This window comes from Thalassospira sp., assembly GCF_048059015.1.
GTDB lineage: Bacteria > Pseudomonadota > Alphaproteobacteria > Rhodospirillales > Thalassospiraceae > Thalassospira.
Genome location: NZ_JBLLNT010000004.1, coordinates 247,558 through 305,030, shown reverse-complemented (window position 1 = coordinate 305,030; position 57,473 = coordinate 247,558). Strand labels below are relative to the sequence as shown.

Below are 57,473 nucleotides of genomic sequence, written 5' to 3'. Positions count from 1 at the left end.
GAATTTGCTCATAAGTTTGACCTGCCGATCCGTGCGACGACCAAGCCGTCTGATAATTGGGTTAAAGACAACGCACCGGCCGATACGGCGGATCTTGATATCGCAGCCCTTCATGCGCGTTATGTTGAGGCACCGGAAAGCTTTAAGGTCGCGCAGACCGAAGTTGGCGTGACGATCAATTCCGCCAATGATGAAGTGTCGCTTAATGGGCTTTCGACCCCGGATGCCAAGGCCAAGATCATCGACTGGATGGAAGGCAAGGGCATTGGCCGTGGTCGCGTGCAGTATAAGCTGCGTGACTGGCTGTTTTCGCGTCAGCGTTATTGGGGCGAGCCGTTCCCGGTTCTGTTCGATCTGGAAACCGATCAGGTTCACGGCATTGCGCAGGCGGCCTTACCGGTTGTTCTGCCGGAAATGACCGATTTCAAACCGCAATCGAACGAAGACCCGAATTCCGAGCCGGAGCCGCCCCTGGCACGTGCCAAGGAATGGATGGAAGTGACCGGTATTGTCCTTTCAGATGGGTCGGTTCTTCCGGTCGATGCGGCGGTTGGTTCCAAACACGCCCATGACGGTGCGGAATATGAAGTGCGCGCGTTCAAGCGTGATGCCAACTCCATGCCGAACTGGGCGGGGTCTTGCTGGTATTATCTGCGCTATTTCGATGCCCAGAATGGCGAGAAGTTCGCATCTGATGATGCGGCGGCCTATTGGGCGAACAGTGCGGACAAGGATGGCAAGGCACTTCCGGGTGCGGTTGACCTTTATGTCGGTGGTGCGGAGCATGCGGTGCTTCACCTTCTGTATTCGCGTTTCTGGCACAAGGTTCTGTTTGATCTTGGCTATGTCAGCACGCCCGAGCCGTTTCAGAAGCTGTTTAACCAGGGCATGATTACGGCGGATGCCTATACCGATGCGCGCGGCGTTTATGTCGACATCCATGATGTTGAAATGCGCGATGTCGATGGCAAGAAGGTTCCGTTTAACGGAAAAACCGACGAGCAGCTCACGACCGTTCCGGGCAAGATGGGCAAGCGTTATAAGAACGGTATCCCGCCTGAGGAAATCTGCGAGCAATACACCATCGATACGTTCAGAACGTATGAGATGTATATGGGCCCGCTTGATAGCTCCAAACCATGGCAGTCCGATGCGATTGTCGGCATGATGCGGTTCCTGTCCAACGTCTGGAAAGTCACGACCCAGATGGAGCGGACCGAAAGCGTTGATGGCAAGATCGAAACGCTTCTGCACAAGACGATTGCCAAGGTGACCGGTGATATTGCTGATCTTCGCCTCAATACCGCGATTGCAGCATTGATCGAGCTTACCAATGCGCTGACCAAGCAGAATGCGGTTCATGACGATCATGCCAAGGCACTGGCATTGATGGTGGCCCCGTTTGCGCCGCATCTGGGTGAAGAGCTTCTGAGCCGGATGGCAGCCGATGAATTCGGCGCCAAGAAATCGGTGATCAAGTTTGACTGGCCAGTATTTGATGCCGAGAAGGCCCAGGATGACGAATTTGAAGTCCCGGTTCAGGTCAATGGCAAGAAGCGTGGTTCAGTGATGGTGGCAGCGGATGCCGATCAGGCAACGGTCGAAGCACTCGCCAAGGCGGACGAGAACGTTGCGCGTCATCTGGACGGCAAGGAGATCGTCAAGGTGATCTATATTGCCAAACCAACGCCCAAATTGGTCAATATCGTTGTGAAGGGTTAAGGCCCGCAACGATAGTGAATTTACAAACGGGGTATTGCAAAATCGCGATGCCCCGTTTGACTTTGATCTCGATTATTGACGGTTCCCTGCGGGCTGGCTAGAAGTCAGAAAAGCATATCTTTGTAAGGGTTGAGTAATGAGCCACGGGCGCAAGATTTCTGTTATCGGTTTGGGCTATGTTGGATTGCCGGTTGCGGTTGCATTCGGGACTTCCACCGGGCGCACCGTTGCCTTTGACATCAATAAGGCACGCATTGCGCAGCTTAAAGCCGGTCATGATGCGACGGGTGAAGTGGATGATCATGAATTGGCGGCAGCCGACCTTCTGCTGAGCGACGATCCCAAGGACCTGGCCGAGGCCGATTTCCACATCGTTACCGTGCCGACCCCGATTGATAAGTCCAACCGCCCGGATCTTTCGCCGCTGCGGTCTGCCTCGAAAACCGTTGGCGCCATTTTGAAAAAGGGCGACATCGTTGTTTATGAAAGCACGGTCTATCCCGGCGCAACCGAAGAAGAATGCGTTCCGATCCTTGAACAGCTTTCGGGGCTGAAGGCGGGTATTGATTTTACGGTCGGCTATTCGCCAGAACGCATCAACCCGGGTGATCGTGAGCATCGCTTTACGACGATTACCAAGGTTGTGTCCGGTCAGGACCAGGCGACGCTTGATATCGTTGCGGACGTCTATGGCAGCGTTGTCACCGCGGGCATCCACAAGGCGCCGACAATCAAGGCCGCCGAAGCTGCCAAGGTGATTGAAAACACCCAGCGTGATCTCAACATCGCGCTGATGAATGAACTCTCGCTGATCTTTGATCGCGCGGGCATTGATACCCGTGATGTGCTTGAAGCCGCCGGGACCAAGTGGAACTTCCTGAAATTCACACCAGGTCTGGTCGGCGGTCACTGCATTGGTGTTGATCCCTATTACCTGACGCATAAATCCGAAGAACTTGGCTATTACCCGCAGGTGGTTCTGGCCGGTCGTCGGGTGAATGATGGCATGGGTGATGTTGTTGCCAACAAGGTGATCCGCGCGTTGCTCCGCGAAGGTGCAACCAAGAACCCGACCGTGACTGTTCTTGGCCTGACATTTAAGGAAGATGTGCCTGATATCCGCAATACGCGCGTGATCGACATCATCAAATCGCTTGAAGAAGCCGGGATCAATGTCCAGGTCCATGACCTGCATGCGGATGCCGAGGAAGTCGCGCACGAGTTTGACGGTTTGAAGCTTTATTGTGATGAAGACCTGAAACCAGCCGATGCGGTGGTTCTGGCGGTTGGGCACAAGGAATATGTCGCCAAGGGCTGGCAGCTTGTTAGCAGCTTGCTTAAAGACGGCAAGGGATTTGTTGCGGATGTTCGCGCAGTCCTGCCGCGTGATGCGGTGCCGACCGGTATTGATCTCTGGCGTCTCTAAGCGACCACATCTATTCGTCCTGATAAAGATTAAGCTCGCGCTGCAATTTCTTCGTCAAACCCTTGGCTACAATGCGGTGCGAGCTTTTTAAATGATCCTTCAGGTCCGCATCGCTTAGACCCGGCTTGTCATAATGCTGGATCCATTTCATGCCGCGTGACGCCAGATAAGGTGCGGGGCGCAATCCCGGCTGTTCTTTCAGGACTTCATAGCCGATTTCGGACGTCTTGAAGCTGATCCCCAGCGTGTCATCCTTGGTCCAGCCGCCAATTGCAAATACTTTGCCAGCCACCTTCCAGACATCCGCACCACCCCATTGCACCACTTGGCTGGTGTGGGGAAGGGTTCCGCAAAAGGCATTAAATTCATCACGATCCATTGGGGCGGTCTCCTGATTTTATCTGGGTGGTGGGCGCGCGTTTCATGTCGCTGGAAAGTGATTGTGACCTGTTTTGCACATCACTTCCAATGACTTCGCTCATTAAAGATGTGATTTGGACGGTAAACCGATCCTGATTGAAATGCGCTTTACACAACTCATAGGCGGCATTTCGCATGCGTGATGTTTCGTCTGGATACTCGATAGCACGGATGATGGTCTCTGCCAGCGCAGTCGGGTTTTGCGGGGGACACAGGAACCCGGTTTGCCCTTCGCGAACGAACTCGGGCAAGGTAGCGATATCACTGGTGATCACCGGCACGCCAGCTGCCATGGCTTCGAGTACGACAAGCGGCTGTGCTTCGTTGGCATAGTGGCTGGGGAAGACAAACAGATCAGCATTGGAAAACGCATTCGCTTTGCCCTTGCCTTCAACTGATCCGATGTAAATCGCAGTATCCATGATGCCATAGTGCTCCAGCAAATCGCGTAACTGTCGCGCGCTTATGTCGCCTTCCGCACCTGCAATTGTCAGCTCAAAGTTGATGCCGCGTTCGCGAAGGATTTGACAGGCTGCGATCAGTGTTTCGATGCCCTTAGCGCGAAACAGGTTAGAAAGCCATAGGAGTTTGAGCGGCTTAGACGGATGCCAGTCACCTCTCGCCGGATCAGTGATGGCGTTAGGCTCAAGGCAGTTGGATATGATAGTGGCGTGGCAAGCCAGACCAGCAATCTCCGATCTCAAGTTTTCGCCCAACTGGATCACGGATTGGTTGGCGAAGACGGTTTTCTGGAATGCGAGTGCAAGTCTGCTTTGACGCATGGCGGGCAAGCCACGCCCATGCAGATGGAGAACAGCAGGCACTCGGAACATCTTGGCAATCAGAACATAAAGGCAGTCGCGGATATAAGCGCCGCCGGTCGGGGCAAAGCAGATGTAAAGCGCCTTCGCACGGGGCAAAGCACCAACAAGTCTCAGCAATAACCACAATGCGCGCGTTAGCTTGCGAAGCGATGGTCTATCAAGGTCGCTGAGGTCGCGGGTGAAGTTCATCTCAAGGACGAGCACATCAAACTGTCTTGCGAGTGCCTCAATTGCATGCTGGTTCATGCGCGCGGCGCCATGCATTGGTGGCGGCAGTTGAACCATTGCGACGATTTTCGGTTGGCGCTTCATGATGAGCTGCCTCGCACAGTGCCTTCACGGTGTTTTGCGACAACACTTTGCAATGTCTGTTGATAGATGCTGTCTGGAACTTGCGCGAAATGCCGGGTGGCGGGTGTCAGGTTTCGCTCGATTAATGCGGCCTGCAGTCGCCATATTGATGAGCCACAACGAAGGGCTGCACGCAGATAGAATTCCAGATCAATGCAGCAGGCAAGGTCCGTGTCATAGCCGCCTGCACATTCCCAAATTGCACGATGCATTGCCAAAGATGAGTGATGAAGCGGGTTACTGCGCAACAGGCGGCCAGATGCAAAGCGTTGTACTCCGCAAAAACTTGGCATCCAGCGGTCTGACATCGCTCTAGCAAACAGCAGGGCAACTGGGTGTTTGGCGAGGAAAGCGATTTGTTTGTCGAGGCGGTTGGGTAGCGAGAGATCATCAATATCCTGAATGGCGATCAGATCGGTTTCGCTGTTTTCGATCGCAAGATTGAGTGCTGCCCCGCGACCGACTTTGCCCGGATGGAGTAGTTGGATTTGATCGCGCTTTGGCAATTCAGAAGGCAGTGACACAGGCAATGCTGAGCCATCATCAACGATAACAGCCCGATCATCCGTCCCTAATATCGTCTGCAAATTGGCAAAATAGCGATCAAGGAACATCTCGCCGTCGCGTACAGTGGTGATGATGGTTATGGGATCACGCATCGGCATTCTCCCACAATATCTTCAGGGTCGCGTTCACGCTTGCTGGAGCGGTAATTCGGTTGGCCGGGCCTGCCGCACTGAAACTGCCATTGGGCTCAAGCTTTAGCTCCGCATCAGCGCTGAACGTGACGCCAAGATCACTTGCTGAGATCGTGTTTGCCGACGTTTGAACAAGTTTGATGCGCCCATCAATGAGGATGCGGAAGAGATCTGCTTTCTGGTCCTCGGGATGCTTCCAGCGATCCTGAATTGTGATTTCCGATGGATTGCAGGTGATGGTTCGAATGCCGTTGGCACCGCCGAGTTTAAAGTCGATTTGCGCTTGGTTCTGGGAGAGTTTGCGCATTCGGAAGATACGCGAAAACTCGGTATTGCCGATCGCCGGAAGCGGGACCGAAGCTGCGTCATACAGACTTTGATGATCCTGTTCTCCACCTGTCGGAGGCAGCAGGATTTGTGCGCTTTCAGCCTGCCCTGACATCACTACAGGTGCAGGCGAAAAATCGAAGACCTCCCGGCCTCTGCAGGCCATCTGTGTTTGATAAAATGGAGTGGAAACGACAAGAAGCCGTTTGTTGTCACATGCCTGCGGCGTTGCCGGATTATCTCGTTTTGTATCGGGTAGTTCGGCTGTTCTGCACAACCAGTATCCGGCGAATGCGAGATAGTCGTCATGACGGTTGTAGCTATACCAGCCGGGTGTTTCGGGATTTGCAGGGCCGGGTTCATCTGGCAGCGGATTTGGTGCAAGAAGATTGAGGGGCATTTCGCCTGCTTGCAGAAACGCATCTTCAAGCCGAAACAGGATCGCTTCAGCTTGTTGTGTGTAGCCATGTTTTTGGAGCGCGAACAGAGTACATACCACGCCAAAGCTTTGACCTGCGCCGCGGCCAAGGAGATTCGAATAGCCGTGAGTACCGGACAACTCAGCGAGTAATTTGGTCGCCATCTTCCCAAGTCTCCACTGGGATGGGGCATTGCTGTCTGAAAAAAGTGCCGCGCAGAAAGCGTGATACTGCGATGAGAAGCAGTTTGGACGATCCAGGAAAAGAGGGGAGCGCCAGTAACGGGCGCGGATCAGCATATCATGCGCAAAGTTTATGGCGCGTGTACCGGCTGTGCCGCAACGCATCTGCCGATTGATCAGGCCAAGCACCTGCCAATTGGCTACATCCGGTGATTGCTTTGGGGCAGTACACAGGACTTGCCGAAGCTTCTCTTCATTCATGCCCGGTGTGCTGAGCAGGGCGTATTCGATGAATTCGCGGTGATAGCGTTTGCCTTGTGCCTCAGACGTCAGGGCCGTCCACGCACGCCTGATGTTCTTTGCGTATTTCGCAGGATCAATTCTGGTCCAGAGATTAATAGCGAAGGCTTTGGCGTAAAACTCGGGCAGTTTGAAATTGCCATCCGGCGTCTGACGCGCCGCGAGATTATCCGCGATTAGCTGTGCCAATCGTGCGCAGCGTTCCTTGATGCTCTGATCGGTTATCGGAAGTGACATGTCACCTCCATCGACAGCGACTGTCCGCTTTTCAGGATGTTTAATGGAACTGCCTGAATTTCCGGGCAGCTGCGTCCGAGCCGTTCGCGCAAACGCCAAAGAAGTTTTTGAGTTGGCTTGCATTTCCAGAGTAGACGAGCGATTGCATTCGGGGCGGACGCGGTGAAAAGGCGATTTGCCCAGCGCAGCCAGACATGATCAACCGGATCAATTGGCAGCATCCGAGCATGAATGATCCAATGATCATCGCGATCCCGCAGGTAAAGGTAGGGTTCGAAACGGCCTGTACCATCCGGCTTTCTAAGATGGACCGTAACAACGTGGCCGCCCTTGGAGACGAGCTTGGCGTGATCGGTCTTATGCAAGCGGTACTTGTCGCTATTGGTGTGGGGGATGGTCTGATCGGCGATGATACCGTGCTTGATATTGGACTTGTCAAACACCGTGCGGATCACGGCGTCCTGTAACGCGATGTCGTCAAGGGCAGTGAAGGCAGCCTTGATCGTTAGGGTGCTTGCGGAGGTTTGCGCAGTCTTCAGCTCTATCTTCAGTCGGCCACTTGCCAAGTGCCAAACACCGTCCTTGAAAAACGCCTTGCGCGATGTATCCGTCAGCGTGACGAAGGAGTTCCTGTCCGAGCATTCAATACCCCATGCGCCAAAATGGATGTCACCAAAGTGACCATCCATAAGGCGATCATGCGCGATTTTTGCCTTCAGCTCCGTCATGTGCGGATCCGCCGTAGACGGATATGTCGTTGCCAGGCCAAGAGTACGAAAAGGATGGCTGCCAAACGCAGTTGAACGAGAATGATGACCTCTGACGCGTTGCTTGGGTCGGGCAAGACGAACGCGGTGCCGACCATGGCAAGCAAACAGAACCAGCCGAGCCACTTGGCATTGGCGTTTTCCTGCAGGATCAGGATTTGACGCGAGATGATTGCCATCAGGACGGGCCAAAGCGCACCGGTTTGGATCAGTTCGATCAGTTGCGGGTTTGGATCGGCATAGATCAGATGGGCGACGAAGCCCGGGCCCAGCAACAACATGCCAGAAACTGCCGCCATCGGTGCCATGAGCCATATATCGCGAGCGGCGCCAACCACGCGTTTGGCAAACAAGGTCGCGGTGATGGCTGCGATCAGGCCTGCGCAAAACAGAAAGATGCGTTGGGCCAGGAAAACAGTGTCATCGCCTGTGTTCAGCAGCACGAAATCGAGGTTGGGCAGGAAGCCTGCGAGGAGGGTGAAGCCGATCAAGCCCGTATTGGAATGCTGTAGTTCATAGCTTTTGACTGTGACGGGATTATTGGAGCGGTAGGCGAGGAGAGCACCAAGCATCAAGCTTGCGGTAGAGATCGCCGGGGCGATGGCAAACAGCGCGATTGAAGCCTTTGTCAACGTAACCCAAGCAGCGACGATAATGCCTGCCATCTGGCCGCAAACAGCAATGAGGCTAAGCTTTGAGAATTCGGTTCTAGCCGCAATGATCCAATCCGGTGCCAATGCAGCAGCCAAAGGCAACAAAAGTAACGGCCAGTAGAGCCCGATTGGATGATCCCTCATGCTGATCATGGCAACGGTTGCCGCCAAAGCTATGGCCAATCGGATTGCTATTACGACAAGGGCGCTGCGCATTTGATTGGCTTGGGCGAGGCGGATGAGTAACGGGCCCGACCCGGCCTGGGTTGCCGTTACCGCAAGTCCAATGGTTGCGAGAAGCGCAAAATATGTCCCGAGTATCTGATCTGCAAATGCATGGCCGATCAGGATCAGGATGATCATGCCGCCAAACCGGGAGATCAGGTTTGCTGAAACCATCCAGAGCGGATAAAGCGATGGGATGATGGCGTGAAAAACCCTATCCATGACGCGACATCACGATGTCATAGGCCGCATCAACCCGTGCTCCATAACCGGTTCGCAGCTCGTCGCGGATTTGGTCGCGTGCCATCTGGCCAAGGTTGCGCCGCATGGTTGGATTGTTAATCAGGGTCGAGACAGCCGTTGCAAGCGTCACTGGATCGCGCGGTGGGATAAGAAGGCCGCTGATGTGGTTCTTGATCGGGCTTCCTGCGTCAAAGGTTGTGACAATGGCACATCCGGCTGCCATGGCCTCCATCACAGCAAGGCTGCTGCCCTCTGACAGGCTCGGGAATGCAAAGATGTCAGCGCCCAGCATTAGATCAGCAACCTCTTGCGCGGAGCGCGGGCCCAGCCAATTGCAGCCATCCGGCAAGTCCGACAGCAGGTTTTGGGCGCAGGGTTTTGCCGATCCGACAAGTGTGAGCTCAATGCGTTGTTTGAATTGATTGCGAAGGTCCGTCCAAGCACTCAGCAGATGGGCCGTTCCCTTGGCCAGCGACAGATTTCCGACATAAAGCACGCGAATGACGGTATCGGCTCGCTCTGGCCGTCGGCGATCCAGAAGATTCTTGCAACGTGGAGAGGTGAAAGGAACGAGGAGGATTTTGCTTGGGCTGATGCCGCATCGTTGCAGGCCCTCTGCGACTGCATCAGACGGAGCAAAGACGGCATCGGCGAAGTGGGCTTCTGCGGTACGACGTTTGGCGAGATAGTTTGATATCTCGCGGTAGGTTCGGTTGTGGGCAGCGTATTCGGCACCCAACTGCTGTTGGCGGATTTCTGCGAGCTGCCCTGTCACGTCCGATATCGTGATCATTCCGTTGGCCTTGGCGCGACGCATGGCTGGAAGGCTGTAATTGCCCTGACCGTGCAAAATATCTGCCTTGGGCAGGTTACGTGCGGCAAGAAGGGACAGCGGGATATCGGAATAGAGGTTGGGGGCCGGCAGGTTTAGTGTCCGGGCAACCTTTCCCATCAGATCCGGAAACAGATGACGACCGGGAATGTTCATCAGGGAAGGATCGGTTTTGCGTGATGGTGGGCGAATGAGCCCATTACCATCATGTCGCCAGAAGCTATCCCAGTGTACCAATCGATTTTGGGCGGTAAGGTGCGTCGCCAAAATCGATGCCTGATCAACGCGACTGATCATCCAGACTTTTGGGCCAAAACTCAGCTGCTTCGAGACTGGTGTGATCAGCTCCATCGCCGCACCCGTGTTGTTTCGTAGGATGCCTGTTGCAGGGCTTCCCAGAGGGTTCGGGCTTGATGGTTTGCTGTGTTGTTCTTGATGTTGTTGGCTTGGGATTGCTGAGTTCGTTGCCACAAAATTTGGTTTCTCAGTAGCGCTTGAGAAGCGGTAACCCAATCCTCAAAGCTGCTGATATCGATGATTTCGGAGCGGTCCAACACATCTGGCGCACAGCCGACCAGCGGGCTCGCGAGCGCAACTGTGCCACATGCGATGGCTTCGATCACGCCAACGCCATAAGCGTCATTGCGGCTTGGAAACAGGCAGAGTTTACTGTTGGAGAGAAACTCTGGGACTTCGATCGGGGAGAGCTGTGGGTGGAGATCTGCTGCATCGCTGAGCCCGGATGCCGAGAGATCAGATTGAGCCTGTTCGAGATCCGTGCAGCCGATGATGGCGATCCGTTTGATGGTTCCGCGTTTCTTGAGGTCTGCTGCGATCTTGAGGAAAATACCGAGCCCTTTTGCTTTGGTTGTGCGGCCGCACCAAGTCAAATCATAGGCTCGGTCTGCGAAACTCTTCAGAACTCGTGGCGGTGGAAACGAGGTCGGGATCGGAGCTACCGAAATATCGGTCTCGGTGGCGCCGAATTGCTGAAACCATTCTTTCCCGCGCGAACTTGCGGCGACAAATCCATCTGCCTTCGCGATCATTTGATGTCGGATATATTTGCGGACGGTATTGGCATATGTCTGGTCCGAGCCGATCCAGCCATCAAATTGCAGGATGGTGGGAATGTTGCGGATATGTGCGCAGCGGGCCGCTTGCCATTGGGCGATGCCAAATCCGTTCAGGATCAGGGCATCTGGCGTCGCTCGGTGGAGCGCGTTCTTGGTGCCTATCGGGATTGAGAAGGTGCGATTTTCGCCGAGCGGAAGAACCAAGCCATCAAGTGTTTGATGGGTAAAGTCACCCGATGTCTTGGCCCAGTTTCGTTGCGGTTCTGTGCGATTGGTACAAATGACAGTTAGCCTGCCGCCGACCTTGTAAGCCAAGCCATGCAAGGCGTTATAGGCATCAAGCCGGTAGGGTGGCACAAGGTTGGTCAGCACTGTCACCTGCACGGCATCAATCACCTTGGGATGCTGTTGTTGTCGATAACTCAATCATAAGTTACCATCAGCATCAACGACTAAAGCTATACTTGTCCATCGGCATAAGTATCAGCGGACAAACAATAAAATAGTTTGGGTGGGACTGCCGGGCGTTCAGATTGGGGCTGACAGGGGCGGTGAATGCGACAAGGGAAACTGGCAAGTAACGGGCCGTTTTTCGGTCTGAAACTTGATCTCAGACGGCGCGAACAACTATGTGCCGATATCTGTGCACATCTGGCGGAGCCCGATGCGACGGCGGCATCCAATTGTTTCCGACAGCATTCGTTAAGTGCGGTCAAGCTGCCACACGCGCATAGCAATCCAGAACTTTTCAATGCCCTGGCAAAGGGTGAGTGCCTTTCGGCGGATGGTATGGGCATTGTTTGGGCAGCACGGTTTCTGGGCATATCCATTCCGGAACGTGTGACGGGCATTGATCTCATGATCGATTTGCTGACGCGTTTTAGTGCGGATCAAACCCGTGTCTTTCTGCTTGGTGCCAAACCAGATGTTTTGGAGAAGCTGCAAGCAAAGCTGCTGAGGACTTATCCGGGGCTTGTGATTGCGGGCGCGCATCATGGTTATGAACCTGATGATGCCAAGCTTACCGAAATTGTCCGTCAATCACATGCCGATGCCTTGTTTGTCGCCTTGCCATCCCCCCGCAAAGAGTTGTTTGTTGATCGGTTCGCGCCGCAATCAGGGTGCCGGTTCGCCATGGGGGTTGGCGGAGCGTTTGATGTACTGGCAGGCGATATCCAGCGTGCGCCGAAGATTTGGCAACAGGCGGGGCTGGAGTTCCTGTGGCGGATTTGTTGTCAGCCGCGTTACATGTTGCCGCGCTATGCGAGTGGTCTGTTTGCCTTTGCCCAGTTGGTGCTCCCCGAAATTGGTCGGCTTCATTTTGGTCGGATGCGATCGGCTGTGCAGAAGGCCGCGATTGCCGGGGCAGTTGGGCTTGTTCTGATGTTTGGCATTGATGGGCGCGCGGCGAGTTTTACCACACCCGACTTTGATCTCGCTGATCAAGAAGCGGCACTAGAATGGTTGGCAACCAACATTTCTGCGGTTTCAAATCCGCAAGATCTCCGCCAACTGATAAATGCCATCACTGAAAGGATGTGGGCGCAAGGCGTGCTTATCTCTGATCAAAGCATCCGGGAAATGCTTGATCTATTTCAGGCCCTTCTGGCGAAGGCCGGGGCAAACAGCTTTCTGATTGAAACGGTGTTTGGTGGGGTGCTTGCCAATTTAAGTGCAATGCATCCTCTGCCAGAGCAGTTTTCTGCCGTTGTTCTGCGAAATGCTTCTGGGATCGCCAGCCGTTTGGTCGTTGCAAGACATGTCGATCTAATCAGTTTTGCGGGTAGCAGGCCGTTTGTTGGCTCAGCGCCAGAGCGTCAAGCGAATCACTCGGTTCCTCTAAAGGCGACTGAGAGGGAACGGCGCGGGTTTGGTCGGTTCACGCAGCTTGACGAAGGAGTTGTCGGTGGACCGACGATCACATCCCGGACCTACACCGAGTACGAGGATCTGAGCGATGTGCCCGAGCTTGAGGATGCGAGCCCGAGATGATGGAAACGCGCGTGCAAACCGCAAACCGAGCCGCCCAAACGTCTGATCGATTTGATCCGAGCTTGCGCGATCTGGTTTTGATTATGTGGCAGCGTCGTGGTGTCGCGTGCCTTGTGTTTGTCGCCGTGCTGACCGTGATGCTCGGTTTGATTTCAAACTGGAAACAAGATTACCGCGCGGTGGCCGAGATCGGATTGATTGAGGCGGCTCCATTTTCCGAGCGGGCAATGTCGGGCGGTCTGGAAAACCCACGCACCGGGTTCACGGCGCAACAGATCGAAACCGTGATTGCCGAAATCCGTGGGCAGGAGACGCTGGCAACCGCACTTTCAGTTTTGCGCGGTGAAGATGTGACATTGGTGATGGCGCCTCAAAATGGCGGCATTCTTGCGCACATCATGTCCCAAGTCATGAACCCCGCAAACCGCCAGTCTCTGCAATCTGATGAAATGGCGATGCTCAATCGCCTGCGGGGGGCGATTGATGCCGAGCGGATCGGCAATGCGGCAGCGGTTGAATTGGGATTTACCGCCAATGACCCCGTTGTCGCGCACAAGGCATTGGCAGCGATCACGGAAAGCTATGTCTGGCAGCGTGAAGATCGGCAAAAGCAAACCGTTCGAACCGAACTTTCTGAAGCCAGCCGTCAGTTTGAGGAAGCAAAATTCGAACTTGCCAAACTCGAAACCGATTTGGCCCTTTGGCAACAACAAGCAGGTGTGCTTGATGAAGGCGAAGGCAAGCTGATGCTGGGTCGGATTTATGCGCTGGATGAGCAGGCAGAGGCGCTTTCGCAGGAAGTCACCGGGTTTAGGGTGGCGGCCGAGTTGCGATCGAACGCGCATGATCTGGATACGCTTCTGACGATTTCCGATGTCGCGAGCCACCCGGTTATCCGGCAGCTTTCGCTTCAATTTGATCGCAAGAAGCAGGAATTGATCGCCCTTGATCAACGCTATGGCCCCAAGCACCCGATCATGCAGGGCAAGGTTCAGGAGCTTGAAGATACCAGATCAGAATTAAGCTTTGCGGTCGATAACGTGGTTGATCAGCTGGCTTTGGAACTTGCAAGTGCCGAGGAAAAACTCCGTCTGATCACCGGCCAACGCGATCAATGGCAAAGCCGATTGGCGTCGCGAAACGCCCGTTTGCAAGGACAAGTAGCCTTGCTTCGGTCTGTGGCGCTGGCGCGTGATGGCGTGCAGGAACTGGGTCAGCGCGTGCAGTCCTTGCGCCGTGACATGGCAGGTTTTCGCGGTGATGTAGAAATCCTGCGGGCTCCGACCAGGCCAAATATTGCGGAGTTTCCAAACAAGCGCGATCTCGCGATGCTTGCAGTGATGATTGCCCTTTTGGCGGCAATCAGTGCGGTGCTGCTGCGTCATTACTTTGATCAAACCATTCATGATGATTTTGATGCCGAAAGCCGGCTTGGCATCCCGCTTTATGCCCGTATTCCCGATGATCGCGGCGCGGATAAAGTGCTAGATGAGGCGTTTGGTCATCTGGCGGTTTTAATGCGCATTCTCGGGCAAAAATCTGAAGCAGCCGCCCCCAAGAAGGGGCAAGTGATTGCGGTTGGTTCTGCCTCGACCGGGGATGGTAAAACCCATATCGCGCGGGCCCTGGCGGCAAAGCTTTCCGCACTTGGGGCAAACGTCATTCTGCTTGATGCCGACCTGCACGATCCCGCCGGATTTGGCGAGCAGGGGGCGCATGGTGATCTGACCACTCTTTTGGCTGGTGATTGCGCGCTTGATCAGGCGATCTGTGTGGTCGATGGCCAGCATTATCTTGGTGCCCGAATGGCCATGCCGGGGCAGATCTCAACTGGTTTGATTGAAAGCAAGCTTGAAGGGATCGTTGCCGCGCTTCGTACGCGCTTTGATCATATCATCATTGATACGCCGCCGGTTTTGGCCGTTGCCGACGGGGTTTTGGCGGCGCGGTTGGCAGATGTGACCTTGTTTGCTGCGCGCTGTGGTCATAGCAATCGCCGCGATATCACCCATGCGCTTGATCAGTTGCGCACCGCTGGCGTTGTGCCCGATGGCGTGGTGCTCAATAGTGCCCGACCGCGCTTGGCGTATGGGAAGGCAACCAGCACGCAGACTGCGACGGAGCAAGGGCGATGAGGGTGCTTGTTCTGGCAATTGCTGTTGTGGCGCTCGGAACTGGCATCGGGCAACTGGCTTATGAAGGTTCAGCGTTGCGCCATGTGCGTGACGTCGAAAGGGCGATTGCCAACGGGGATGGGTTGCGGGCGGAGCCAAATCGCCAAGAGCTTTCAGACAAACTCAAATCGCATGATCCTGCGCAAATGGCCGAGGTCGTGGATCAGCGCTTGAGCGATACGCCGTTTGATCCGTTTCTGTTATCGGTCAAGGCGCATGCGGCGTTTCTGAGTGGGGCGGATAATTTGCCGATCAGCGCGAAGCTGTTTGATCTGGCACGGGCGATTGCGCCATCGGATCGGCGGGTTGATGCATTGCGAGCGTCCTGGCAGGCGCGGCTTCACGGCATGCCATTATTGCAATCGCAATCGGCAGAATGAGGGCAGGCATTGACATGACCCAGCCGATGAGGGACCCGATCATGGCCATGCTGACTAAGGCCAGCACGAATGCGCGAATGGTTCCGTTTGGGGCACATATGACGGCATTGGTTGCCATTAAGCCAAGGGCAGTCAAAACGGTCAGAGTTGCTGGAATGCCAAACATGATTGCGGCGTCCAGAAGCAGGTTGTGGCTGCTAAACCAATGGGCGTTGGTATTCAGTCCGGCGGTGGCGAAATGACCCATCACGAGCGCCACGCTATCAAAGCCAAAACCGGTTATGGGGCGATCCTGAATTGCCAGGATCGCGGTATGCCAGGCATCATCGCGCTGGATCAAATCAGAGCGCGCCAATTCGATAAATCGCGTGCTCAGTTCGGGGGAGGTAATGTCGATCAAAATGATCAGGGCGAGGATCCCAAAACCGACAAACAGCGCTCGTTTTCCGATCACTTTGAAGGTCGTCTGCGGCGTATTCAGGGTCAGAAATATCAAAGTACCAATCAGGGTAAGGGCCACTGCACTACGCGAGTGGCTTTCAAGCAATGCGACGGCGAAAATGAGCGCCAAGGCCAACAGGCCACCGGATTGATCAAGTCTTCGTCCAATGCCTTGCGCCTTGTTTTGGGCAAAAAGATACAAACCGCCCAAAAGGCCAAAGCCGAGAAAGATGCCAAACGCATTGCGGTTGGCAAAGCTTCCGGTCCAGTCATCAAGGTGAGCCGATTTGCCAAACCAGAACGTTGTTTGCCAATCCATTGTGCTGGCAAGGGCGGCAAGCCCGACCTGAAGTGCGCTGCTGGCGATTACTACCTTGATGGCACCATTCAGCAGTGTTTGGGACCGGCCCTGCGCCAAGAGACTGCTCAACGTGATTGTGGCGATCAACCAGATCAGGTTTGCCGCCAACCCCATCCAGGCATTTGGATACAGGGCAATTTGCGTGGCGTTGAACGGGTAATCCTGCATGGGCCAAATCGGCAGGGATTGCAGAAGGCTCCAGCCCAACATGACCACGGCAACGCCCCAAATCCGGATCAGATAGCGTGGGATGGAAATCTGCTTGCGGGTTATGCAAACAGCAAGAATGCCCAGACCGCTCATGATCGACAGAATGGCGATTGCCCATGGGCGAGCTCCGCCCAAGAGAAGCGGGGCCAGAACGATTTGGGCCATCAGACAAAAATGCGCCAGCCGAAGCATCAAGCGTTGCCAATCTGCTTTGATTACAAGGTCTTCAGCCTAGCTGAGTTTTATGTGCCTGTCCTGGCTCAATCTGTGGGTGTGGTATGAACCAGATGGCAGGTGTTCAACAGCAGTCGACTTCGGGGCGCTCGATAGTGCCGCTGTGGCTTCTGGTGATTGGCAATGCGGTGATGGTGATTTCGCTCTGGCTTTTGTCGGCGGGCGGCATGGTATCGAAGATCGTGCTGTTGGTGTTTTGGGCTTCGATCCTGCTTGGGTTTGGGCGCGGTTTTCGGCTCTCGGCAATGGTTGTCTTAGGCACGTTGGTGCTACTGGCATTCTTGGGGCTGATCGGCATCGGAACGGGCGATGGGTTGGAAAGGCTTCGACTGATTGGCAATGTAATGATGTTACCAGTCGGCATCCTCGTCGGGGCTTTGATCGGGCGAGATGCAGTACGGATCATGGTGCCCGCGTTAGTGTTGTATCTGCTCGCGACCAGTTCGTTCTACCCCACCCATGAAGGGGCGCGGTTGAACCAGCCGTTTCTGTTTTTGGGGCTTTTTGCCTTGGCATCGGTTTTTGAACCGCGTTGGCGCGGGGTGTTGGCGGTGATTTCCGGTGGTGCCGTATTGCTGAGCCAAACGCGGATCGCGGTTCTGGCGATGACCCTTAATCTTCTTGGGCTGTTGCGGTTTTCGCGTGCGATCACATGGATGGTTGGCTTGGCGGTTATTGGCGTTGTCGGATGGTTGGCCGCCGAGAAGCTGCCGCGGCTTCTATTGACCCATGACAGTGGGCGATTGGTCTTCTGGCGCGAATTTGCCGACATCTGGCTGGCGGCCCCGGCCTCACGGCAGTGGCTTGGTTTTGGTGCCGGGTCGGTTGAGGCGATCTTGTCTGGCTACACATCATTCACATCCTTTGGGGCGCTTCATAACGATCATTTCCGGATTTTGTTTGAGACCGGGAGCAGTGGGGCTTTGCTATGGACGGCCGGGTGGAGTGTGATGCTGTGGCACGTGCGTGCGAGCCGTTTGGCGATCTGTATCTTACTTTCGGTCATGGTGACGATGGTGACGGATAATACGCTGAATTATGGTCATTATCTGATCTGTGCCGGGATGGCGGCTGGTGTCGCGATAAGGCAAGGCGGTTACCATGAACCAGCATGATCTGAAGGCTATCCGGGATCGGGTACTGGCGCGCATGGCACGGGATCACTATGCCGGGGCTGATCCGTTTGATGGGCTGGAAAGCCCGTTGTTTCAGGCAAGTGGCTTGGGGCGGTTTCGGTTCGCACGGCTTTGCTGGCTTCAAGCCGTTAAGCGCGGGCCACGTGTTTTGCGATTACTTGCAATGATCCCGCCGTCCGTAAATCCGAAGACGTTGGCGCTTCTGAACGGTGCCGCAGGTGGGGTGAAGTTTCGGGACTTTCGCGACCAGCTTTTAACGCTGCAAAATCCGGTCGGGGGATGGGGATATCCGTTTGAGTGGCAAGCGCGGGCTTTCCACGCCAAGCGGAGGCAGAGCAATGCGATTGTCACGAGCTTTGTGCTTGATGCGCTGATCACCGATGGCCTGGGGCGCGAACATCCTGCCTTGATCCAAGCTGCGGATTTCATTGAAAACCGGCTTTGGCGGGATGGCTATTTTGCCTATTTCGATCATGACAGTGCGGAAATTCATAATGCCAGTTTGTGGGCGGCTTTTGCGCTTAATCGTGTTCGGCCGGGGCATTCGAAATCAGAATTGGCTGTACGTCGGGTGATTGCAGCACAGCGCACGGATGGCAGTTGGGCTTATGGCACGCGTCATCACCACGGTTTTATCGACGGGTTTCACACGGGCTACATTCTTGATCTGTTGGATCGGTTTCGGAATACGGGGATGACGGGTTTGGGGGATGCCATAACCCGCGGCTGGGCATTTTATCGGGCGCAGTGCTTTGATGATCAGGGCATTCCGCGCAGTTTTGCAGGCAAAGGTGGCTATCTTGATGCCCATGCGGTGGCGCAAGCCATGGCGGGCCTTTGCCGGTTTGGTGATGTTGATGGTGCCGTGTATGTCGCGAACTGGGCGTGCAAGAACCTCTTTGATCCGTCGCGTGATGTGTTCTTTGCCGGAACTGGCCGGTTTGGGAAAGACCAGCAAAATTATATGCGCTGGACGCAGGCCTGGATGGTCTGGGGGCTTTCAATCGTGATAGAAAAGATGTCGATGAAACATAGTAACCAAATCACGTTTGATCCCAAATCCCCACTTACCTTTGCCCATCCTGATCCGGATCGGGTGGCAAAGGAGGATGCCCTGCGCGCGTTGGATGAAGATAGCTTTCGGGGGCTTTATGCCGTCACGCGTGCCGCCGCGACACAGGCCAAGGCATCGGGCGAAATGGAAGTGCTGTATGGCCTGACGCGTGGGATGAAAACCCTGCAACGGATGGCTGGGGATCGCGGTATCTTATTGGCAGCCCGGCCGTTGGTCGCACCGCGTTAACGCGGGCAGGGCTTGCCCAAACGCCTGATTTGCGAAATAACCCAAAGCCTGACCTGCAAATCGAAAGACCCCGATGTCAAACATCTTCCCCGCCCTTCCCATTGATGCCGTCTTGCCGGAATTGGTTTCCGCGCTCGAGGCTGGCACCAATGCGGTGCTGCAAGCGCCACCGGGGGCGGGTAAGACGACCAAGGTGCCGTTGGCGTTGCTTGATTGCGCGTGGCGTGGAGATCAGAAGATCATCATGCTTGAGCCCCGCCGATTGGCGGCGCGCGCCAGTGCACGGCGCATGGCGCAGTTGTTGGGCGAGGCGGTTGGCGGGCGTGTCGGTTATCGCGTGCGGTTCGATAACAAGGTTTCCAAGGATACAAAGATCGAGGTCGTGACCGAGGGTATTCTGGTTCGCATGATCCAGGATGACCCGGAGCTGACCGGTATTGCCGCCATCCTGTTTGATGAATTTCATGAACGATCACTTGATGCCGATCTAGGCCTTGCCCTGGCGCTTGAAACCCAAGGGGCGCTGCGTGATGATTTGCGCATTGTTGTCATGTCGGCCACCCTTGATGGTGATCCGATTGCGCGTCTGATGGGCGGTTGCCCGGTGATCACGTCAGAAGGCCGCGCCTATCCGGTTGAAACCAAATACATCCCGCCCAAGCCCGATAAATGGGGCAATGTCCGCATCGATGCGGAAATGACGGCGGCGATCAAAGCAGCCCTTCGGGAAGAAAGCGGATCGATCCTGGCCTTCCTGCCCGGACAAGGCGAAATCACCCGGGTTGAGGCAGCACTTAAAGGTACGGTCGGCGCCGATACCATCATCGCCCCGCTTTATGGCGCGATGGAAAGCAAGGCGCAGGATATCGCGATCCAGCCGACCCCGGCGGGCAAGCGCAAGGTCGTGCTGGCAACCGCGATTGCTGAAACCTCGCTTACCATTGATGGCATCCGGGTGGTGGTTGATAGTGGCCTTCAACGCCTGCCGCGGTTTGATCCGGCATCGGGCATGACGCGGCTTGTTACGGTCAAATCTTCGCAAGCCAGTGCCGAACAACGCCGTGGCCGTGCCGGGCGATTGGAGCCGGGCATTTGTTATCGCCTGTGGCCGGAAAACGAACAGCGCGCCCGTGCGCCCTTTACCGCCCCCGAAATTGCCGAGGCCGATCTGGCCCCGCTAACCTTGGAGCTGGCGCGCTGGGGTGTGACGGACCCCAAAAGCCTGCCGTGGCTTGATGTGCCCGAAACCGCCAAGATTGATCAGGCACGCGATGTCTTGCGCACGCTTGAGGCAATTGATGGCGATAACCGCATTACGCCGATGGGAACGGCGATGGCCGGATTGCCGGTTCATCCGCGCTTGGCGCATATGATGTTGCGTGGCGCGGGGTTGGGATTGGAGCAATCAGCCTGTGCCTTGGCAGCGTTGCTTTCGGACCGCGATTTCTTGCGCGGGCGCGGGGCGGATTTACGCCTGCGCGTCGATGCGATTAAACAGGGTCGTTCACCGAAAATGATAGCTGAGGCGGCCAAACAACTTTCCCGCCACCTGACGCAAGCGTCCAAGCAATCTGGCCTGGCAAAACCAACAGAAGCCCGCGTTGATCGTGCCGATGAAGTGGGTCTTCTGCTGGCCTTTGCGTATCCCGACCGGATTGGCGAGCGGCGTAAAGGGGGCGATGCACGCTATCGCCTGTCGGGCGGGCGCGGGGGCGTTTTGCCCAATGAGGACAGCTTGGCGCGTGAAGCTTATATCGCTGTGGCGGAGCTCGACGGGCAGGCGCGCGAGGCCAAGATTTATCTTGCCGCACCGGTCGCGCGTGCAACCCTTGAAACCCATTTCGCCGATCAGATATCCGAAGGCACGGAGGTCTTTTGGGATAGCCAAAGCGACGCGGTGCAGGCCCGCTGGCAACGCCGGATTGGTGCGCTTGTGCTTGATGAAAAAGCCACGCATGACGAAGCCGATCCCGATGCAATCTCGGCCGCCATGATCGAAGGCATTCGTAAACTTGGCCTGCATTGTTTGGGCTGGGACAAGGCATCAGAGGGGCTTCGCGAACGGCTGGCGTTCTTGCATCGGGTTGAAGGTGATGCTTGGCCTGATATGTCTGATGATGGCTTGGTGGGATCGCTTGAAGACTGGATCGCGCCGTATTTGACCGGAGTCACCAAGCGCGGACAGCTCAAACAAATCAATCTGTCCGAAGCATTACTTGCCGTGATTGACTGGAACCAGCGACAGGAATTGGACCGTCTGGCACCAACCCATTGGCAAGTCCCGACCGGGTCCAATATCCGCATTGATTATAGCGGCGATATTCCGGCCCTTCCGGTGCGTATGCAGGAAATGTTTGGCGCGACTGAAACGCCAAAGGTTGCAAATGGCAAGGTTGCCGTGACGCTTCATTTGCTGTCACCCGCCCAACGCCCCATTCAGGTTACAAGCGATCTTATCGGGTTCTGGAACGGGTCATATGCCCAGGTAAAAGCCGAGATGAAGGGACGCTATCCCAAACATTACTGGCCCGATGATCCGCTTCAGGCGGAACCGACGCGGCGGGTCAAAAGCCGGATGTAGGGCTTAGCCCGGATAGCTGATTTCAAGAACTTCGAGTTCGTCTTCGCCGGACGGTGTTCGTACCGTCACCACATCGCCGACACCTGATTTCATCAACGCGCGGGCAACCGGGGAAATCCAGCTGATTTTGCCATTAAGGCTGTCGGCCTCGTCCTCGCCAACGATGCGGATGGTTTTTTCTTCATCGCGTGCGTTGACATAGGTGACCGTAGCACCAAAAAAGATATGGGCGTGATCAGGCTGTTCGTCCGAACGGACAACGACCGCATCTTCGATCCGCTTGCGCAGATATCGTACGCGACGGTCAATTTCGCGCAGGCGCTTTTTGCCATAGATGTAATCCCCGTTTTCCGAACGGTCGCCATTGCCCGCGGCCCAATGCACCACGGCAACGACTTCGGGCCGTTCCTTTTTCCAAAGGTGGTCGAGTTCGGATCTAAGGGTCTCTAACCCTTCGGGGGTCATGTAAATCGGTCTGTCCATGGCCTGCGTTTTAACCCAACTTGACACTTGCGCAAAGGCCATAAAAAAGCAGCGATCAACCGGTGCTGATCGCTGCTTTTAAGAAGGTGTTTTCGGAAATGCTTAGGCCTTGGCAGCCACGCGCAATTCCCGATCATCAATTGGCATATGTACGACTGCGGCAAAGACACCAAGCGCGACAGACGCCCACCAGACCGCGTCAAAATTGCCGGTCAGGTCATAGACAATGCCGCCCATCCATGCGCCAAAGAACGCGCCGATCTGATGGGACAGCATCACAATGCCAAACAGGGTGGCCATGTAACGCGGGCCGAATACCTGTGCGATCAGGCCACTGGTCAGCGGCACGGTCGACAGCCACAGTGCGCCCATCGATGCCGAAAACAGCAAGATGGTTTCAGACGTTTTGGGCGAGAAGATAAAGATCACGATGACAAGCGCGCGCATGCCGTAAATAAACGACAGGCCATATTTCTTGCGCCATTTGCCACCGGCCCAACCCGCCGTCAGGGTGCCGATAATGTTAAAAGCACCGATCAATGCCAGACCTTCGGCCGCGACCGAACGCGGCAAACCGCAAAGCTCGGTAAAGGTCGGAAGGTGGGTGGCAATCACGGCGATATGGAAGCCACAGACAAAGAAGCCCGCCGTCAAAAGCAGGAAGCCACGATGATTGCGTGCTTCATGGAATGCCGCCATCAGGCTTTGCGGACCAAGATCGGGGCTTGCCGACGGGCTATTGCCTTCTGCCTTGCCGGTCATGGCAAAGGCCGCCGGGATGATCAGCATCGAAATACCCGCCAGGATCACAAGGGCAGCAACATAACCAAGCGAGCTGTTCATTGCCTGGGTAGTCGGGGCCATCACCAACTGGCCAACCGATCCGCCAGCCGATGCCAGACCAAGGGCGAAGCTTCGTTTTTGTGCGCTAAACACACGGCTGATCGCGGCCAGAACAACCGGGAAGCTGGTGGCACCAACGCCGGTCCCGATCAGGAAGCCTGCGGTCAGATGCAATTCGCCCGGTGACTGGGACGTGCCCATCATATAAAGGCCAAGACCATAAAGAACCGCACCGCCAATAAGGGTGCGGGTCGTGCCATAACGATCGGCAAGCGCACCGGCGATCGGGGCGGAAATACCCCACATCAGGTTTTGAATGGCAAAGGCCAGACCAAAGGTGGCCGCAGTCCAGCCGGTGTCATTGAGCATGTCGGGAATGAAAAGGCCAAGCGACTGGCGCACCCCAAGGTTCAGCGACAGGACAAGACAGCCCGAAAGCAGAACCAGCCAAGGGAACCATTTGGTGGCCCGCATAAGGGCCATGCGCCCGGGGCTGTGAAGCGGGCTTTGAGTGGGGCTCATAGATGTTCCTCCGAGAGGGATTGTTTGCGGCCGAGGCCAATTTGGTGGCGATCATGAACGCAGTGGTGGCATGCGTCCAATTCATTCGGATTATGAGGCTGATAACATTTGTGCATGGTCAAGATTTGATGCCGCCCCTGCACGAACGACAATTTCACCAACCTTGTCAATAATGTCGTTGAGATCCGCACTTGATGTCCGGCGGATCAGGGTGATGGCCATGCCCCAATTCATGCCGGGAATGTCAAGAATACGGATGCGGTCATGGGCCGGGCTGTGCATGCAAAACCGTCGGGCCATGATGCCGTATCCGGCCCCGGCGGCGACCATTTCGATCTGCAGTTCAAGGGCGGATACCTCAAGCACGGAATTAAACTCAACCCCGTTTTTGCGTGCCCATGCATTGCCAAGCGCACGGAAGGTGCAACCTTCTGGCATCAGGATCATCGGATATTTGGCAAGTTCGGCGATGCTGGTTGGATGATGGCGGCCGGATTTCGGGCCGATGGCAACGATCTGATCATCAAGCAATGTTTGTGGCTGCAAGCTTGCCGGAAGATCGCGGGTTTGAATGCCGCCAACAATGCCATTCGGGCCATCAAGCGACAGCATGGCATCAATTTCGCCACGTCGGAGAAGCGGCAGGAGTTCAGCTGACCAGCCACTACGGATCGTAAGCGACATATCGGGGAAGGCTTCATGAAGCGCGCGGAGTTCCGATGCGGCCATAAGCGGCGCTGCGCCGTGGCTAAGCCCCAGTCGAAATGGCCCTTCGCGCTTGGTGTTGCCGGTGATCGCATCGCTAAAACCATCAAGGCGGCGCAAAAGATCACGCGCCTCTGTCAGGGCGCGGTGGCCTGCCAATGTCGGTTGCAACGGTTTGGTCGCGCGATCAAACAGGGATGCGCCAATGCGGTCTTCCAGACGCTGAATACGTCGTGTGACAGCGGGTTGCGTCAGGCCAAGTCGATTGGCAGCGCTGTGAAAGGATTGCTCGTCCGCAACGGCAATCAGCGCTTCAAGTTCGCGGCTGTCCATGTGGGTCTTCCCGATCAGAAAAGGATCGGGTCATTTTCCGGCAAATTGCCCTGTCATGCAATAAATCTATCAATGCAAGATCATTGATGCATTTTACGCATGTGCCGGTGTGGGCGTATTGGCCAACTGTTTTTTCATCTTGGCCTTATAGACCGATGCCGCTGCGGTATAGCCACCTTCGCCACCATCAAGGAAATGGAAATGGGCATCATTGGTGATCGACGGCACGATGCAGGTCATGATCGCTGTGCGCTGAAGGTGCGTGCCAAAATGAATGTCGCCGCGATTTTCCGCCGCACGCAGGTAATCATCAATTTCAGCCCCGCGTTGGGCACTGCAATTGATCGTCATCCAAAGGCCATCGCCGAATTTGCGAAAATCGGTGTTATAGCCGGTGTAATCGCGATAGCGCTTTGGATCAAAATCGCCGAGCTTCCAGCCGGTTTTCATCAGGATTAGCGCGATCAAGGAGATGTAAAACGCCTTTAGCCAGGCCTTGATATAGCCGCCTTCCTTATGTTCGGTCGCGCGTGCTTCAAGCTTGAGCCCGGGCGGGGGAAAGGCAAAATCGGGACCTTCAGCCGGCACGGGGCTGCTTTTGCGTGGACCGTCATCAAGGATTTCAAGCAATCCGGCGACAACCGCGTCAAACTTTGCCCGGTCATCATCGGGTTGAACAATGATCGACATGATCTGATCATCGCCATCAGCCTTGATTGGTGACCAGCGGCATGAAAGACCGGTCAAATCCGGTCGGGTTCCGGGGGCAGCAGGTTCAATCACACCAACGCCTTCACGCATCCGATCTTCGGCCCATTTAAGGCCACGGCCATTAAACATGGCGTAAGACACCGGATGGGAGACGGCATAGCGTGCCACGCGCACGGTGCGGCCACTTGCCTGAATATCGGCAATCTTTGTCAACCCGACCCGCAGTTCCAGATCAAGGGTTTCGCGCGCCCACGTCGCGGTCGCAGCCATGGCTTCGCGGACTTCATCGATGTGATCGGGCGGGCAGGCGAAGCTTGCGCCATCTCCGCCAAAGATAAAGGGATAATCGGAATGACCAAGGGCGTTGCTAACCGCGCAAATGACCGATGCGCCAACCATATTGACGTCCTTATATCGACCCGCGGCAACCGCCTTGGTCGAACCAACGATGTCTGACGTACCGACCCACCAATCGTCTGGTAAGGGGTGATAGACATCGCCATCAAGGACCTGTGCGAAATCGTCGAAAACGGGGATATCGAGATACAGATTGGTCACGTCATTTTCGCTTTTTTCTGGCGAGCCGCGTTTGGCTTGGTGGGCATCCCTTGGGCAAAGCCCTTTGGGATCAATAGTGCGGCGGTGGAGCGTCGTCTTCTGGTGATGTACGGAGAAAATCGATCATCCGTTTAATATCATCAGACATTAATTTATTGCGCCGTTCCAGAACATCAATCCGATCCCATTGGGATTTGATCATGTCAGACAGATCGCTCATCACGGTTTCCATGTGGGCGAGCTGAATTTCGAGCTCGGTGATGCGGTTTTCGTTTTCGTCTTGGCTCATGTCTTCTAACTTTTGAACTTAGGGTCCAAACTCATTCAAATGACCGTTCCGGTCTCTCGAATTTGTGCGGATATGAGAAGCAAAATCGCAGGAAGATATGCATCTTTCAAGATTTTGCGACAAAGTAGCCCGTACAAATTCGAGTGATCCGAAGGACAACTGATATGAGAGAAAGCCTCTGCGTCAAATCCCTTGATTGGGGATCACCCCAATATGCGGGCTTTTCCTTGCTTTTTCTCTCATATCAGTTGCCGGATCTATCATTTGAATGAGTTTGGACCCTAGGTAACTTGCAGCACACGTAGCCTTGTGGCACGAGTGGTTGGTCGGACCCTATCATATATCAAAGGCCCATGACCGATTTATCCGTACTTGTTCTGGTGGTGATTATTTTGGGTCTGATTGCGGTTTATGCAATCAGACTAAAGGCCGTGCCAATGCCAACCTTGAGCAAGGCGGCGGCTGAAATCATCGCCTATATACCCGCTGATACCAAGGCCGTCACGGATTTTGGATCGGGCTGGGGCGACCTTGTGATTGCCATTGCGCGTGCACGTCCCGATGTGTCGGTGACCGGGATCGAGCTTTCACCTGTGCCCTATGCGATCAGCCGCATGCGTGCTGTTTTGGCAGCCAAGCCGAACCTGACACTGATCCGGGCGGATTTTCGCAAACTTGATCGTGATCCGGGTGATGTCGTGGTGTGCTTTATCGATCCGCGCGTGATGGGCGATGTTGGTGATGTGCTGTCCCAACGCATGAGGGATGGTGGTGTGGTGATATCACGCGGCTTTGCCATTCCGGGTTGGCAGGCCTTTGGCGAAGTGCCGATGAAAGCGGGGCCGGATCGGCTTTATCTGTATCGGATGGGCAGTCACAAGCCGGGCTAGAATTTTGTTCGGGCGCTAGCCACAGCAGCCATTCTTCCCGTCGATCTGAACCGGCGGGCAGGGGACGGTGCCGTATGAGCAATAAACGCAGCAGTCACCGGGAAGCGGACGCAAAACCGCCCCGCATCCCTTGCAATCATAGAAATACTGACACGCATCTGTTGGCATGGTTTCGGTTTCGACATGCCCGCATTCAGGGCATGTCAGAACCGAGGTAAGCTCAGGCTTTTGGGTGTCAGTCTTCTTCATAAACCTTGATCAGGGCTGAGTGATCGAGATCGCCATCGCCCATGGCAATGACTTCGTCGTAAAGTTCCATGGCAAGGCGTGAGAAGGGTAGTTCAAGGCCCAGTTCCCCTTCGGAGAATTCAAGCGCCTGATAAAGGTCCTTTCGCTGGGTCACGACCTTGCCGCCCGGCTCGAAATTGCGTTCGATCATGCGTTCGCCGTGTTTCTGCAAAATGGCAAAATCTGCAAAGCCACCGGTCAGGGCCGAGCGCAGCTTGGCAAGATCAACACCGGCTTCATCGGCCATGGAAAAGGCTTCGGCAACCGCACCAATCGTGATGCCAACAATCATCTGGTTGGCAGCCTTGGCAATCTGGCCGGAACTGACATCACCGACATGGGTGACACGTGCGCCCAGAACATCAAATACGCGCCGTGCACGTTCGAAATCCTCCTTGTCCGCACCGACCATGATCGAAAGGGTGCCGTTTTCAGCTCCGTGGGTGCCGCCCGAAACCGGTGCATCAATCCAGCTGCCACCGGCTTCCTCGACCGCATCGGCAAAGCGGCGCGTGGCGTCGACCGCGGTGGTGCCCATATCGACAACAATGGTGCCTTCTTCCATGCCATCAATGATGCCGTCTTCGCCCAGAAGGACGTTTTCAAGGGCGACCGTATTGGCAACGCAGATGATGACGATGTCGGCTTCAGCCGCCGCATCAGCCGGGGTGCCGGCCGTTGCAATGCCCAGATCCTCGAATGCGTTTAGCGTTTCGGGATTGCGCGTGTTGACCGTCAGGATCGCGCCCGCCTTTTCAAGGTTCAGCGCCATCGGACGCCCCATCAGTCCAAGTCCGATAAAGGCGATATTTTCCCCGGATAGTGCGGTCATGACAGCAGTCCCTTTTTGGCGATGGTCAACAACAGGTTGATCGAAACATCCATGCGCGCAAGCCCAACTGGCCTGCGGACACGCAATTTGTCGGCTAGGCCATAGCACATTGTGACGGTCAGGGAAGCTGCGATTTCAAAATGATGTCGCGCTTGGCTGGTCACGATGCATATCAGACGGCCATGCCTGATCCGGGAATGCTGAAAAAACGGGTTGGCCTGATTGCGTCTTAAAAATCGCCGGGCCGGACATAACGCGCCGCCATGGCGCGTTCAATCGCAGAGCCGACCAACCGGTCGATATCGAGACGGTGGCGCAGCAATTCAAGAATGCGGAGTTCTTCCTGGCTGATTTCACTGTCAGACAGGACGATTTCACAGGCAAATACATAAGCGGTTTCGCGCAATTTGCGCGGCAGCGCGTCACGGATCATGTCCAGTGCGCGGTCCATGCCATCGTCTTCGCCCAAAAGGCTTGCGCAATCGCGCGCGACACTTGTCACGCCGTCATTGTCGAACCCGGCAAAGATCGGCAAATACCGTACCCGGCGTCCCATTGCGGAAAGCTCGGCGTCGGTAATGTCATTATCCGCGGCCGAAACCATAACCATTGTGTAGATCAAGGCGTCCTGATGCGAAATCACGTTGGTTACTCCTTTCCAGAATGGTTGCCTGAAATGCTGCTGATCCGGACATTTGACGTTTCTGATCATGCAGTGTGACAACCACCGAGTGATGCGATGGTAAGACGATAACCATCGCCGGGCAACAGTTAAGCGATTAAATTTTCGGGATTTTAATGAATACGTAGTGAAATCACGGTCATTGTGTTTGCGCCGGTCGCCCAAGGCGTTAACAGGGGAGTTAACCTTGGGAGTTAACCGCGCTTAAAAATGCGCGTGCGATCAGCAAAAAATATAAAAAGACAGCGTTACAAATGAATAGCCAAAAATAATAGGCTCCATGCTGTCACGGGGAGAAAATTTGCCTTTGCACTGCATGGGGTAACAGCTATGGTCGCGCAGCGATAACGAAAATGACGATCAAAGCGGATATGGGAGACATCAACGCAATCAATTCCGTCAGCACACTGGCGGCGTTGATCAGCCACCTGCGTATGCCCTCAGGAGTTTATGATCCTGTCGGGGGGCGTTTGCTTGTCAATTCTCCATGGAGCCCCTGCTTTGATCCGCCCCTTGATGAAAATCAGTGGCATGACATCGCGGGCCTGGGGTGCCTTGCCCATCTTCTTCCGGAACTGACCGACGACATTCTGAAAACGGGTGGATATCAAAACCGTTCGGCCGAACATCGCGGCAAGATGCTGGTTTTGTTTGGTTGGAGGCTGACACTTGGCGAGGCCGATTATATCCGCATTCTGGTGATGGAAGACGATGTTTCATCTGGCATCGGCAGCCTGATTTCCCCGCAGCCGGTTTTGATATTTGATCGTCAGGGCGCGCTTTGCTGTGCCAACTCGGCCGCCGAACAGGCCGCCCTTGAAGTTGGATTTACAACACCCTTTGATCTTGCCCATCCCGGTGATCAGCGCGCACTAGTCGATCAGGATGGTCCGCAATTTGATGGCGATGGTCCGCGCACGGTCCATTACGGCCAGCGTTTCTTCCAATGGCAATGCATGCCGCTGATGGGCATGGATTATGTGGTTCTGTTCGGACAGGAACGGACCCGCGAGGAAAGCTATAAGCGCGCTCTTGAACATGCGGTGCATGGCATTATCGAGCTTAATGCCGAAGGCACGATCACGCATGTAAACGAAGAAGCCGCCACCCTGTTTAACTATGACAGCGTGCGCGAAGTTATTCAGGCCTATCTGCGCCGCCCCGAAACGTTTTATGCCAATGATGCCGACCGGTTGCAGTTGCGCCGCGATCTGGCATCGGGCAAGGGCGTGCATGCACGTGATATTGAGATGCGCCGTGCAGATGGCAGTCAAATCTGGGTGCGCTTTAACGCGACCGAAATTCGCGGCGAAGGTGGCGGGTTGCTGGGCTATAGCGTGACCATCACAGATATCACCAAAAACCGTCAGGCCGAATATGACCTGCGTCGGCGTCAGGAACGTTATCGCGCGCTGGTGCAGACCGCTGGCAGTGTGATCATGTTCCTTGATTCCGAGGGTCGCATTCTTGAATATAACCGCGAATGCGAATGGACCTTTGGCTATTCCTGGATGGAGGCTGCGGGTCAGAACTTCTTTGATTTCCTTCTGGTCGAAGAAGACCGCGCACGGGTTCGTATGGCTGTGCGCCGCCTGCTTTCCGGTGAAATCATCAAGGATGAGGTTTTCTCGTTCAAGCGTCGCGACGGTGAAGTACGATTGTTGCAGTGGAATGCACGCGCGCACTTTGGCGAAGATGGCGATGTTGCCGGTGTGATTTGCATCGGGCAGGACGTGACCGAAAAGCTTGCGGTCGAGCGGGCGCTTCGCCACGCCGAAGAAAAATTCCGCGGAATTTTCGAAAACTCGGCCGAGGGGCTTTATCAAAGCACCCCGCTGGGTCCGGTATTGTCCGCCAACCCGGCCTTCGTATCCATTCTTGGCTATGATTCCGTTGATGAGCTTCTGGCACAGCGCGACAATCTGCAAAGCCATTACCTTAATCCGGTAAGCCGCCTGCGCCTGACCGGGCGCTTGTTGCGCGATGGCATGATCCAGGGCTTTGAGACCGAACTTCGCCGGGGCGATGGCAAGATCATCTGGGTCGAGGAAAATGCCCGTCTGGTTCGTGATGATCAGGGCCGCCCGACCGTGATCGAGGGATCGATTACCGATATTACCGACCGTAAACGCAGCGAAGCGCGCATTCAGTTCCTTGCCCATCATGACGGGCTGACGGGACTTCCGAACCGCACACTTTTCCAGGAACGACTGGCGCATGCGGTTGAACGCAGCAAACGCGAACGGCGCAATTTCGTGCTGATGATGTTCGATCTTGATAACTTCAAGGACATCAACGACACACTTGGTCATCCTATCGGCGACCTACTCTTACAGGGAGTGGGCGAGCGCATGCGTGTCTGCCTGCGCAACGAGGACGTGGTTGCGCGTCTTGGCGGGGACGAGTTTGCCGTTCTGATCCACGAGCCGGGCTCGATCGAAGAAGTTACCTTTGTCGCCCAGCGTTTGATCGAACGGGTATCCGAACGCTTCATGCTTGATGGCAACGAAGTGCAGGCATCCACATCGGTGGGCATTTGCATGTATCCGCAAGATGGCCGCGATGAAAAAGACCTGCTGCGTAATGCCGACCTGGCGCTGTACTGCTCCAAGGCCGAAGGCCGCAACCGGTATCATTACTTTGAACCGAAATTGCAGGTCGAGGTCCAGGAACGCAAGGCGATGGAACGCGATCTGAGCCATGCGATTGAAAATGACGAGCTGGAGCTTTTCTATCAGCCGATCATTGATATTGGCGGGCATAGTATTGTCGGTATGGAAGCACTTGTCCGCTGGTTCAGCCCATCCCGCGGCCCGGTTAGCCCGGTTGAGTTCATCCCGGTGGCGGAACGTATGGGCATCATTGCCGATATTGGCCGTTGGGTTTTGAACCGCGCCTGCGAACAGACCAAAGCATGGCGCGATGCGGGCTATGGTGAGCTGACCATTTCAGTCAATCTGTCACCGCTTGAACTGGCCCGTCATGAGGACCTGATTGAAAGCGTTGGCGACGTTCTGTCCCGATCCGGCCTTGATCCGCGCCAATTGCAGTTTGAAGTGACCGAAGGTGCTGTTATGGATAACCCGCGCGAAGCGGCCATCACCCTTGGCATCCTTCGAAATCAGGGCATTCGCATTGCGATTGATGATTTCGGCACCGGGTATTCATCGTTGGCGTATCTAAAGCGGTTCCCGGTGGACAAGATCAAGATCGACCGGTCGTTCATCATTGATATCGACAGTTCTGACGGGAATGCAGCCATTGTTCGTGCCGTGGTGTTCCTGGCACGATCGTTTGGCATGGCGGTCAATGTCGAAGGCATTGAAACCGAAACCCAGCTTGAACATATCGCATCCGAAGGCGTTGACGAAGTGCAGGGCTTCTATTTCAGCAAGCCGATTGCCGCGGCCGATATGGAAAACCTGCTTAAGGCCAATAAAATCAGCCCGGCGCAATTCCCGCTCGATCAGGTTTCTTCCAGGCACTAATCACGGCTGTTTTGGTCCGCATTGATGACAAAGAATAAAGGCGCACCGGGTGATCCGATGCGCCTTTGATGTTCTGGGCAAAGACTGTCTCAGGCTGCCGTTTGATGTTGGGGCTCGCCCGCGGCCTTGCAAAGCTTGTCACGGTTGATCTTCATCACCGATGGCATGACAGGATTCTTTGAGAGTGCCCCTTCACGTTTCAGATTGGCGATCATGCGACTGGCCGTTTCGGTCGTGGTCGCGATGATATTGCCAAGCTTTTCACGGTTGGGCAGGGCGACGCTATCCTTGTTTGACGCCCAAAGCAGGAACCGGCAAATGCGGCGCATGGCCGATCCTGTGCCAAAGCTTATCTTAAGCTGCTGACCATCCATGACCTCGCTTGCCAGAAGCGACATGATCGCTGCTTGCGTGCGTGGGTCATTTTGTTGTGCCAGACGCACCCGTTTGATCGGGATGCGTTTGATCACCGATGGGGCAATCGTTTCGATCACAAGGGTCGGATCGGTGACGGCCAGCATCTCAAGCCCGATCAGATCACCGGGACGATAGACGCGACAGACCTGTCGTTCGCCGTCCTCGGTATATTTGCACCGAAGCGCAAGACCAGTTGCCAGCAAATAGACATAGGCCTGATCTTCGGCGTGATGGCCGATGCTGGCATCGGATGGCAGGTTAAGAGCGGCAGGTTCGGCGAGTTTTTCCAAAATGAGTAAGGCGTCATCTTTGTTCATGGGAATTCCCCCATTGGCAAATTTACAGATACGCGGCATTTGCGGGGTCGCGTACCGACACCAGTCTATGGGCCCGGATAGTGTCCGGGGATGTGCCTGGATGGGCGGGCACACGCACGTTTCCAGTCGCAAGACAAACTCAAGCACAATAGGCAACAGATACACGTGTGGCGTTAAAGCCCCATCGTGCTTGATTGGAAACGAAGATCAGATGGAAAAGGGCGGCGCACGCGGGGACGCTGCAATCGGGCAGAAGTCGTGCAGGCGTGCGGTGATGTGAAGGGCTGTGACCGTGTTTGAAAGCTTGATGCGGTGAATAACCGGCAATTCCGGTTCTACGGGCATGCCGACCGCATGATTGCCAAGGCCACAGCTGGCACATTGGAAGCCGTCAAAGGCATCCGAGCTGTGCGGGGATGGCGCACCATTTTCGGCAAGTTCGGCCGGGACCGAAATCGTTTTGATACCGTTGGCGGTGCAAATGATCAGGGGAACGTAATTCTGGGAGCCATCGGCGCTGATTGCGCCGGTGGGCTCGGCCGCCATGGCGACCGGCGCATGCATGAACCCAAACAGCAACGCGTTGACCAACAACAGCCACGCCACACAAAGTGACAGCGTGCGTCTGGCAGCCAAGCAGTTGAGGGGCGTGAAATACACGGGCTTCGTTCCACCTTCAAAGACAAGAACATATTCCGTTCTTTGGATTTTGAATAAACCCTTGAAACCCGTGTGTCAAAGCCTCGTATTGTGAACCAGTTATCAGTATTTCTTTATAATCATTCTGATATGCCGGGCTGGGCCCGGCATACACTGGTTTAGGCGGCTGCCTTACGGGCCGACCTAGCCATCGAAAGACGTAACATCACGACCCCGGTAATCGCCACCATGCCGCCAAGAATGGTCAGAATATCGGGCGTAATGCCGCTAAGACTCCATGCAAGGGCGATGGCAATCGGCGGGACGAGATAGAGGAAGTTCGCGGCCAATGCCGGGCCGAAATGACCAATGGCGTAGCTCCAGGTCGCATAGCCAAGCGATGCAGATATCAAGCCCAAAAACATAACGGCTGAGATCACCGACACTGGCGCGACACTGATTTGTGCCATGCCATCGGGCAACCAGGGCGTCAGCCACAGGGCACCCGTAATCAGCGTCCAGCAGGTGCAAGTGCCCGGGCCATAGCGGGCAATGACACCACGCACCAATATGAAATAGGTGGCAGACAGGATGGATGCCAAAAGGATCAATGAGCTGCCATTGCCAAATGTCATCGGGCCGGGCTGGCCAAAGGCAATCAGGATCACGCCGGAAAAACTGACAATCGTGGCAATCCACGCGCCAAGTCCGAACCGGTCGCGCAGGAAAAAGGTTGCCATCAGCGCCGTCCAGATCGGCAAGGTATTGATGATAAAGCTTGCTGCACCGGGCGATACGGTTTGCTGCCCGGTATTAAGCAGCCAGTTATAAATGCTGATCCCCAATGCCCCGCCAAGGCCAAGGCGGGCAAGATCAACAAGCTTTGGCATTTCAGGGCGTGTGATGGCCAACCAGATCACAGCCGGGCAGGCCGCCAGCGCAAATCGAACAGCAGCCAGCGGGATGGGTTCAAGTTCGGCCAGGGCAACGCCGATCAGCGGAAAGGATGCGGCCCAAGCCAGAACCGTAATCAGGGCAGATGCAAGGCCAAGTGTGGCGCGTGAAAACATGACCAGAACCTTTGTTTTATCCGTCAGAATTTGTGTCTGACCATGCTGATAGCGCGATCAAAGATGTTGACATAGAACATAGCTTGGGGATCAGATGTGCATATGGCGCACAGCAATGACGTATCCCTTCCTCCCCTTACCCTGTTGCCCGCGGTGATGGCTGCGGCGCGCAATGGCTCCTTTTCGGCGGCGGCCAATGAAATGGGTGTGACCCATAGTGTGATTAGCCGCCATGTCGCACAGGTCGAACAGTGGTTGGGCTATGATCTGTTTGAACGTTATGGCCGGGGTGTGCGTCCGACACCCGATGGACAGAGGTTTTTGCGCGATGCCCAAGGTGCGATTGACCTTTTGTCACAAGGCGCACAGCCCTGGCGGAAGCGCCGTGGGCCGGATGTGATCCGCATCAGTCTTTTGCCATCCTATGCCCGGATCTGGTTTTTGAAACTGGTGCCTGATATCGAGCGTGATCTGAATGTCCGGCTTGAGTTGGAGCTTTCTGAACGGTTGGCCGATTTTGAAGGCGGGCAAACCGATATCGCCCTTCGTTGCGGCAAGGGGCAGTGGCAGGGTACCAAATCCACACTGTTGTTTTCCGATGATCTGGTGCCCCTGATTTCCCCAAAACTTCTGGCCGGGCAGGATGCCAAAAAACTTGATGCCGAGGCGATATCAAACCTGCCGCTTTTAAATGATAGTGACGCGACCGGCTGGCGGCATTGGCTGGGCGAGCATGGTGTGAAATATCGGCAAAAGCCATCTGATCGCCGGTTTGAGGATTACAGTGTCGGGCTATGTGCGGCGGATGCCGGGCTTGGCGTGATATTGGCGCGCCTGCCATTTTCACGGCGTGCGATTGAAAACCATGATCTGATCATGCTGCCCTTTGCGCCGGTTCGAAGCCCGCTTGCGACCTTTTTGGTACAACCATCCTATGAACAACGCCCGGCGGTGCGCGCCGTGGCCGACCGCTTGATTGCCGCGGCAAGGGCCTGTGAATAGGGAACTTCTTCTATTCGCTGCGCGTTAGATGGGCTAAGCTTTACGGCAATTTCCAGTTGAAGCTGTTGGGCCAAGGCACAGGCAGGAGCATGAAATCATGACATTGGTGGTGAATGACGGAACGCCGGAAATGCGCGGCCTTTTGGATAAGGGGCGCAAGCGGCTTCGCAATGTCGGTGTGATCATGCTCGTCCTTGGCGTGCTTGCCGTGGCCTTTCCCTTTGCCACGACGATTGCCTTTAAAACCGTGATTGGCTGGCTGTTTATCATTGGCGCACTGGGTCATTTTTACGGTGCATGGAATGCCGATACGCCAACACGGCGCGGGGTTGATATCATCCAGGGCGTTATCTTTGGCGTGATTGGTGTGTGGTTGGCGTTTCTGCCCCTTGGCGGGATTGTCACGCTGACCGTTTTGCTTGCCGTTGCCTTTATCCTGCATGGCCTGTTTGAGCTTGTCATGGGGCTTTGGCTTAAACAATTTCCGGGCTGGAAATGGCTTATGATTTCAGGTGCGATTGCCATTCTGGCCGGTGTTCTGATCTTTGCCGAACTGCCAAGTTCTGCGACCTGGGCGATTGGGCTATTGCTTGGGATTAACCTTCTGTCATCGGGCTTTAGCTATCTGATGGTGTCGATGGCGATGGGCAAGGTGGCGCGGGTTTAATCCCGCCAACATATTGATCTGTCTTCTAGTGTGACCCTGAATTTTCCGGCATGATAATGTGATCATGTACGGAGCATCCCATGGCAGATCGTCCCTTTGATCAGCTTCTTGAACGGTTTGACGCGCTGCTTGGCGCGCCAGTCCTTAACCGTTTCATCCTGATTACGACCCTGCTTGCGATCCTTGGTCATTTTGCGCTTTGGGGATTGGGGCGAGAGACAGCAATGGCGGGCGATTGGCGCACTGCCGACGTGCCGCTTTTTGCCCTGTTTGTCATTGGTGGTGTGCCGATCCTGACACAGCTTTTGATCAAGCTTTTGCGCCGTGAAATGGGGGCGGATTTCCTTGCTGCCATTGCCTTTGTCACCGGGGTGTTGCTTGGCGAATATCTGGCGGCCAGCCTGATCATATTGATGCTGACCGGTGGGCAGGTGCTTGAAGGCTTTGCCATGCGCAAGGCATCCTCGGCCCTTAATGCTTTGGCGCGGCGTATGCCTGCTGTTGCCCATCGCAAAGACCCTGATGGCGCGATCACGGACATTGCCCTTGATGATGTCGCGATCAACAATCTGATCGCGGTCTTTCCGCATGAAACTGCCCCGGTCGATGGCATTGTCGTTGATGGCCATGGCAGCATGGATGAAAGCTATCTGACCGGGGAGCCCTATGTGGTGGCCAAGGCGCCGGGGACGGCAGTGCTTTCGGGTGCGATCAATGGCGAGGCGGTTTTGATCATCCGGGCGGAAAAGCGCGCGCGTGATTCCCGCTATGCCCAGATCATGAATGTGATGGCCGAGGCCGAACAAAAACGCCCGCGCATCCGCCGCCTTGGCGATCAGATCGGTGCGTGGTTTGCCCCCGCCGCATTGCTGTTTGCGATATGCGTTGGATATCTTAGTGACAATTCATCGCGCTTTCTGGCCGTCCTTGTGGTGGCGACCCCATGCCCGCTTTTAATCGCCATTCCGATCACGGTGATGAGTGCGATTTCGATTGCTGCAAGGCGCGGCATCGTCATTCGTGATCCCACGGTTCTGGAACGTTTGCCGACCTGCCAAACGGCAATTTTTGATAAGACCGGGACGTTGACCTATGGCCGCCCGGAACTAGTCGATATCTTGTCCGGTCCGGAGTTTAATGGCGATCTTGTCTTGCGCCTTGCTGCCAGTCTGGAACGCTATTCCAAGCATCCTTTGGCGTCGGCGGTTTTGGCTGCGGCACAGGACCGCAAACTACCGCTTGATGAGGTTAATCACGCCTCGGAAAAACCGGGGCAGGGGTTAAGTGGCAAGGTGGATGGGCATGAAGTCGCGGTGACCCATCGCGCCAAGCTAATGAAATCCGATCCCGATATCGTGGCACTCCTGCCGGAAACCACAGCGGGGTTGGAATGCGTCGTGCTGGTCGACGGTAAATACGGCGCGACTTTCCGTTTTCGCGATACACCAAGGGCAGAGGGCGAAAGCTTCGTCGGTCATCTGGGCGCGATCCATCATTTCAAAAAGGTCATGTTGCTTTCGGGCGACCGCGAAAGCGAGGTCAGCTATCTTTCCGACCTGCTCGGCATCAAGGAAAGCCTTGCCTCGCAAAGCCCGGAACAAAAAGTCGCCATCGTGCGCAATGAGGCCGCCAAGGCCCCGACATTATTCATGGGCGATGGCATCAACGACGCCCCGGCACTCGCCGTCGCCACCGTCGGCATCGCCTTTGGCAAGGAAAGTGCGGTGACGGCTGATGCGGCGGGGGCCGTGATCCCCGAAGCATCGCTGGTGACAGTCGACGAACTCCTTCACATCAGCATGGCCATGCGCCGCATCCTTCTGCAAAGCGTGATCGGCGGGATGGTCCTATCAATCCTTGCCATGGGCTTTGCCGCAGCGGGCTATATTACCCCGGTTGCTGGGGCGCTTTTGCAAGAAGGCATCGATATCATCGCGATCCTCAATGCGCTGAGACTGGCGATCCGTCGTGATGTTGATGTGGATTTGATGATCGAAGCGTTTGAGAACGAGAAGGCTAGTTATTCGAAGGCCTCATCGTAAGTTTTCCTCTATCTCACTCATAACTGCTGCGTAAGAATTCCCGAGTACAGCATTCGGGTCAGGGGCAATTCTCGCTACCAAACTTCTTGCCGCAATCGGAAAATCCCTATGTAAGCCACTGTCCATTAGGCGGTGCAGCGGTACGCCCGCGCTATTCACGGGGACTAATATGTCTTTAATAGTTTCAATGACCTCTGGGAACGCTCTGCCTGACTCAATTGCCATCCAGGCTAGGTTGTCACTAACATCGGAGCTCTGTGCCGCCACCTTTTTGGGCCACGCTTTTGAGAACCATGGACCGACAATTTCTGTCCACTGCGTATCAGATTTGTTACCTGCATTTGCTTGCATTCTTGAAAGAGCACGTGCGGCATCTGAAAGTTGTTCAGCCGAGAATGTATCAAGTACAGCTCTAGCTTCATCGGTCGTAAGCGATTTTCTAGGGGGAATTGCTACAATAATGAACAAGTCGACAGCACGCTGCCTGTCACTCTCGACTAAATGTTGCGGCTCTTTGAGTACCTTTATTAAGGAGGGTTTTATTTCTTTTAGAAGGTCTTCGGATATGTTCGCGCTCCATAAATAACCCGTCCATACTGTTTCATCGAAGTCTGCAGAAGCAGGGTTCATTCGATGGATCAGACATTCTCTAGTCCATTTTGGAGTTAATCGGAAAAGGTATAGAAGTTGGTTGCTCAATGATAATCGGGCCAGTCGGGCCCCATAAGAGTTGTCCAATGCAACTAAGTCCAGAAGCTCTTGGTAGCTCGGGAGTATATCGTAGGTGCCATTAGCTCTCACACTCGGATGATCCGAAGCGAGGGATGAAATCAAGACATCTGCTAGGATACCGGAGCCATGATTTAGCGGTGTATTAATAGTTGGTATTTCTTGTTCATGCTGAGACTTCGAGCCGTTCCAAATATGTTTCCATACCCTGAGCAATGTAGCTTCGCTTAACTCGGAGCTAGTGGCTTTCAGCCATCTGGCTGCGGAAACATGTATGTGACCGATTACATCTAATGGAAGGTTGAGGACTGCGGTCCCTAAGCGTTCACTATTTTTCTTGCTGAACTCTTTGTTTTCTGTGAAGCGCCACAATGCTACGTCCCAAATTGTTTTGGGGAATGCGCTAAACTCTGAAAGATCAACCAGCCGCTCGAGTGCATTTTCAGGATTATGATCACAGTATTTGTCCCAACCAGCCAAGTCCCACCTACGTGCTTCTTCATCTGAAGCCCATTTCTGAAGGTCCAGCAATGACAACTGGTCAAAATCAATGTCTATTTTTTCGCGCTCTCTCCAGCCAGAGCTGACATAAAATGGAAACTCCTCGGAATGACTATTATCAAGTTTCCACTCCGGGTAACGCGCGATTATTTCCATAAGGCATGATTTTGCATCTTCTGGAAGTTCGGCACCAGATTGGTTCAATTTTGAGAGAAGCAACCAAGTTTCCCGATCTTTCCTCCTATGCCAGTCTGCGTCGCTGATGTCTTCGCGAAACATTGAGCGAGGCGGTCCGTTAACAATCGCACTCGTAATTTTATTGAGTAGCTCATCATTCAAAGATTTCCCCTGAATGCGCAGAAATCGGCATGTCTCACGTTGGGTTTGAGTGTTCCAGAGTGTGGGAGGAGATCCGCTTAGGAGCAATTCAATGGCTATAGAAGGATCAAGCATCGTGCCCTCCAGTAGCGGCATGAAGTACTAGTCGTTTAAAAACGGGATACCGCCAAGACGCCCAGAGCTTTGCTAGAGATTCCGCTCTTTCCGGATCACTCTCTTCCAGAGAGAACCATGCGTCTCGTGTAAGTTCGATGAGTACTGTCCATGTGTTTGAATGTTCTGTCTGTTCATGTTGGCTGATCGATCGGTAATCGATAAACGTGTCATCTGAGTGTTCTTTAGCTAAGCCGAATGCCTGTCTCAGATGCATAGCGCGCAGTAACTTCGCAGAAAGCTCTTCAGCAATTTGCCCTAGCCCTCCTTCGGTGTTCGAGAGCGTCTTGATCCAGTCAATTAAGTCAGTTTTATGCGAGAAGCCAATCAGCTTAGTGGATATTCGGCAGTACTTCTGAGGGCTCCCATCTTCGCGATGAGATCCATCATCCCAACTGGTTAACGGTTCAAAAAACAAAATGGGATCAAGTAAATCGAGAAAGCTCTGTTGAAGTTGGGCTGTGTTTTTCGTAGATGGAATCCGATAGACAAAATCACTTCTCAATTTTGAGGCTAGCGCGTGCGCGTATGTGCCATTGGCGAGTTGAGACCAAATCTGCACTAGGCCGGCGGGAAGGCTTTTTCCCGGTTCGACATTGCGGTTACCCAGAACATCATTAATTTGCCAGCGCAAATATTGGTAGATTACGCCACCATTTTCTAGCGCCCATCTCAATGTCTCAGGCTTATCAATATTTTTGGCAATCCAAGCAGCGAGTGCTGATGTGACTTGACTGATCTGCAAGTGATCAGAAATTGATCGTCCTGCCAGTTTGACTTGTGAGCAGCCCTGTTCTAGCGGTAGTGACAGAAGCCCTTCTTCTTCAAAGAACTGGAGCCATGTCAAGTTCAGCGCTGGTTGGTCGATGTCCGCGCTATCGTTAGTCAGGTTTCGGATGACTTCACCTGTGTCGTCATTCAAAGCCCACATGAAGAACTGTACTTCTTCGGGGGGGATGGTTTTCGGATCTTTCGTCCAATAGTGTGCTGCAACGCTTTGCCGCTTATCTCTGCCGCCGCGATGAAAATCGGCCCAGTACTTCAGTCCCTCCCAAAGTTCGTGGTGTCCTCTAGAACAATCATAAGGTATTGCTGTGATCCCCTTTCTCTTCCACCGGGCTATGGCGTCATCGCTATTTTGGGGGGTATCCGAGGCTGTGTCAGAATAAGGCGTAAATGCATACGCTGAGTTAAAGTTACCCTCAGCTTCAGCCGCCAAAGCCCTTACGAGGTAATTCATTGTCTGGTCTTCTAGGCTATAACCGACAAACATAACGGTAAAGTTACGGAATAGCTCCGTTACAAACTTGCTAGCCCAACGTTCTACGAGATATGCACTGCCGAAATCTGCAGTAGTCAGTACCAGAGTTTGGTTGTTACCACTATCGGCTGGGCTGTTTATCCTCCCATGCGCATAAAGCAAACTGTGCCATGTGTCAGGCTTAGGTGGGGGGAGGCTGGGGGCAATATCAATGTGCTTTTTAAGCTTCGGCTTGATGCCTTTTGTTAACTTCTTGAGTGCTTTTTCAAGAAGTTCATCTTGGTTTGTTGTCACAAGCCGCCCATGCTTCTTATCTAGGTCTGACAAGCGACACAGCGTTGTATGGCTATCGAGGTTTTTAGCGCGTTTAGATAGTTGTTTTACAACTTCTTGCCGCATTAAGGGGCCGCAACCAAATAACTCATCACGTTCTGCAATGTAGAGAGCTTCGTCGAGTTTGTCGGCCTTAAGCGCAAGTCGAGCGGGATTTTCAGGAGCGTGGTCCTCTATGGGGATAAGCTCTTCCAAGACCTTTGATGTGAGTTCCCAGAAGGTCGGAAATCCAGCCTGTTTTGATATGCCAGCGCCGCAGAAGAGTACTACTTTACCTTCCTCTAGCCTTTGGCGAAGTTCTAATGGAATATTGTGAAATACTGACATAATACGCTTTATGTGTGAGGTGAGGTCATCTCGCACTCGTCAAAATAGCGTGTATCACACTTCAATGGTATTCCTGATTTCAAAATCGGGAACTAGGTTTGCTTTACGCTTTATTGGGGTGCAGGAACCCGCGCGTCTGCTCAATCGCTTCACGGAGGCCAACGCGCTGGACTTCGACGTCTTCGGGGAAGGCACCGAGAAGGCGTGATGGCATGCGGTTATCAAGCAAGACAAACACACCGCGATCTTCTGCGCGACGGACAAGGCGGCCGAAGGCCTGTTTCATCCGCAAACGTGTCAGCATGTCGTCATAGCGTGCGCCGTGGAACGCTGATTTGCGTGCACGGTGCAGGATGTCGGGGCGGGGCCAAGGCACGCGATCAAAGACGATCAGGCGCAGGCTGTCGCCCGGCACATCAACCCCGTCACGCACGGCATCGGTGCCAAGCAAACAGGCGTCGCGTTCAACCCGGAAAATATCAATCAGCGTTGAGACATCCATGCCATCGATATGCTGGGCGAGAAGCTGCAGGCCGGCATCATCCATCGGACCCGTCAGGCGTTCATAGATCGCGCGCAGGCGCGTGATGGCGGTAAACAGGCCAAGCGCGCCGCCGCCTGATGCCAAAAACAGTTCGCGATAGGCCGCGGCAATATGGTCCGGGTTATCGCGGCCCAGATCATTGACGATGAAAACGCGGGTTTGTTCGCGGTAGTTATAGGGGCTTTTCATTGCCGCCCGGATGGCGGGAAGCGGCATGTGCGATGCCCCCGTGCGATCTTCGGCCACGGCCCAGTCGAAATCTTCATCCCCCGTGCCATCACGAAGGGTGGCCGATGTCACCACCATGCCATGTGCGGTCGGCGCAAGCGATGTGGTCAGCGGGATGGTCGGATCAAGGTAATGGCGGTGCATGCCAACATCAAAATCCCGTCCAAACTGGCGTTCAATTGCAAACCAGTCGACAAAGGTTTTTGGGGTTTCTTCGACCAGCGATGCCAGCATTTCACGCCATGCGCCGACCTGCATGATTGCGCGGCGCTCGAGCGATCGGATTGCGGCATCAAGGCGCTGGCGTTCGGCACTGTCAAGCTCATCGGCCTTTTCATCAAGCATATGGGCGATGATCTTGATCAGTGATTTGGCCGGTTTTTCCATCGCCTCCAACGCGCGATCAAGATCAGCCGCACTGGCAAGGACTTCATTGATGGCCGGTTTGCAATCGGTCTCGATCGAGTAACCACGATCCCCATCAGACGATCGCGCCATCACCTGCGCGCGGACATGGGCAAGGAAGACCTCCGCCGGGCCCTTGGCATGTTGCGATCCATCATGAATGCGCGACAACCAGCCCTGTTCGGGCAGGCATTGGGCGGCGACAATCACCGCATTGACCGCATCGCGCAGCTCGTCCCGATCAAGGATCAGGGTTTCAAGGCGTTGTTTCAGGCCGCGTGCGCGCGATGACCCCTTTTGCTCCGCCCCCAGTAACCATCGCCTAAGTTCCTGGCCTTCCTGCCCGGTCAGGTGTGATGAGAAGGCTTTGTCGGCGGCATCAAACAAATGATGGCCTTCGTCAAAGACGTAGCGGGTCGGCATGGAGCTGTCATCAAGCCCGCCAAGGGCTGCCTGCACCATGACAAGCGCATGGTTGGCAACCACGATCTCGGCCGATCGCGCGCGACGGACGGTTTTTTCGATAAAGCATTTCGAATAATGCGGGCAGGCGGCATAGATGCATTCACCGCGCTGATCGGCCAGCGCCCCGGTAAAGCGATTGCCAAGCAATTCGGTCAGCCATGCGGGGAAATCGCCACCGACCATGTCGCCATCACGCGTATGGCTTGCCCAGCGGGCAATAAGCCCCAACGGGGTGGCTTGATGCGGTTGCTGATTAAGCGGCCTTTGGGCTTCTTCGAAATTCAGCAAGCAGAAATAGTTTTCACGCCCCTTGCGCACGACGGCCTTCAGGCGCTTGTCCTTGGGATCGTCATACAGGCGATCGAGTTCCTGATCGATCTGGCGTTGCAGGTTGCGGGTATAAGTCGAAATCCAGACGGCGCCATCGTTTTTCTGCGCCCAAAGGGATGCCGGGGCGACATAACCCAACGTCTTGCCCGTGCCTGTTCCGGCCTCGGCCAGAACGATATTGGGCGCACCATCATGCAGGCGCGGGCCAAAGGCCGAACAGACCGAGGATGCATAATCGGCCTGTTGCGGGCGTTCTTCCGCCCCATCGCCGAGAAGTTCTTTCAGGCGTTTACGGGCATCTTTGGGATCAACCGGATAATTGGCCGGCGGCGGTGGCGGGGCATGTTCGGCCCATTCGCCAAGTTTCTTCCAGACTTTCAAGCCTTCATAAACTGCATAACGATGCGGGCCATCGCCATCAGCACCCAGAGCCGCCAGAACCGAAACACCCCACGGCCAATGACCGCGCGCCATCGGCCATGCAACCGACAGGGCCGGGCCGCGCTTGTTGCGATGCATGGTCGCGAGTTCTTGCAAAAGGCGTTTCATTGCCTCGGCCAGGGCTTCGGCCTGACCAATCAGATCGTCCGCCGGTTTCTGACCCGTCGCAAGGGCAATGCCACGCGGGGTGGGCACACAAAATTGTGCCGGGCGGACAAAGGCAAACAGTTCCAAAAGGTCATGGGCCGGAAACGGATCGGATTTTAGTCGCCGTGCGCAGGCCGGGGTATGAACCAGAATGGGGCGTGATGATCGCGCGCGCTTGGCAGCAGCCCCGTGCGGCAGTTCCTCGATCTCGCCATCGGGCGAAAGAAACACAGCATGACGCAATCCAACGACCATGACGGGCGCGTTGGGCGGCATGAAACGTGGCTGGGACTCTTCGGAACGATCATCGAACATTTGGGGCACTATAAGCATAGGCCACGACTGGCGCCACCGGGGAAATTGCCCTATCTTTGAAATTATCCAACTTGACGATCGTTACGGAGAACCCCGTCTACCATGGCCACCCCCAACAGCCGCAATCAACATTTCTGGCGCGACCCGGCTTTGCCGTTTGTCGAGTTAAGGCGTGTGGCGGATGGGCACGCAGTTTGTTACGAGCGCCACAGCCACGATACCTTTTCCATCGGTACGGTGAATGGCGGCTTTAGCACCTATTGGAACCGGGGCAAAACCCATGAAACGCAGGCCGGATCGGTTGTCATCCTGAACCCGGAAGATGTCCATGGCTGCAACCCGGTCAAGGGGGCGGACTGGTGCTATGACATGTTGTTTGTCGATCCGGACTGGCTTCTGGATTTGCAGATCGAGATCGATGCGGATGCGGCGGGAAAATTCGCGATGTTTTCCGACACGCTGAGCCACAATCCACGGCTTTATGGCGGGTTGCTTGATCTGGCTGATACCTTGGCGAGCGCGGATATTGATATCCTTGGCAAGGAAACGGCGATGGTGTCGTTCTTTGGCGATCTGCATGTGGAGCTGAGCCAGCGCGGTGTGCTTGATGGTGGCATTGGTGCGATAAATGACCGGAAAATGGCGCGCGTGGGGGAGTATATCCGCACCCACTATGCCGAGAATATCAGTCTGGATGAGCTGGCATCTTTGGTCGGCTATTCCCGCTCCTATCTGGTGCGCGCATTCAAGAAGACCTTTGGTATGACGCCTTATGCCTATCTGATCAATTGCCGGGTGCAACGCGCGCGTCATGCCCTGCGACGCGGGGAAAAAATCGTTGATGTGGCCCTTGAAACCGGCTTCGCCGATCAGGCCCATTTCCAACGCATTTTCAAACGTTTGATGGCCGCAACCCCACGGCAATATGCCCGCGCACAGGCGGCCTGATCCCAAAAAAGAAGGCGGGCCTTTGCCCGCCTTAAGTCACGCACTTTGCAATTGGGGTTTGCAATAATTGGCAAGGTGCGGGGGATTATCCCAAAATCAGATAAAGCGCGCTTGCGGCCAGTAATACCGCCATCACCCGGTTAAACATGCGGATGCGCGATGGTTCGCCCAGAAAGCGCGCCAAAAACGCACCGGTATAGGCCCAGCAGGCGACGGACGCAAAGCAAACGACAAAATAGATCGCGGTGAATTCCCAGATCAGGGTCGGCGCGCCAGACGCGGCATAGGCCCCCATCCCGGCAATCGATGCCAGCCAGGCTTTTGGGTTAAGCCATTGCATGACGGCACCGGTGATTGCCTTTGGCCCGGATGCGGCATCGGATTTTCCAAGTTCACCTGATGACGCCATCAGTTTCCAGGCCATGAACAGCAAAAACGCCACACCAGCCCATTGAATGATGGTGGTGAGTTCGGGGAAGGCTTCTAGCAATTCATGCAGGCCAAGTCCGATCATAAGCAACAACAGGCAAAAGCCAGCCGTTGCGCCAAACACAAGGCGGAGCGAGGGGCGGAAGCCATATTGCACGCCAGAGCTAAGCACCAGAATATTGACCGGCCCCGGCGTGATGGAGGCCGCCAGAGCAAAGGCAGACATTGAAAGATAAAGGCTTAGCGTGGCAGTCATGAATGGCGTTCCTCATGCGGGCATCTGGATTGACGTTATTTGGGGCAATAAATCCGATGCGTTGTTATGCACATGAGTTTGGCGAAGGTCGGCGATGATTTATTGAACAATATTGCTCTGGCCTAACGAGATCGGGCAACCGGGCAAAAAAAGTGCAACCGGCCGAAAGACCGGTTGCACTGCGTTTGGTTCCGATTGTCTGTTTACGGGGCGCGCCGGTGTGTGGCGCGCAAACCCGCGATCAGTTTGACGTCAGGTCCATCAGAAGCGATGCACAACGCTGAGCAATGTCATTGTTGGGTTCTTCGCTGCCCGGCATCGTGGCCCACCCCTTGGCGATGACAAAATCATCACGCTTATAAGAGCTTTCGGCCTTCAACGCGGTCAGTTCAGCCATCTGATTGTTGGGCGACTGCATTTTAAACTGGGCAACGCAAACAGGTGCCATTGCTGCAATGGCAAATTCCTTGCCACTTGCATCGGCCATCTCCTGTGCTGTGCTGCCAGATACGACGGACCCGGTGCTAAAACCGACAACGGTAATCAGGACAGCACCGATAATGCCACCCCAGATTCCAGGCTTCGTCCATGCGGGGATTTCGATAGCCATAAATAAAATTCCTTTGTATCAGGCCGCGAAAAGTATTTTCCGCAGCGCTGTTAAGTCAAAGGGAAACATTTGCGTGATGTAATTACAAATGATTTATTTTTTATATATTTAAATCAATTTTTGGTCGTCAGTAGGTTTGATGGTGTTGTGGCGGTTTTATTAAATACTGAATAAATATTTCGGTGGACTAGCCAAATATTGTTTGTGACAGGAAGTTTGCCCCGCCGGCAATCATCGCATAGCGGGCAAATTTGCCAATCGTGACCAGCACCAGAAACGGGATCAGACGCACGCGCATGACACCGGCAAAAAGCGTCAGCGGATCACCAATAATCGGAAGCCAGGCGAGCAGAAGCGACCAAAGCCCGTATTTGCCAAACCATGTGGATGCGCGATCAAGGGCCTCGGCCGATACCGGGAACCAGCGCCGGTCGCGAAACCGTTCGACATAAAGCCCCAGGACCCAGTTTACGGTCGATCCCAACACATTGCCCGCGGTGGCAACGATGACCAAAAGCCAAAGCGCGTGATCGCCGGTGGCGATTAATGCGGCCAACGCCGCCTCGGACGTGCCGGGCAGGATGGTGGCCGATGTCAGGGCGGAAAGGAAAAGCGCGAAAAGCACAGAAGCTAACATTCCATCAAATGGCGGAAGTAATGCCGTTCAGGGCAATCAGGATTTCAGCGTGAATTTCTGCACCTTAAGCGGTTCGGCCAGAAGGCTGTCTTTGATGTCGGCAAAGGCGCGCAGATAGGGTTGTTCGAAGTGAAGGGCAAGGTCTTCTTCGGAACGCCAATTTTCATAGGCCATCCACACCGCAGGGTCTTCCTGGGACTGGTGCATATCGTAGCTGATGCAGCCTTCTTCGGCGCGCGACGGTTCGACCAGTGCCAGCAAATGTTTGCCAAGTTCTTCTTCCATGCCCGGTTTGGCGCGCGAGAAAACAATAAGGGTAAGCGGACTGGACATTCTGGCTCCTGACAGTCGGATAGCTTTTGATATGTGCGGGGATCATCCACGCCCCGTCGAAGTCGGGCAACTGTTAATTTGCCATGGGGCTGCTCGGCACAAGTATTTCACGCATGGCTTTCCTGAGCGTCATTCAACCAATCAGAACCTATTTCCGATGAGGGTTGAGACATGCAGGTGACGCGGGCCAACAGCAATGCACAGTTTCTGTTAGACGGAGATGCATATTTCGCAAGGCTTCATCAGAGTATTGATGGCGTGATTGCAGCTGGCGCAGGTGTGGGCCGTTTTGTCCGACTGGCCTTTTGGCAAATTTCACCGGATGCATTTCTGCCCGGATATGGCGGCGGGGCTGGTGCACTTCTGATCGATAAACTCGAAGCAATTGCAAGGTTGGGTATCCGGGTCGAGATTATCGCCTGGGCAGGCGCGAAGATTGCCAACAGTTTTGTCGACGAGATGAAATCAGGCTGGAAAACACGTGATTGGGTACGTGCAGTCAATAATCGCAACGCCGCTACACCGGGATATCGTCCCATCGAAATCTATATGGAGACTTACGGCCAGCGTACTTTTGGTATGAGTACCCATCAAAAAATTGTCGTGCTGTCGAATGGGCCTTTAAAGGAGGCCTATGTTGGCGGGATGAATATGGCGCACAAATACCTCTCGGCCAACGTCCATGATCCTGACAATTGGTGGCATGATGCTGCGGTGCGCGTAACGGGCCAGATCGTCGATGACATTGAAGGTGAATGGGTCCGGCGGTGGAACAAGCAGAATGGTCTTGGGGCACCTGCCGCAACGATTGGTGTTGCTGCTCCTGATCCGGCAAACCTAACCATCACAATGATGACGACAAACTCAGAGGCAATCCCCGCTGAGCGGGACATAAGAGCCGGGCTGCTGGCGCGTATCGGGGCGGCGGCCAACTACGTTTATCTTGAAAATTATGCCCTGACCGATCCGTCAATTGTCGGGGCGCTTGCTGCCTTCAAACAAGGTGGGGGTGCGGTAATTCCTGTCGTGAACCATCCGCGCAATACGACAATGAGCGACTTCGAAGCGTTCTCCTACTTGATGTTTTACACCTATGTGGAACTGGCGCTTGCGGATCTGGTTTCGTTCGATGCAGCAGACAGCTGGCGTGGTCGTCTAGGGCCCATAACCAATTATCCGGCAGCCAATGTTGTCGGGCCGGTTGTGAATAAGGCCGGCTACAATCCAGCCGTCATGGCAACCTTGAATCCGGCAACATCCTATAGCGTGCAGTTTGCAACAGGTGCCGGAGCCGCGAGGGATATCGGGCTTCGCTATGTCTGGAACATCACGACAAATGACGACGTGATGTATGCGCCCAAGACGCATCGCTTCAATGAGGCAACCAAGTGGACCTATCCGCATTCAAAGGTCGCAATCATTGATGACCAGTTTGTGATGGTCGGTACCAGTAACTGGACCTATCGATCCATGCAATATGACGGTGAAATCACGCTTGAAATAGATAATGGCGCTTTTGCACAAGGTGTTCGGACACAATTGTTCAATCACTGGCATATGCCCGGTGCTGCGGCAGCAGTTGGTCCAGGCCCGGTTGGTGCCGCATGGCTGCTTGACGCTACTGCAAATGACGGTGCGTGGGCGGCGAATACTTTTGATCTGAGCCAGACACGCCTTGTCTCACTTGGCTTTAACGACTTCATGCATCCGATTTCCAAAGAGGCTTGGAAAAAAAGTTTTTCCTCAGCCAGTTTGGCGTCAATCGGATCATCGTTCTTCTAGGCGCTTCGTAAATACCGACACCTAAATATAACAGGAGAAACTCATGTCCGACGGTCTTTTCGTTCAGCTGTCCAGCCAGGCATGGTCGCAATACAAGACAGTGACATCACGTGATGACAGCTATCTGAAGCTGCTTGATCCCAAATATCAAACTTTCTTGTCCGTAGCGGGAAAAGTGGACGCGGCGATGGGGAAGCTTACTACGCCGCCAAAAAGTGATCAGATCAGTCCGGTTGCTGACGCCGTCACACTGTTGGAATCCGCGCAGAATGGAATTGTTCAGGTGCTTGAAAAGTTCGTCCAGATGGACGCGCAGGCGGTCAGCAGTGCAGGTACCATCAATCAAAAATCAATCTCGGACAAAAACAAGCAGGAACAGGGCTTTGATCAGGACTTTAGGTTAGCGATCGATGGTGTGGTCTATCAGGCTCAAGTGCGGATTTCTGCTGCAAGTGCAGACGTCTGAGCCGCAAAAACCAAAAAGGCCCGGTGCGGGGTAACACCGGGCCTTGGGATTGCCGATCAGCCATATGGGGGGCGCTGATCAGCAGGGGGGAGCTTGTAGGTTATGCGATGACCGAGGTCACTTCGACATTGCCGCGGGTCGCATTGGAATAGGGGCAGATCTTATGGGCTTCTTCGACAAGCTTTTCTGCTTCGGCCTTATCGAGACCCGGAAGCGAGATGTTGAGCGTCACCGCAAGGCCAAAGCCGCCAGCCGCACGCGGGCCGATGCCGACATCAGCAGTCACAGACACATCAGCCGGGACTTTCGGACCGCCCTGGGAAGAAACGAATTTCATCGCGCCAATGAAGCAGGCCGAGTAGCCCATGGCGAACAGCTGTTCAGGGTTGTTGCCCTCACCGCCGGCACCGCCGAGTTCCTTCGGGGTGGTCAGCTTGACATCCAGGCTGCCATCTTCGGTTTTTGCGCGGCCATCACGGCCACCGGTTGCAGAAGCACGAGCGGTGTATTTGACATCAACAGACATGGTTTTCATCCTTTGTTTGAACTGTGGTTCGGTTGGTGATTACCCGGCTGTTAGGATCAGGAACCAATGATATGATTGCAATGGTTGATCAGATTTGTGCGGATACGCGGAGCTAGACAGCAGGAAGATTTCTATCTTTCAATGTCTTGCGACAAAGTAGTCAGTGCAAATCCGATCAATCCTTCGGACAACCGCACGATTTGCGAACTCCGGCGTCAAACCCCTTGGCCGGGTGAGTACCCCGCCCTGCGGTGTTTTCCTAGTATTTCGCAAATCGTGCGGTTGCCATTTCAACCATATCAATGGCTCCTGATCCTTCATATGTCGCCGGGGGCGGGTAGGCGCAAGCGCACCTACCCGAAAGAGAGTGAAGGTTTTGTGATTACTCTGCGTGCAGAGCATTTCGCAGATACGCACCGGCTTGTGCAGTGGCTGCTTTGGCAGCCGGGGTATCAGCAAGAGCATTCAGCATGACGAAGTCATGGATCGTGCCGTTATAGCGGGTCACGGTGACATCAACGCCAGCCTGGGTAAGTTTCCGGGCATAGTCTTCGCCTTCGTCGCGCAGCACATCGTTTTCAGCCGTGATCACAAGGGCCGGAGCCTGACCGGCAAGCTGATCAGCGCTTGCATGGATCGGTGTGATTTTCGGATCAGTGCGATCAACACCTTCTGGCAGATACTGGTTCCAGAACCATTCCATTGCCGGGCGGGTCAACCACGGGCCATTGGCAAATTCGGTGTAAGATCCATTGTCAAAATTCGCATCCGTCACCGGATAGAACAGAACCTGTGCGGTGATGGCCGGTCCTTTGCGTTCCTGGGCCAGAAGCGAAACAACTGCGGTCATGTTGCCCCCGACACTGTCCCCGGCAATCGCCAGACGGGTTGGATCGATATTGAGCTGTTCACCATGTTCAGCGACATATTTGGTGACCGCGTAATCCTGTTCGATCGCATACGGGTAGCGCACTTCGGGCGAGCGTTCATAATCGACAAAGACGAGTGCTGAATTGGCCTGAACAGCCAGTTCGCGCACCAGACGGTCATGGGTGCCGGTATCGCCCATCACCCAGCCTGCACCGTGGAAGTAGACAATTACAGGAAGGCGATCCGTGTTGCCCGCCGGGCGGATGATGCGGACCTTGGTTTCGCCGGTCGGGCCGACGGCAAAGACGGTATCGGTGATATCAACAGCGGGTTTGGCAATTTCGCCAGATTGTGCACCGGCCAGAACGTTGCGGGCCTCAGCCGGGGTCAGGGTGTAGATCGCGGGACCGCCGGATGCCTCAAGAACATTGATGAAGTTCTGGGTTCCAGGTTCAAGGACCGGGTTTGCGATGGCAGCCGTGCTTGCCAATGAGGTGGACAGTGCAAGTGCCGCAGCGGCAACTTTTGATTTGAATGGGCTCATGGGTCTTATCCTTTACTGGTCATCAACTGGGCCGTCCTGTCGGGGCGGCGTTGCGTTTTGTTGAATTATGTATCGCACACAATTAAGTCGTGCACGATATAAAAATGGGAATGGGAGTTATGCAATAAAATCGCTTGTAATTTAATCGCGTGCGATTTAAATTGTCTGGCTTTGATTTTCAGATGCCCGCATCTGATGTCTTCTTTTTGGGATTGATGTTTGGCGCTAACGGGCGGGTTTGCTAGGTTTTGTAGACAAGGCAGCCAAACATACAGACAGGACAAGACCGATGAATGACAGTTCCAAAGATGATTTGTTACAGCTTGAGAAGTTCCTGTGCTTCTCGGTGTATTCGGCTAGCCACGCCTTTAACCGCATCTATAAGCCGCTTTTGGATGTGCTGGGTCTGACCTATCCGCAATATCTGGTGATGGTGGCATTGTGGCAGGAAGACGATCAGTCGGTGCGCAGCATCGGTGAGAAGATGTATCTGGAATCCAGTACTCTGACCCCGCTTCTTAAACGGCTTGAAGCCAATGGTCTTGTGACGCGCAAACGTGATCCGAATGATGAGCGTTCTGTGCGCATCAGCCTGACTGAACAGGGTGAAGAGTTGCGCATCAAGGCACGCGAAGTTCCACCTTGCGTGTTTGAGGCAACCGGACTTGATATCGAAACGGCAAAGCGGTTGAACCGCGATTTACGGGCCATGCGTGATCAGCTTGAAGCCGGTGCGAAGAAGCTTGGCTAAAAATATGTGCGGTTATGCTTGGCGCAGTTTGCGATCCCGGTGATAGCAAAGCGCCCAGCCAAGGGCGGTTTTAACCGCACCTTCAGGCAGGGGGCGATCAAGCGGCAAAACAATTGCCCGGTTGCCTTCGCAGTCTAGATCGGCGGAAAGAAGGCTTCGGGTCCGATCAATCAGATCGGTTTTGCAATCAAAGAAGATCTTCACGCAATCAGGTGATTTGTCCTTCCAGTCTGCACGAATGGTTGTGCCGACCCCTGATTTCGGCCGCCAGGCAGGCTCCCCCCATTTCAGGCTTTCAGAAAGCGTCCCGACATCGGCATTTTCAGATGCCAGTTCAAACACCCACGTGCGGATGATCAAAAGCATCTGGCGCGCGGTCGCGGGATAGCTTGCGAACTTTGCCGCGACATCGTCCGTTTGAAAGGCAGGGGCAGGTGTCGTCATCAGGCTGCGGTCAGGTTTTGAAACGTCTGGACCAGAAGCCAGCCGCCTGCGATCAGCATGGTCAAATGTTGAATGATCATGGCCGGTGCAACGATGCGTTTATTCATGCGCTGGAACGTGCCCAACACATGTAAGACGCGCGCAGTAATCAGCAGACCCGCGACCAGCCAAACCATATCGGATGTGGCCAGCAAGGATTCCATTGCCAGAACGACCAGTGCGCAAAGCGGGGCGTTTTCGATGAAATTGCCGTGGGTGCGGATGCGACGACGCAGGATGCGGTCATCGCCATCGCCAATCGCAAGGTTCAAGTCGCGACGGCGGAAAGACACCGCAAGGCTCAGCCCGCTTAACATGATGGCAAAGACCGCAACGGTGAAAACAGTTACAGGAAGTGGCAGCATGGGCGTGTTCCCTGAATGATGGCCAAAGGTGTGATTGCCTAGGCCAATTCAACCACCGAATGCTGTGCCAATCAACAAAATGACGGCACCAAGATCGGTGCCGTCACTAAAATGTTTGTAAAGCCCAGATGCTTGCGCGGTTTAGATATTGCGCAGGCGATCAAGGAAGCTTTTGACCTGTGTATCAAGGTTGCGGGCTTCTTCGGCAAGTTGGGTGGCACCGGCCTGAACGTTTGATGCGGCTTCACCGGTTTCCTGGGATGTGTTGCGCACAATCCCGATCGAGGATGAAACTTCGTTCGTGCCTGCAGCGGCCTGTTGGACGTTGCCCGAAATTTCCGCAGTTGCTGCACCTTGTTGTTCAACAGCTGATGCGATTGCTGTGGCAATTTCGTTGATGTTGGAAATCGTTTCGGTCACCCGTTCAATCGCACCCACTGTGTTTTGGGTTTCAGACTGGATAGATCCGATCTGCTGGGCGATTTCATCTGTTGCCTTGGCCGTCTGGTTGGCAAGGTTTTTAACTTCCTGTGCCACAACGGCAAAGCCTTTGCCTGCTTCGCCTGCACGGGCGGCCTCGATCGTTGCGTTCAGGGCCAGAAGGTTGGTCTGGGCCGCGATATCGTTAATCAGGCTGACAACTTCACCGATGCGAACAGCGGCCTCGGCCAAACCGGTAATCATGGTGTTGGCGCGTGATGCTTCTTCGACGGCGGTGCTCGAAATGTCAGATGATTTCGCAACCTGCGAGCTGATTTCCTGAATGGAGGCAGACAGTTCTTCGGTTGCCGATGCCACGGTTTGCACATTTGCACTGGCTTCGTCAGCGGCGGCCGCCACAACCACGGCCTGTTCGGAGCTCTGATCAGCGGCACGGCGCATCTGGCGCGATACTTTTTCCATATTACCGGCACTGTCAGAAACATTGACGACGATGGAGCCGACCGATTTTTCGAACTCGTCGGCCATTTGCAGACGGGTACGATTGCGTTCTTCGCTGGCGCGCTGTTCGGCTTCAAGCTTTTCGCGTTCGGCCTGCTGCATGCCAGCTGATGCTTCCTTGAAGGACTCAAGCGCCTTGGCAATTGCGCCGATTTCATCGTGTCGCGTCAGATAAGGAATACGGACCGAAAAATCGCCCTTTTGCAGACTGTCGATCACGCCCGCCACACTGGTCATCGGACGCGACACCAGCGCTTTGGTGGAGAACAGCACAACTGCAATGACGATAACCAACAAGATAATGCCACCGATCAGCGTGATGTTACGAAGGTTGTCCGCTGGCGCAAAGACCGTTTCGAGCGGCACATTGACCACAACCCCCCACTGGTTGGGGTAGCCCGCAATGGCGACCGGCACAATCATATGCATGGTGGTATCGTCGTCGATGCGGGTTGGCTCGCCACTTTTCATTGCCTGAAGGATGGCGGCCTGAACGACATTGGCATTATCAAGCTTGGTCCCGCGCACTGCCGGGTCTTCATGGGCAACCCACGTGCCCTGGGCCGATACCAGATTGACCGTGCCCGTGCCAAACGGGGTCAGTTCGGCAAAGCGTTCGGAAAGGGCGTTAAGTTCAAGGTCCACACCCAAAACGCCCAGGAATTTGCCGCTGGCATTTTGCACCGGATAGACGAACGAGGTCAGAACGACATCGCGGCCTTGAATGTCATAGGTGATCGCGTCGGTGACATAGGGTTTATTGGTGTCGCGCGGGGTGGTGTAATATTCATTGACCTCGGGGTTATCAAGACCCGTGAGGTGATAGGGAACGATCCCATCCCCGAAGTTATAATAATAGGTCACATATTGACCGGTACCGTCACCGAATGGTTCGCCTTCGTTCTTGTAATCGGCGTCCTTGCCATCAAGGGCATTGGGCTCGAAGCCTGACCAGGCGCCGGCAAGCGAAGGGTTATCGACAAGCGTGCGGTTGAGAATTTCGTTATAGGCTTTGCGATCCGTGCCGCCTTGTTCGCGAATGGCGCGGAACGCGCCGGCAAGGTTTTTGGCAACGGACATCCCGCTATTGAGTACTCGACCGGCCTGTTCAGCATGATGGCGGGCAACGGAACGTGCTTCGCCTTCTGTCAGTTCTTCGGTGGTACTGCTGGTCTGGATGGTTTGAAGGGAAATACCTGCAATCAGGCAAACAGCAATGGCAAAGGCGCTTACGAAGGTAAGCTTAGCGCCAAGGGACAGAGTGGAAAATTTCATTAAACCGTCCTTCCGACCTACTCTTTAGAGGTATCTAGCGCATATGGATATCGCGCCCCTTAATTCAATAACTTGGCGGTGATTTCGCGCATGACGATAGCATCGCCTATCCTGAAGAGGAAAACGATTTTGCTCAAACGTATTAAGGGATGCACCTGACGGATTTATGAAATCTTTGAGCTGACCAACTGCTTGCTAAAGATCTGATCGGCGGGCAGGGGTTTGCTAAACAGATAACCCTGCAGTTCGATGCGCTTGATCCCGCGCAGGAATTCAAATTGCTCGGCGGTTTCAACGCCTTCTGCTGTGACAAGCAGTTTAAGGGAATGGGCCATGGCCAACATCGCCTCGATCAAGGCGACATCGTCATTACTATCGGGCAGGCCATTGATGAAGGCCCGGTCGATTTTAAGGCGGCTGATCGGAAGGCTTTTGATCGATCGCAGGCAGGAATAACCTGTCCCGAAATCATCGATTGCCAAAGAAACGCCGACCGCGCGCAATTCATGCAAGGTCCTGATCGAGTTGGCATCGTCCTGGATCATGCTTTCGGTGATTTCAAGTTCAAGAAACTCTGCGGGCAAGCCCGATATGGCCAGTTCATGCTGTACAGTATCGGCGAAATGGGCCGTTTGCATCTGGCGCACAGAAACATTGACCGCCATGCGGATTTTCTCGCCAAACTCATCTTGCCAACGCCGTGCCTGCGTGCAGGCTTCGCGGATGACCCAGTTGCCGATCTCAACGATCAGGCCGCTTTGTTCCGCGACAGGGATGATTTCATGGGGGCCGAGCAACCCATGAATGGGGTGGTTCCAACGCAACAGTGCCTCAACACCAACCATCTGTTCGGTCTTGGCATCAATTTGCGGTTGGTAATACAAAACCAGTTCATTGTTTTCCAGCCCGCGCCGCAGTTCCAGTGACCGCGTCAGGTAATGGGTGGCGTTATCAGTCATTTCGGGCTCATAAAATGCCCAGGTCCGCCGACCACGATCCTTGGCGGCATACATCGCTGTATCGGCCAAGCGGATCAGGTCCTGCGGCGAATTGGCATGGTTGGGGTAAAGCGAAATGCCGATACTGGCCGAGAGCGTCATTTCATGGCCAACGATATAGAACGGGCGTTGCAGTTCCTGAATGATCTGTTGCGCCAGGTTCGAGGCAGCGGCTTCGCTTTGGATATTTTCGCGGATGATCAGGAATTCATCCCCGCCAAGACGCGAAATGGTGTCGGTCCGGTCCGTTACTGCCTTGATCCGGGTTGAGGCGATCAGGATCACCTGATCGCCTGCGGCATGGCCCAGCGTGTCATTAATGTTTTTGAAATCATCAATATCGAGAAACAGGCAGGCGACAATTGAGCCGCGCGGTTCGCAGCGTTCAATGGCACGGTTAAGGCGGTCCGTTGCCAAAAGCCGGTTGGGCAGGCTGGTCAGGCCATCA

General features: G+C 54.7%; 49 protein-coding genes (2 of these 49 only partly in view). 16 read left to right on the top strand and 33 right to left on the bottom strand.

Annotated elements, in window-relative coordinates; translation table 11 throughout:
• Together ACMZ66_RS07950 and ACMZ66_RS07945 are read left to right on the top strand one after the other, a co-directional pair.
• On the top strand, window positions 1–1,722 hold the 3' portion of the coding sequence (locus ACMZ66_RS07950; protein WP_416936126.1) for a leucine--tRNA ligase. It extends 1,281 nt beyond the left edge of the window; 1,722 of the gene's 3,003 nt are visible here — the last part of the coding sequence; its start codon lies off the left edge, out of view; the stop codon is at window positions 1,720–1,722.
• Between the two features lie 136 nt (window positions 1,723–1,858).
• The gene (locus tag ACMZ66_RS07945; RefSeq protein ID WP_416936124.1) at window positions 1,859–3,148 is read left to right on the top strand and encodes a nucleotide sugar dehydrogenase; all 1,290 of its coding nucleotides are present in this window, start codon (window positions 1,859–1,861) and stop codon (window positions 3,146–3,148) included.
• 10 nt (window positions 3,149–3,158) lie between these two features.
• Here ACMZ66_RS07945 and ACMZ66_RS07940 read toward each other — a convergent pair whose 3' ends face one another.
• The 8 genes from ACMZ66_RS07940 to ACMZ66_RS07905 are packed head-to-tail and all read right to left on the bottom strand — an operon-like array spanning window position 3,159 to window position 11,128.
• Window positions 3,159–3,527 (bottom strand): MmcQ/YjbR family DNA-binding protein, encoded by a 369-nt coding sequence (locus tag ACMZ66_RS07940; RefSeq protein WP_416936122.1) that lies wholly within the window; start codon window positions 3,525–3,527, stop codon window positions 3,159–3,161.
• The gene (locus ACMZ66_RS07935; protein WP_416936120.1) at window positions 3,517–4,704 is read right to left on the bottom strand and encodes a glycosyltransferase family 4 protein; all 1,188 of its coding nucleotides are present in this window, start codon (window positions 4,702–4,704) and stop codon (window positions 3,517–3,519) included. Before ACMZ66_RS07935 ends, ACMZ66_RS07940 begins: the two co-directional genes overlap by 11 nt.
• Window positions 4,701–5,402 (bottom strand): glycosyltransferase family 2 protein, encoded by a 702-nt coding sequence (locus ACMZ66_RS07930; RefSeq protein WP_416936118.1) that lies wholly within the window; start codon window positions 5,400–5,402, stop codon window positions 4,701–4,703. Before ACMZ66_RS07930 ends, ACMZ66_RS07935 begins: the two co-directional genes overlap by 4 nt.
• Window positions 5,395–6,906 (bottom strand): hypothetical protein, encoded by a 1,512-nt coding sequence (locus ACMZ66_RS07925; protein ID WP_416936116.1) that lies wholly within the window; start codon window positions 6,904–6,906, stop codon window positions 5,395–5,397. The genes ACMZ66_RS07930 and ACMZ66_RS07925 overlap by 8 nt, the downstream gene beginning before the upstream one ends.
• A complete protein-coding gene (locus ACMZ66_RS07920; protein WP_416936114.1) occupies window positions 6,891–7,634 on the bottom strand; it encodes a hypothetical protein in 744 nt (247 codons plus the stop codon). The genes ACMZ66_RS07925 and ACMZ66_RS07920 overlap by 16 nt, the downstream gene beginning before the upstream one ends.
• On the bottom strand, window positions 7,631–8,773 hold the full coding sequence (locus ACMZ66_RS07915) for a hypothetical protein (RefSeq protein WP_416936112.1): 1,143 nt from the start codon (window positions 8,771–8,773) through the stop codon (window positions 7,631–7,633). The genes ACMZ66_RS07920 and ACMZ66_RS07915 overlap by 4 nt, the downstream gene beginning before the upstream one ends.
• Window positions 8,766–9,977 (bottom strand): glycosyltransferase family 4 protein, encoded by a 1,212-nt coding sequence (locus ACMZ66_RS07910; protein WP_416936110.1) that lies wholly within the window; start codon window positions 9,975–9,977, stop codon window positions 8,766–8,768. The genes ACMZ66_RS07915 and ACMZ66_RS07910 overlap by 8 nt, the downstream gene beginning before the upstream one ends.
• Complete coding sequence (locus ACMZ66_RS07905; RefSeq protein WP_416936108.1) at window positions 9,968–11,128, bottom strand: glycosyltransferase family 4 protein; 1,161 nt, start codon at window positions 11,126–11,128, stop codon at window positions 9,968–9,970. Before ACMZ66_RS07905 ends, ACMZ66_RS07910 begins: the two co-directional genes overlap by 10 nt.
• A 129-nt stretch (window positions 11,129–11,257) precedes the next feature.
• Between ACMZ66_RS07905 and ACMZ66_RS07900 the strand changes: the two genes are divergently transcribed.
• Together ACMZ66_RS07900 and ACMZ66_RS07895 are read left to right on the top strand one after the other, a co-directional pair.
• A complete protein-coding gene (locus ACMZ66_RS07900; protein WP_416936106.1) occupies window positions 11,258–12,694 on the top strand; it encodes a WecB/TagA/CpsF family glycosyltransferase in 1,437 nt (478 codons plus the stop codon).
• The gene (locus ACMZ66_RS07895; protein WP_416936104.1) at window positions 12,691–14,829 is read left to right on the top strand and encodes a GumC family protein; all 2,139 of its coding nucleotides are present in this window, start codon (window positions 12,691–12,693) and stop codon (window positions 14,827–14,829) included. The genes ACMZ66_RS07900 and ACMZ66_RS07895 overlap by 4 nt, the downstream gene beginning before the upstream one ends.
• A 291-nt stretch (window positions 14,830–15,120) precedes the next feature.
• On the opposite strand, the gene ACMZ66_RS07890 is transcribed toward ACMZ66_RS07895, so the two are convergent.
• A complete protein-coding gene (locus ACMZ66_RS07890) occupies window positions 15,121–16,425 on the bottom strand; it encodes an O-antigen ligase family protein (protein ID WP_416936102.1) in 1,305 nt (434 codons plus the stop codon).
• Between the two features lie 113 nt (window positions 16,426–16,538).
• Here ACMZ66_RS07890 and ACMZ66_RS07885 point away from each other — a divergent pair, with 113 nt between their 5' ends.
• The 3 genes from ACMZ66_RS07885 to hrpB all read left to right on the top strand — a co-directional run bounded on the left by ACMZ66_RS07885 (window position 16,539) and on the right by hrpB (window position 21,514).
• On the top strand, window positions 16,539–17,609 hold the full coding sequence (locus ACMZ66_RS07885; protein WP_416936100.1) for an O-antigen ligase domain-containing protein: 1,071 nt from the start codon (window positions 16,539–16,541) through the stop codon (window positions 17,607–17,609).
• Complete coding sequence (locus ACMZ66_RS07880) at window positions 17,596–18,933, top strand: hypothetical protein (protein ID WP_416936098.1); 1,338 nt, start codon at window positions 17,596–17,598, stop codon at window positions 18,931–18,933. Before ACMZ66_RS07885 ends, ACMZ66_RS07880 begins: the two co-directional genes overlap by 14 nt.
• Window positions 18,934–19,006: 73 nt before the next feature.
• Window positions 19,007–21,514, top strand: coding sequence for an ATP-dependent helicase HrpB (hrpB, locus tag ACMZ66_RS07875; protein ID WP_416936096.1), 2,508 nt, complete (start codon window positions 19,007–19,009; stop codon window positions 21,512–21,514).
• 3 nt (window positions 21,515–21,517) lie between these two features.
• Here the strand turns inward: hrpB and greB are convergent, their stop codons facing one another.
• The 5 genes from greB to ACMZ66_RS07850 all read right to left on the bottom strand — a co-directional run bounded on the left by greB (window position 21,518) and on the right by ACMZ66_RS07850 (window position 25,958).
• Window positions 21,518–21,997 carry a transcription elongation factor GreB gene (gene greB / locus ACMZ66_RS07870; protein ID WP_416936094.1) on the bottom strand — a complete coding sequence of 160 codons (480 nt, stop codon included), beginning with the start codon at window positions 21,995–21,997 and terminating at the stop codon, window positions 21,518–21,520.
• A 102-nt stretch (window positions 21,998–22,099) separates the two neighbouring features.
• Window positions 22,100–23,362, bottom strand: a complete 1,263-nt coding sequence (locus tag ACMZ66_RS07865) for an MFS transporter (protein ID WP_416936092.1) — start codon at window positions 23,360–23,362, stop codon at window positions 22,100–22,102.
• A gap of 90 nt (window positions 23,363–23,452) precedes the next feature.
• Window positions 23,453–24,400: a LysR family transcriptional regulator gene (locus ACMZ66_RS07860; RefSeq protein WP_416936090.1), complete on the bottom strand. Its 948-nt coding sequence runs from the start codon at window positions 24,398–24,400 to the stop codon at window positions 23,453–23,455.
• Between the two features lie 93 nt (window positions 24,401–24,493).
• Window positions 24,494–25,669 (bottom strand): DUF3095 domain-containing protein, encoded by a 1,176-nt coding sequence (locus tag ACMZ66_RS07855; RefSeq protein WP_416936088.1) that lies wholly within the window; start codon window positions 25,667–25,669, stop codon window positions 24,494–24,496.
• A 70-nt stretch (window positions 25,670–25,739) separates the two neighbouring features.
• Window positions 25,740–25,958 carry a SlyX family protein gene (locus ACMZ66_RS07850; RefSeq protein ID WP_416936086.1) on the bottom strand — a complete coding sequence of 73 codons (219 nt, stop codon included), beginning with the start codon at window positions 25,956–25,958 and terminating at the stop codon, window positions 25,740–25,742.
• A 353-nt stretch (window positions 25,959–26,311) separates the two neighbouring features.
• On the opposite strand from ACMZ66_RS07850, the gene ACMZ66_RS07845 reads away from it, so the two are divergent.
• Window positions 26,312–26,848 carry an SAM-dependent methyltransferase gene (locus ACMZ66_RS07845; RefSeq protein WP_416936084.1) on the top strand — a complete coding sequence of 179 codons (537 nt, stop codon included), beginning with the start codon at window positions 26,312–26,314 and terminating at the stop codon, window positions 26,846–26,848.
• Between the two features lie 15 nt (window positions 26,849–26,863).
• Here the strand turns inward: ACMZ66_RS07845 and ACMZ66_RS07840 are convergent, their stop codons facing one another.
• The 3 genes from ACMZ66_RS07840 to ACMZ66_RS07830 form a co-directional block, all read right to left on the bottom strand.
• Window positions 26,864–27,097: a GDCCVxC domain-containing (seleno)protein gene (locus ACMZ66_RS07840; protein WP_416936082.1), complete on the bottom strand. Its 234-nt coding sequence runs from the start codon at window positions 27,095–27,097 to the stop codon at window positions 26,864–26,866.
• Window positions 27,084–28,076, bottom strand: a complete 993-nt coding sequence (locus ACMZ66_RS07835; RefSeq protein ID WP_416936080.1) for an NAD(P)-dependent oxidoreductase — start codon at window positions 28,074–28,076, stop codon at window positions 27,084–27,086. Before ACMZ66_RS07835 ends, ACMZ66_RS07840 begins: the two co-directional genes overlap by 14 nt.
• A 121-nt stretch (window positions 28,077–28,197) precedes the next feature.
• The gene (locus ACMZ66_RS07830) at window positions 28,198–28,611 is read right to left on the bottom strand and encodes a tellurite resistance TerB family protein (protein ID WP_416936078.1); all 414 of its coding nucleotides are present in this window, start codon (window positions 28,609–28,611) and stop codon (window positions 28,198–28,200) included.
• Between the two features lie 392 nt (window positions 28,612–29,003).
• Between ACMZ66_RS07830 and ACMZ66_RS07825 the strand changes: the two genes are divergently transcribed.
• Window positions 29,004–32,138, top strand: coding sequence for an EAL and GGDEF domain-containing protein (locus ACMZ66_RS07825; RefSeq protein WP_416936076.1), 3,135 nt, complete (start codon window positions 29,004–29,006; stop codon window positions 32,136–32,138).
• Between the two features lie 89 nt (window positions 32,139–32,227).
• Here ACMZ66_RS07825 and ACMZ66_RS07820 read toward each other — a convergent pair whose 3' ends face one another.
• The 3 genes from ACMZ66_RS07820 to ACMZ66_RS07810 all read right to left on the bottom strand — a co-directional run bounded on the left by ACMZ66_RS07820 (window position 32,228) and on the right by ACMZ66_RS07810 (window position 34,581).
• The gene (locus ACMZ66_RS07820; RefSeq protein ID WP_416936074.1) at window positions 32,228–32,872 is read right to left on the bottom strand and encodes a Crp/Fnr family transcriptional regulator; all 645 of its coding nucleotides are present in this window, start codon (window positions 32,870–32,872) and stop codon (window positions 32,228–32,230) included.
• A gap of 207 nt (window positions 32,873–33,079) precedes the next feature.
• The gene (locus tag ACMZ66_RS07815; RefSeq protein ID WP_416936072.1) at window positions 33,080–33,532 is read right to left on the bottom strand and encodes a DUF2946 family protein; all 453 of its coding nucleotides are present in this window, start codon (window positions 33,530–33,532) and stop codon (window positions 33,080–33,082) included.
• A gap of 158 nt (window positions 33,533–33,690) precedes the next feature.
• The gene (locus ACMZ66_RS07810; RefSeq protein ID WP_416936070.1) at window positions 33,691–34,581 is read right to left on the bottom strand and encodes a DMT family transporter; all 891 of its coding nucleotides are present in this window, start codon (window positions 34,579–34,581) and stop codon (window positions 33,691–33,693) included.
• A 102-nt stretch (window positions 34,582–34,683) separates the two neighbouring features.
• On the opposite strand from ACMZ66_RS07810, the gene ACMZ66_RS07805 reads away from it, so the two are divergent.
• The 3 genes from ACMZ66_RS07805 (at window position 34,684) to ACMZ66_RS07795 (ending at window position 38,292) form a co-directional block, all read left to right on the top strand.
• Window positions 34,684–35,583, top strand: a complete 900-nt coding sequence (locus ACMZ66_RS07805; RefSeq protein ID WP_416936068.1) for a LysR substrate-binding domain-containing protein — start codon at window positions 34,684–34,686, stop codon at window positions 35,581–35,583.
• A gap of 97 nt (window positions 35,584–35,680) precedes the next feature.
• Window positions 35,681–36,250, top strand: coding sequence for an HdeD family acid-resistance protein (locus ACMZ66_RS07800; RefSeq protein ID WP_416936066.1), 570 nt, complete (start codon window positions 35,681–35,683; stop codon window positions 36,248–36,250).
• Between the two features lie 80 nt (window positions 36,251–36,330).
• The gene (locus ACMZ66_RS07795; RefSeq protein WP_416936064.1) at window positions 36,331–38,292 is read left to right on the top strand and encodes a heavy metal translocating P-type ATPase; all 1,962 of its coding nucleotides are present in this window, start codon (window positions 36,331–36,333) and stop codon (window positions 38,290–38,292) included.
• Here ACMZ66_RS07795 and ACMZ66_RS07790 read toward each other — a convergent pair.
• From ACMZ66_RS07790 to ACMZ66_RS07780, 3 genes are all read right to left on the bottom strand, one after another.
• Entirely contained in the window at window positions 38,284–39,975 is a 1,692-nt protein-coding gene (locus ACMZ66_RS07790) for a hypothetical protein (RefSeq protein WP_416936062.1), read from the bottom strand. The two genes, ACMZ66_RS07795 and ACMZ66_RS07790, sit on opposite strands and share 9 nt — an antisense overlap.
• Entirely contained in the window at window positions 39,968–41,935 is a 1,968-nt protein-coding gene (locus ACMZ66_RS07785) for an SIR2 family protein (protein ID WP_416936060.1), read from the bottom strand. The genes ACMZ66_RS07790 and ACMZ66_RS07785 overlap by 8 nt, the downstream gene beginning before the upstream one ends.
• A gap of 103 nt (window positions 41,936–42,038) precedes the next feature.
• The gene (locus tag ACMZ66_RS07780) at window positions 42,039–44,810 is read right to left on the bottom strand and encodes an ATP-dependent DNA helicase (RefSeq protein ID WP_416936058.1); all 2,772 of its coding nucleotides are present in this window, start codon (window positions 44,808–44,810) and stop codon (window positions 42,039–42,041) included.
• 102 nt (window positions 44,811–44,912) lie between these two features.
• On the opposite strand from ACMZ66_RS07780, the gene ACMZ66_RS07775 reads away from it, so the two are divergent.
• Window positions 44,913–45,758 (top strand): AraC family transcriptional regulator, encoded by an 846-nt coding sequence (locus ACMZ66_RS07775; protein WP_416936056.1) that lies wholly within the window; start codon window positions 44,913–44,915, stop codon window positions 45,756–45,758.
• Window positions 45,759–45,843: 85 nt separating this feature from the next.
• On the opposite strand, the gene ACMZ66_RS07770 is transcribed toward ACMZ66_RS07775, so the two are convergent.
• The 4 genes from ACMZ66_RS07770 to ACMZ66_RS07755 all read right to left on the bottom strand — a co-directional run bounded on the left by ACMZ66_RS07770 (window position 45,844) and on the right by ACMZ66_RS07755 (window position 48,023).
• Window positions 45,844–46,443 (bottom strand): LysE family translocator, encoded by a 600-nt coding sequence (locus tag ACMZ66_RS07770; protein WP_416936054.1) that lies wholly within the window; start codon window positions 46,441–46,443, stop codon window positions 45,844–45,846.
• Window positions 46,444–46,684: 241 nt separating this feature from the next.
• Window positions 46,685–47,053 (bottom strand): hypothetical protein, encoded by a 369-nt coding sequence (locus tag ACMZ66_RS07765; RefSeq protein WP_416936052.1) that lies wholly within the window; start codon window positions 47,051–47,053, stop codon window positions 46,685–46,687.
• Window positions 47,054–47,240: 187 nt separating this feature from the next.
• Window positions 47,241–47,678: a YqaA family protein gene (locus ACMZ66_RS07760; RefSeq protein ID WP_416936050.1), complete on the bottom strand. Its 438-nt coding sequence runs from the start codon at window positions 47,676–47,678 to the stop codon at window positions 47,241–47,243.
• 48 nt (window positions 47,679–47,726) lie between these two features.
• Window positions 47,727–48,023: a putative quinol monooxygenase gene (locus ACMZ66_RS07755; protein ID WP_416936048.1), complete on the bottom strand. Its 297-nt coding sequence runs from the start codon at window positions 48,021–48,023 to the stop codon at window positions 47,727–47,729.
• 171 nt (window positions 48,024–48,194) lie between these two features.
• Here ACMZ66_RS07755 and ACMZ66_RS07750 point away from each other — a divergent pair, with 171 nt between their 5' ends.
• Both ACMZ66_RS07750 and ACMZ66_RS07745 read left to right on the top strand, forming a co-directional pair.
• Window positions 48,195–49,805 (top strand): phospholipase D-like domain-containing protein, encoded by a 1,611-nt coding sequence (locus tag ACMZ66_RS07750; protein ID WP_416936046.1) that lies wholly within the window; start codon window positions 48,195–48,197, stop codon window positions 49,803–49,805.
• 43 nt (window positions 49,806–49,848) lie between these two features.
• Window positions 49,849–50,271, top strand: coding sequence for a hypothetical protein (locus ACMZ66_RS07745; protein ID WP_416936044.1), 423 nt, complete (start codon window positions 49,849–49,851; stop codon window positions 50,269–50,271).
• 100 nt (window positions 50,272–50,371) lie between these two features.
• Here ACMZ66_RS07745 and ACMZ66_RS07740 read toward each other — a convergent pair whose 3' ends face one another.
• Both ACMZ66_RS07740 and ACMZ66_RS07735 read right to left on the bottom strand, forming a co-directional pair.
• A complete protein-coding gene (locus ACMZ66_RS07740) occupies window positions 50,372–50,797 on the bottom strand; it encodes an organic hydroperoxide resistance protein (RefSeq protein WP_416936042.1) in 426 nt (141 codons plus the stop codon).
• A 382-nt stretch (window positions 50,798–51,179) separates the two neighbouring features.
• The gene (locus ACMZ66_RS07735; protein WP_416936040.1) at window positions 51,180–52,211 is read right to left on the bottom strand and encodes an alpha/beta hydrolase; all 1,032 of its coding nucleotides are present in this window, start codon (window positions 52,209–52,211) and stop codon (window positions 51,180–51,182) included.
• 289 nt (window positions 52,212–52,500) lie between these two features.
• Between ACMZ66_RS07735 and ACMZ66_RS07730 the strand changes: the two genes are divergently transcribed.
• Window positions 52,501–52,962 (top strand): MarR family winged helix-turn-helix transcriptional regulator, encoded by a 462-nt coding sequence (locus ACMZ66_RS07730; RefSeq protein WP_416936038.1) that lies wholly within the window; start codon window positions 52,501–52,503, stop codon window positions 52,960–52,962.
• Window positions 52,963–52,974: 12 nt separating this feature from the next.
• Here the strand turns inward: ACMZ66_RS07730 and ACMZ66_RS07725 are convergent, their stop codons facing one another.
• The 4 genes from ACMZ66_RS07725 to ACMZ66_RS07710 all read right to left on the bottom strand — a co-directional run.
• Window positions 52,975–53,406 (bottom strand): DUF1801 domain-containing protein, encoded by a 432-nt coding sequence (locus tag ACMZ66_RS07725; RefSeq protein ID WP_416936037.1) that lies wholly within the window; start codon window positions 53,404–53,406, stop codon window positions 52,975–52,977.
• Window positions 53,406–53,810, bottom strand: coding sequence for an MAPEG family protein (locus ACMZ66_RS07720; protein ID WP_416936035.1), 405 nt, complete (start codon window positions 53,808–53,810; stop codon window positions 53,406–53,408). The genes ACMZ66_RS07725 and ACMZ66_RS07720 overlap by 1 nt, the downstream gene beginning before the upstream one ends.
• 141 nt (window positions 53,811–53,951) lie before the next feature.
• A complete protein-coding gene (locus ACMZ66_RS07715; RefSeq protein ID WP_416936033.1) occupies window positions 53,952–56,027 on the bottom strand; it encodes a methyl-accepting chemotaxis protein in 2,076 nt (691 codons plus the stop codon).
• A gap of 164 nt (window positions 56,028–56,191) precedes the next feature.
• On the bottom strand, window positions 56,192–57,473 hold the 3' portion of the coding sequence (locus ACMZ66_RS07710; protein WP_416936032.1) for an EAL domain-containing protein. Its footprint extends 1,160 nt past the window's final position; 1,282 of the gene's 2,442 nt are visible here — the last part of the coding sequence; its start codon lies beyond the right edge, outside the window; the stop codon is at window positions 56,192–56,194.

What these genes read in the sequence shown, in the direction of transcription:
- ACMZ66_RS07945 (WP_416936124.1), top strand. Translation starts at nt 1,859, where the DNA reads ATGAGCCACGGGCGCAAGATTTCTGTTATCGGTTTGGGCTATGTTGGA.
- ACMZ66_RS07940 (WP_416936122.1), bottom strand. Translation starts at nt 3,527, where the DNA reads ATGGATCGTGATGAATTTAATGCCTTTTGCGGAACCCTTCCCCACACC.
- ACMZ66_RS07935 (WP_416936120.1), bottom strand. Translation starts at nt 4,704, where the DNA reads ATGAAGCGCCAACCGAAAATCGTCGCAATGGTTCAACTGCCGCCACCA.
- ACMZ66_RS07930 (WP_416936118.1), bottom strand. Translation starts at nt 5,402, where the DNA reads ATGCGTGATCCCATAACCATCATCACCACTGTACGCGACGGCGAGATG.
- ACMZ66_RS07925 (WP_416936116.1), bottom strand. Translation starts at nt 6,906, where the DNA reads ATGTCACTTCCGATAACCGATCAGAGCATCAAGGAACGCTGCGCACGA.
- ACMZ66_RS07920 (WP_416936114.1), bottom strand. Translation starts at nt 7,634, where the DNA reads ATGACGGAGCTGAAGGCAAAAATCGCGCATGATCGCCTTATGGATGGT.
- ACMZ66_RS07915 (WP_416936112.1), bottom strand. Translation starts at nt 8,773, where the DNA reads ATGGATAGGGTTTTTCACGCCATCATCCCATCGCTTTATCCGCTCTGG.
- ACMZ66_RS07910 (WP_416936110.1), bottom strand. Translation starts at nt 9,977, where the DNA reads ATGGAGCTGATCACACCAGTCTCGAAGCAGCTGAGTTTTGGCCCAAAA.
- ACMZ66_RS07900 (WP_416936106.1), top strand. Translation starts at nt 11,258, where the DNA reads ATGCGACAAGGGAAACTGGCAAGTAACGGGCCGTTTTTCGGTCTGAAA.
- ACMZ66_RS07895 (WP_416936104.1), top strand. Translation starts at nt 12,691, where the DNA reads ATGATGGAAACGCGCGTGCAAACCGCAAACCGAGCCGCCCAAACGTCT.
- ACMZ66_RS07890 (WP_416936102.1), bottom strand. Translation starts at nt 16,425, where the DNA reads ATGGCCCAAATCGTTCTGGCCCCGCTTCTCTTGGGCGGAGCTCGCCCA.
- ACMZ66_RS07885 (WP_416936100.1), top strand. Translation starts at nt 16,539, where the DNA reads ATGAACCAGATGGCAGGTGTTCAACAGCAGTCGACTTCGGGGCGCTCG.
- ACMZ66_RS07880 (WP_416936098.1), top strand. Translation starts at nt 17,596, where the DNA reads ATGAACCAGCATGATCTGAAGGCTATCCGGGATCGGGTACTGGCGCGC.
- hrpB (WP_416936096.1), top strand. Translation starts at nt 19,007, where the DNA reads ATGTCAAACATCTTCCCCGCCCTTCCCATTGATGCCGTCTTGCCGGAA.
- greB (WP_416936094.1), bottom strand. Translation starts at nt 21,997, where the DNA reads ATGGACAGACCGATTTACATGACCCCCGAAGGGTTAGAGACCCTTAGA.
- ACMZ66_RS07865 (WP_416936092.1), bottom strand. Translation starts at nt 23,362, where the DNA reads ATGAGCCCCACTCAAAGCCCGCTTCACAGCCCCGGGCGCATGGCCCTT.
- ACMZ66_RS07860 (WP_416936090.1), bottom strand. Translation starts at nt 24,400, where the DNA reads ATGGACAGCCGCGAACTTGAAGCGCTGATTGCCGTTGCGGACGAGCAA.
- ACMZ66_RS07850 (WP_416936086.1), bottom strand. Translation starts at nt 25,958, where the DNA reads ATGAGCCAAGACGAAAACGAAAACCGCATCACCGAGCTCGAAATTCAG.
- ACMZ66_RS07845 (WP_416936084.1), top strand. Translation starts at nt 26,312, where the DNA reads ATGACCGATTTATCCGTACTTGTTCTGGTGGTGATTATTTTGGGTCTG.
- ACMZ66_RS07840 (WP_416936082.1), bottom strand. Translation starts at nt 27,097, where the DNA reads ATGAAGAAGACTGACACCCAAAAGCCTGAGCTTACCTCGGTTCTGACA.
- ACMZ66_RS07825 (WP_416936076.1), top strand. Translation starts at nt 29,004, where the DNA reads ATGACGATCAAAGCGGATATGGGAGACATCAACGCAATCAATTCCGTC.
- ACMZ66_RS07820 (WP_416936074.1), bottom strand. Translation starts at nt 32,872, where the DNA reads ATGAACAAAGATGACGCCTTACTCATTTTGGAAAAACTCGCCGAACCT.
- ACMZ66_RS07810 (WP_416936070.1), bottom strand. Translation starts at nt 34,581, where the DNA reads ATGTTTTCACGCGCCACACTTGGCCTTGCATCTGCCCTGATTACGGTT.
- ACMZ66_RS07805 (WP_416936068.1), top strand. Translation starts at nt 34,684, where the DNA reads ATGGCGCACAGCAATGACGTATCCCTTCCTCCCCTTACCCTGTTGCCC.
- ACMZ66_RS07800 (WP_416936066.1), top strand. Translation starts at nt 35,681, where the DNA reads ATGACATTGGTGGTGAATGACGGAACGCCGGAAATGCGCGGCCTTTTG.
- ACMZ66_RS07795 (WP_416936064.1), top strand. Translation starts at nt 36,331, where the DNA reads ATGGCAGATCGTCCCTTTGATCAGCTTCTTGAACGGTTTGACGCGCTG.
- ACMZ66_RS07790 (WP_416936062.1), bottom strand. Translation starts at nt 39,975, where the DNA reads ATGCTTGATCCTTCTATAGCCATTGAATTGCTCCTAAGCGGATCTCCT.
- ACMZ66_RS07785 (WP_416936060.1), bottom strand. Translation starts at nt 41,935, where the DNA reads ATGTCAGTATTTCACAATATTCCATTAGAACTTCGCCAAAGGCTAGAG.
- ACMZ66_RS07780 (WP_416936058.1), bottom strand. Translation starts at nt 44,810, where the DNA reads ATGTTCGATGATCGTTCCGAAGAGTCCCAGCCACGTTTCATGCCGCCC.
- ACMZ66_RS07775 (WP_416936056.1), top strand. Translation starts at nt 44,913, where the DNA reads ATGGCCACCCCCAACAGCCGCAATCAACATTTCTGGCGCGACCCGGCT.
- ACMZ66_RS07770 (WP_416936054.1), bottom strand. Translation starts at nt 46,443, where the DNA reads ATGACTGCCACGCTAAGCCTTTATCTTTCAATGTCTGCCTTTGCTCTG.
- ACMZ66_RS07765 (WP_416936052.1), bottom strand. Translation starts at nt 47,053, where the DNA reads ATGGCTATCGAAATCCCCGCATGGACGAAGCCTGGAATCTGGGGTGGC.
- ACMZ66_RS07755 (WP_416936048.1), bottom strand. Translation starts at nt 48,023, where the DNA reads ATGTCCAGTCCGCTTACCCTTATTGTTTTCTCGCGCGCCAAACCGGGC.
- ACMZ66_RS07750 (WP_416936046.1), top strand. Translation starts at nt 48,195, where the DNA reads ATGCAGGTGACGCGGGCCAACAGCAATGCACAGTTTCTGTTAGACGGA.
- ACMZ66_RS07745 (WP_416936044.1), top strand. Translation starts at nt 49,849, where the DNA reads ATGTCCGACGGTCTTTTCGTTCAGCTGTCCAGCCAGGCATGGTCGCAA.
- ACMZ66_RS07740 (WP_416936042.1), bottom strand. Translation starts at nt 50,797, where the DNA reads ATGTCTGTTGATGTCAAATACACCGCTCGTGCTTCTGCAACCGGTGGC.
- ACMZ66_RS07735 (WP_416936040.1), bottom strand. Translation starts at nt 52,211, where the DNA reads ATGAGCCCATTCAAATCAAAAGTTGCCGCTGCGGCACTTGCACTGTCC.
- ACMZ66_RS07730 (WP_416936038.1), top strand. Translation starts at nt 52,501, where the DNA reads ATGAATGACAGTTCCAAAGATGATTTGTTACAGCTTGAGAAGTTCCTG.
- ACMZ66_RS07725 (WP_416936037.1), bottom strand. Translation starts at nt 53,406, where the DNA reads ATGACGACACCTGCCCCTGCCTTTCAAACGGACGATGTCGCGGCAAAG.
- ACMZ66_RS07720 (WP_416936035.1), bottom strand. Translation starts at nt 53,810, where the DNA reads ATGCTGCCACTTCCTGTAACTGTTTTCACCGTTGCGGTCTTTGCCATC.
- ACMZ66_RS07715 (WP_416936033.1), bottom strand. Translation starts at nt 56,027, where the DNA reads ATGAAATTTTCCACTCTGTCCCTTGGCGCTAAGCTTACCTTCGTAAGC.